This window comes from Sediminicola arcticus (genome assembly GCF_040566695.1).
GTDB lineage: Bacteria > Bacteroidota > Bacteroidia > Flavobacteriales > Flavobacteriaceae > Sediminicola > Sediminicola arcticus.
Window position 1 is genome coordinate 576,714 of sequence record NZ_JBEXAE010000002.1, and the last position, 47,143, is coordinate 623,856.

Consider the following 47,143-nt stretch of genomic DNA (forward strand, 5'->3'; position numbering starts at 1 on the left):
AAGAAGGTTAAAAAAATAGAAAAGCGATGAAACTGAAATGGACAGTCTACTTAATTTCGTAAATTGCATATAAGCTATTCACAAAAAAACAATGATATACAAACTATATCCTTTACTACTACAATTGCCTATAGGCACACGAAACCCAGATGACAATAGTCCTATCGATCTTACAAACGCATTTGATGTCATTGTATATATTATTCTGCCTGTACTAATGATTATCTTTTATATCCTTTGGAGGAAGAAGAAAAAGAAGGACAAGAATTAAAATGTCCTGTAGATAACTTATTTATATGTTTCTTATATAAAATTAAAGTTCATCGCATAAAGCGCCCTGATTCGATTTTAATGAACGCTTATCTACCTGAACACTATAAAATCGAAACAGGATCCGGCGCAAGGTTAGTTATGGTAAGATTTGGGGTTTTACTTTTTTTAACCAAGAGCATTTTCCTTTTTTTAAAGCTCCATTAAACCACGATAAAAGATCAAATGAAATAGGATTTGTGCTGTATTTTATTTACTTCTTTCAGAGCCAATCGCATTCCCTTTTTGATATGATTTTCTTTCAGGATTTGAAATTGGGAAAGGGCTATAAATAGGAGGGGAGCACCCTCCGTTTTATGCGCCCGCTAATTTCAAATGCTGTTCTTTTACTATCAAAAAGGTAATCAGGCTAAAGAAGCTCTTCAAACAAAGTATTGAAATGTAGATGGATAAGGTTCACTAAAAAGTTGACCAAGCGAACGTAAGTCAAAAAGGAATTTTTCCAAAAAAACACCATCAAATCAAATTACTTTTTGGCTTGTGTTCAAGATATGGGGACCAATCTTTTTTCCTGAAAAGCAGTGCAAGGAAATAGGGTGGGGATAGAATGAACAACTCTATTTCAAAAGGCGAATCAATTTTATAATTCTCACTAAATTGGGTTTAGTGAGAATGAATTTGTCGCAAAAAAGTATCATTTTACTGGGGCTCCGAGAGCATTTGTCGCAAATTTATAAAAACCACATATATTAAAAATACGTAACATACTGATTGTAAGGTAATTGTGATTATGTAACATCGCGTAGCGTGTTACCCTCTTGCTATTCCCCTCAGTTTACGAAAACACTTTATTTAGAAATTTTTATATGTTAGTGAGTTTCTATATTTGGTAATTTCAATCGGGAATACTCTTCTTTTTTTCTAACTATTATTAAAAGGATAACAATTACATTTATTACGTTTATCCGGAGTAATAAACCGATAAATAGTATATTTAGTTCTGATATAACAAGTTAGCCTTCATTAAAAAAACAGAATATGAAACAAATAATTTTATTGATTTTGACATTAGCTCTAGTAGCAACAGGTTGTCATAATGAGAAGCAAGATTCTAATGTAACATCTTTAGAAGTCTATGCCGATTCACTATTTCAAGCAAGCATCGATAGTTCACAGATTGCTGGTGCAGCAATTTTAGTGTTTCAAAAAGATACGATGCTGTTAAACAAATCTTATGGCTATGCCAGTTTGGAACTATCAACGCCAATGCCAAGCGATGGAATTTTTGATATTGGCTCTGTAACCAAACAATTTACAGCAGCCGCCATCTTAAAATTAGTAGAAGCCAACAAGCTTTCATTGGATGATGATTTTACAGAGTATCTTCCCTTTGATACTAAAGGAAGAAAAGTTACAATTGCCCAATTACTTGACCATACCTCTGGGATGGAAGCTGATATGGGCGAAGAGGTAGAATTCTTCGATATGTTAACTAACCAAGGCCTTCCCCACAATGCAATTGTAAAAATGTTTAAACCAAAAGACTTTATGTTTGAACCTGGCGAAGCTTTAATTTATAACAATAATGCTTATTCTTATCTTGGATTAATAATTGAAAAAGTAACTGGACAATCCTACGAAGACTATTTAAAAGAGATATTTTTTAAGCCTTTGGGTATGAACAGCACCTCTTTTGGTTCTAATATCGAAGTGACTAAAAATAAAGTAAATGGGTATCGCTATGATTCACTTGGCATTCAGCAAAAACCTTATTTAAATTATAATTTGCCTTATTCAGCGGGTTCACTATCAAGTAATACACAAGATTTACTTATCTGGATGAAGGCTTTGCACCAAGGGAAAATACTATCAGCAGCCTCTTACCAATCGATGATTACACCAAGGCAATTAAATGATGGTTCTAAACTTCAATACGCTAAAGCGTTGGTTAATTATTCAGATTTTGGAAACGATAAAATTGGACATACAGGAGGATTCAGTGGTTTTATGACAGACACCAGATATTATCCAGAAGAAGATTTATATATTATTTGCCTAGTAAATACATCAGGTGGCCCTAAAAATGCAACCTTTTTCGCAGACCCAATTACCTGGCAGCTGCTCGATAAAAAAATGCCGGAAAACGTGGATTTAGATATTGAAACTGCACTTTTAGAAGGTCTTTACACAGGTCCAACAAGAGGTAATTATACAGATTCCATACAAGTTAAATCTATTGTGGGCGGTATGATTGTTCAAAAATTAAAAAGCGATAAAATAGATACGTTAAAAACATACATTGGCAACAATACATGGGCTGATAGTAATAATAGAATAGTGATTAAAAATAATGAGTATCGCGACATACAACCTTATGCTTATTACATCCTTAAAAAGGAAAAATAAATAACGAAAGGCTAACAAGACCTATAGCAAATAGGGCATAAAGAGTTTAATTTAAAGGCTTGGGCTTATTAACTAAGTTCGCCAAATCTTTTGGATTTGGCTTTTAAAATGAAAAAGATAAAAACAAAACAAAAGCTTTGGCTACCAGCGCAGACGGAAACGAAAGGTTTCCTTGCCTACCATACTTGCCATAGCTGAAACGTTATACTCAATTAAAAAATATGAAAATGAAAATATTCTTCTCTACCGTAATTGGGTTAATTCTATTCTCCAATTCATTCGCCCAACAAATACAATTAGATTCACTTGATTCACAAGTTCACCAACTTATAAAGGATTTTGACATACCAGGTCTTTCTATCGCTGTTGTTCGGAATGATTCTGTAATATTTTCCAAAGGTTATGGAAACTTGGAAATTCATAAAGAAAGAAAAGTTGATGAAAATACAATTTTTGGAATAGGTTCAATCTCTAAATCATTTACAGCTTTAACATTGGGAATATTAGTTGATGAAGGGAAAATTAATTGGGATGATAAAGTTAAATCATATCTACCTTATTTTGAATTGTACGCTCCTTATGTAACCAATAATTTTACAATTAGAGATTTACTAACCCATAGAAGTGGTCTTAAAGATGTTAGCGGAGGAACGCTTTGGTACCATTCCGACTATTCAAGAGAAGACATAATAAAGCGTCTAAAATATTTGGAACCAGTATCCAGCTTTCGAGAAAAGCCAGCATATCAGAATGTGATGTATGTAGTTGCTTCGGAAATCGTGAAAACAGTTGCTGGAATATCGTGGGATGATTTCCTTAAAACCAGAGTGTTTGATAAACTGAAAATGAATAACACCACATCACTATCAACTAAAAGAGAATCTAGCAATAATCTAGCTCAACCACATATTTGGAATGAGGATTTTGAAAAAGTCGCCATAAAACAAGAAAAAGGAGATAATCTTGCTCCTGGTGGCTTTATATATTCATCTTCAAGAGAAATGTCAAATTACATGAGGCTCTTACTAAATAATGGAGTTATTGAAAATGATACCATTGTGAGTCCAAAAATAATTAATGAAATCTTCAAACCACAAATTATATATCCTATTGGTGGTGCTCCGTTTTACAATGAATTCACATCTTATGGATTTGGTTGGTTTCTAACCCCAAAAAAAGGACATAAGATAATTGAACATAGTGGAGGAATTGATGGCATGTCTGCTAATCTAGTTATGATAAAAGATATGAATATTGGGTTTGTAATACTAACCAATGAAGCTGAAGAACCTGCAACTTTTTTATTGACAGCTAAAATATTAGAGAATCTTTTAGAAGACAATTCATATGATATATACTCTGAAGTAAAAGAATCGAGGGACAAGAATCTTAAACAATTGAAGACAGAAAAGAAAGAGATAGAAAAATTAAAAATTAAGGACGCAAAACCTTCATTGGAAATTAAAAAATACGCTGGAAAATACACAGACAAAATGTATGGAGACATTTTAATAAATTATACTACGAGCGGAGAGTTAGAAATTTCATTTTCCCATTCTACAGTATTCAAAGGAAAATTAGAACATTGGCATTTTGATACGTTTAAAATAAACTGGAATGACATTCGAGTTCCTGATGGATTTTTAACTTTCAACTTTAATTCAAAAAGAGAAATATTAGGATTCTCCATTGACCAAGCAAATTTACTTGACGTTGATTTCGGAGAACTGAATATTCTAAAAAATAAAAACTGAGTATAACAACGTATATAAAACATTGCTATTACATGGTTTCCGAGAGGTTTGTTTGTATTTGCGAAGACCACCAAATTTTTAAATTTGGCTTTTTGAGACAATGAGATAAAAAGAAAATTTAAAAATTCGGCTCGTGTATAATCCGAAAAACCAGTGTCTTTTTACACGCTACGTTTCATATACAAACCGTTGGCACCAATTATGAAAAAACTACCTTTAATTATCTTATCTCTATTTTGCTCAAGTGCTTTTGCTTGTGAGTGCGCACGAGTAGGACTTATCGACAGATTTGAAAGAGCAGATTTCGTAGCCACTGCTGAAATTCAAAAAATCACTCCTGCTGGTAGTGATTATCACAATATCGAAATAAAAGTTGGTGAGGTTTTCAAAGGTTCGAGCGTTAATAAATTAAAAATTGAGAGTATCTTGAATTCTTCTTGCTCCTTTTATACTCCAGAAAAATCAAATTGGTTGATTTTCGCATACAAGGATAGCAAACTCGGGCTTGTGTTTGGTTCTTGTTCTGGGTCAATTCAACTAGACAGAAAAGTGAATGAAGAAAAGTACCCTGAATTCAACAAAAAAACTGAACAGAGCAATCAAAAAAAACTTAGTGTACTTCGATTCATTAAAGAAACGGAAATAGACATTAAAAATGACTTTCGATTGAATTATACCTTTTTGAACAATTGTTTGGATAAGGGAAAAGGCTTTGCTCTTGAAGAAGGAACTTTTGGGCTTTTTAAAATTTGGGTTAGTAAAGAACTCAAAGTCAAAGCGGTTACCACTATCAAAGGATTAGGAAACGAATCTCTCAATAGCATTATAAATCAATGTTTTAAAGATAATTTTGAGCTTTATTATAAAGACAAATCGAAAATCTCAAAGGCCACTGAAATTACAGTTGGAATTTACTTTTACGGAGTTGAAGGTGAACACCAAAGTTTTGTGACAATATTTGACTTGTAAATAACTGTTGCCAACATTGGCTATAATTCATTGTGGCACTATGCAAAAAACAATAATAGAAACAATTAACCGGCCTGATTTCAAAAGTGGAAAAGTCTACGATGCCAGCGCGCCAACCCGCCCACTGCTCTCGCAGATGTCGTCACAACGAAATCATAGCCTAGGCGTTAGGCACAATCTTATGCTCCGAAAAACCATTCTGTTCATTTATCTAATTTCTTGCCTGTCAATATTCGGACAGGGTGAACGAACGGACTTAAGTAGCTTCTTCTCAAAATCAGAAATTACGGATTTGAATCTGATTGCGGACTTTTTGCAGGCGGAACTATGCGGAAAATCGGATAGGACAGAATTCGCTAGTTGTATAAAAAATTCCTTGCCTGATCTCGCAGATTGGAAACAATATTATTTGCAAGAAAAATTAAGTTGGAGTAAGCAGAAAAAATTATACTCTAAAATTACCGATTCCACTTTTAGCAAGATTTGGTCGTTATGCGACACTTGGAGGGTGAAAGAACCGAAATATGAGTATAAAAGTATATGTTTCAGTCAAAACGAAAAGTTTATCCAATTTTTAAAAGCACTAGGAAAATCAAATCCCTATTTAGAATATTATGGAAAAAGACTGGAAAACGTCGGGGCATTCGATTCTGGAAATTTTCTAGTCTGGGACATTATAAAAAATCCTCAAAATTGGAATTTGGAAGACCGGAATGTTCAAATAGTTTTAGCAATACATTTTCTGACCCAAAACGACTGGCAAAAAAGAGATAAAAAATCGATTCGACTCGAAAATAGGGACTTGAAGAAATTGAATAGGGCTACAAGACGGAAAAATAAATAAAAGACTATGCCTAACAATGCCTATAATCCATTGTTTAGCTTATTTACTGCAATTCAAAAGTTTTCGTACTTTAGACCGGCATGATCCCAAGCTCGATTTGATTAACATCAAATCTCAACAACGGAATCATAGCCTAACCGTTGTGTGTAATTTAAAAAAGCTAAAAAAAAATGAACGAAATTAAAAGAAATAAGAATAATACTAATTTTGCTGGATTCGATTTAGCTAGCACGGAACAGAGATTAATTAATCATGTTATAGATAGTATTCTTTATTTTGGCTTTATCATTTTTTACATGGTTTCGATAAGGCAAATTTCTAAAATAGAAGATTTATCCTTTCTATCCGGATTACTTATTTATGATGATCCAAACTACTTACGAAGAATCTTTTTTGGGTTAATTACAACAACTATTTTTTATTCTTTCCTAGAATATCTTTTAAAAGGAAAAACCATTGGAAAACTTGTGACCAATACAAGAGCTGTTACTATTGAAAATGAAATCATGGATTTCAAAACAGTTCTATTAAGAAGTATGTGTAGAAGAATACCTTTTGATTCTTTTTCTTTTCTTGGTGAAATACCAAGAGGATGGCATGACAAAATATCTAAAACTAAAGTTATTTTCGAAAAGAAATAAAAACTACACACAACAATATCTATAAATAATGCGGAGTTTGATGTTTAATTTAAAGTAAGCGTATATTTACTATGTCCGCAAAATCTTTTCGATTTTGCTCTGGCGAAAAAATATAAATCAAAACAAAAAGCCTTTGCTACGTGCGAAGACAGAAACAAAAGGTTTCCTTGCCTCCGCACTACTCATAGCCTAGACGTTGGCACCAATTAAAAAAACAACAAATCTAACAGATTGACAAGAGTGCCGTAAAAATGTCGCAAACAAACCGCTATCAAAACCATTGATTCATATGCAGTTTTGTAAAAACAAAAAACAGAATTAATTATGAACGAAATCGGAAATAAAATTCGAGAAATAAGAAAGAAAAAAGGACTTTCTCAAGAGGAATTAGCAGAATCCGCAAAAATCAATTTAAGAACAATACAGCGAATCGAAAACAACGAAAGTGAGCCTCGAGGAAAAACACTTAATTTAATATGTGAAGTACTCGATATAAATGCCGAAGATATTTTAGATTACGGAAAACAAACTGACAAAAGTTATTTGATCATTTTTCATCTTTCTGTTATATCTTTTTTAGCGATTCCTGTCGGAAATATAATTCTTCCTTTGATTTTGTGGATGAATAAAAAAGATCGAGTAATTGGACTTAAAAAAGTAGGAGCTAACCTATTGAATTTTCAAATCATTTGGTCAATTATAGCGTTTCTATCTATTACCGGATTTGCTTTATTAAAAATATTGCACTTTAAATATTATCCAATTCTATTTTACCTATTCATTGGACTTTACGCTATGAATGTAATATTACCGATAATTTTTGCTATTAAAACTAATAAAGGAAAAACAGAAAATTTATATCCTAACATAATAAAACTGATAAAATAACTGGTGCCAACAATACCTATAAGTAATGCGGGGTTTGGTGTTTAATCTAAAGTAAGCGTATATTTACTATGTCCGCAAAATCTTATGTCCCGAAGCATCGGGATAGCTTTAAACAAGAAAAAGAAAACAAAAATATTTGCTATGTGCATGGCGGAAAGTACACGCTAGCTTGCTCCCGTACTGTTCATAGCTCAACCGTTGGCAACAATTCAATAAACGCCATCCTTAAGAAACAAAATAATAAAAATGACAAAACTATTTAAATTTCAGCGCGTTTGTCTGTTATCAACAATGTGCATTTTATTTTCTTGTAATCACAAGGATTACACCTATCAAAAACACAGTTCAGCAAATAAAGATTTGGACTATTATCTTGTAGAAGACGAGGAAAAAAACATAGAATATAAAGTGTATTTTGATGAAAAAAATGAAAATGCCGCTATTGAAGCCATTAATCATTTGAATACAATTTATAGAGAAGTTCTCAAATTTCACATTTCGAATGGAGAAAAAACAAATTGGGCAGATGTTGCTTTTGTCAAAGACAACAATTACTTGGCACCAGCTTTTGGTACAACGAGATGGATTATACAAAATCAAACTGATAATCTATCTCAAAAAGCTGAAAAACAACTTTACGACCTTATTGGGCATGAACAGGTTCACGCCTGGTAGAAACAATTTGCAACTTGTAATGATTTGCCAAGGTGGTTTGAGGAAGGACAGGCAGTATGGTCAGAATCTAAGGTTACGTATAATTTACAGCCTAAAGTGTTCGAAGAAATGTTAAATAGTCGTAAAGAACAATACGATAAAGTCATAAAAGAAGATGGAAAACTAAATCTAGCATCCTGGGGCGGAATAACTGTAAAACCAGGATCTATAAGAAAGCAATTAACCCCTGAGGGACAAAAATATTTTGATGAAAATGGCAGAACACCGCCTAGCGCTACTTTTAGTATTTCACCTGAAGATATGATTGAGGATAATGTAAACCAATCTGCAAGATATTATGGTTCTTATCTTTTGTTCAAAAAATTGGAAGAAAAAATGGGTATGGAGAAACTCAAAGAATGGGTTTATGATACATTACAAAACACACCTTGCGAAAGTGAAGTTTTAGTGGAAAAGTTGAAAAAGCAATATAATTTAGATATATCTAAGGATTTGATTTGATTCTGTAAACCGGAACTAAAACTGTTGCCAACACGGTGTATAAAACATAGCTAATAAGTTCTAAACCCAAAGGCTGGCTATTATCTGCGAAGACCGCCAAATTTTTAAATTTGGCTTTAAAAATAGAAAAGATAAAAACAAAAGATAAAAATTCGGCTCTGTGTTTAACCGAAAAATAAGCGTCATTTTACACGCTACGTTTCATACACAAACCGTTGGCAGTAATTTGAACAACGAACTAATTTTAAGCTGATTAACAAAAACGGAAAAGCCGAAATCCGATTATAGTAGGCAATAGAAAACGGAATTTAATGAAATTATCTAAATTGATTTTGACAATTGCAATTGGACTATTTTTATTAGTCACACTTGAAAGTTGCAACGAAAAAAATACTGAATCAAAACAGACTGAAACAGTTTTACCAAAAATTAGCAAGGAAAAATTCGAAAACGAAGCTTGGGAAATGGAGAAGAAATATTGGGCTTATGCCCAAAAAGATGATACTGTTGCTTATAAAAAACTTTGGCACAATGATTTTATTGGTCGACCAGGTAATGGAGACGAATTTGTTAATAAAAGTATGGTTTCAAATTGGATACCTGAATTACATAGCGACCCAAATATAAAATTTAGTTACAAACTTTATAGAAAAGTCACTAATGCAATTGATGATGTGGTTATTGTGTATTATGATGTGGATACTATTTTGACTGACAAAGAAAATAATATCGTTGAAAAGTATTCTTCTGCGATGCTTCATACTTGGAGAAAATATGATGATGGTTGGGTAATTTTAGGTGGAACGTCGGCTGATAAGAATCAAAATATACCGAAAGAATAAAAATTAAAATAATAAAAACTACTGCCAACAACGTGTATAAAACATAGCTGGCATAGGATTTTCGAGAGGATTTTGCTTATTTATTAAGAACGCCAAATTTTTAAATTTGGCGTTTAAAAATGATAAGTTAAAAACAAAACATAAAAATTCGGGTCTGTGCTAATCCGAAAATTTAGCGTGTTTTTACACGCTACGTTTCATACACAAACCGTTAGGCAACATATGAAAAATACATTAATTATTTTTGCGATTTGTTTCTTTATGTTCTCACCAAAGACAACTAGCCAAGTGACAACAAATAAATATGAACTGGAATTTGATAAACTACTTGCCAAAAAAAGTCCTGAATATTATGATGTATTAATAAATATTCTTTTACAATTTCAAGAAAATCTTATTTCAAATAATATTATTGAAAATAACAATTACCAAAGCTATATTCGATTACTTAATCGAATAAGTGAGGACGATAAGTTAGAGTTTGACATTACCTACGACCTAAAGGGTTCACTTGAAGGACATGTAGATGGCCTAAGTAAAGCCTTCTCAACTGAAAGCTCTCTGATTGCCCAGAGCTATCTAAATATTCATAATTCAAAAAATTTTCTTTTTAGTCAAAAGGTTTCTGAAATGGCAAAAAATGGACAGGAATTAAACCGCTCAACGCTTGCCAATTTGATATTAGAAGTATATAACGAAAAGGACTTTGAACTACCTTTGGTTAAACTGAAAATATTTAAGTTTCTCGACGCAAGTTCGGACTTCATTGTTTACACTAATTACGGAAAACCAGATCCTAACTAAATACGTTGCCTAACAAGGGCTATAATTCATTGTTTAGCTTATTTACTACAATTCAAAACTTTTCGTACATTAGACCGGCATGATTCTCAGCTCAATTTGATTAACATCAAATCTCAACAACGGAATCATAGCCAAACCGTTGTGCTTCATTAACAGAAACCGTTAACAAATGATAAAATTCTTTAGAAAAATTAGACAGGATTTGCTTTCAAAAGGCAAAACTGGAAAGTATTTTAAGTATGCTATCGGAGAAATTATTCTTGTTGTTATCGGAATTTTACTTGCATTAAGCATCAACACGTGGAACGAGGAACGAAAGGAAAAATTGGTTATTAGAAATTTATTGCATAACATCCGTTTGGATATGCAGACAGATACGTTACAGTTTTCTAAAAACATCCAAGACATTCCGGAAGTCATAGCAAATGCGACATTATTACTTAATAGCACCGAATTAGATACATTATCTGCGAATGACTTATTTAATAACCTTCCCTATTATTCATTCTATTATGTTATAAACAATAAAAGCTACGAGAAAGTCATAAATGCAGGAATAACGGATTTTTTTGAATTCAACGAACTATATAATGACATCAATAACTATTACACTCTGGATGCAAATAAATACCAAAAAATTATAAAATGGGATGATGAAGATACCACAGCAGATGGTTCCCTTTGGTTAGCAATGGGTTTTGAAATTGATATTTATGCAAATTTTACTTACACGGAGAATAATGTGAGATTTGCGCAGACCGAAGAAAATAGAAAAAGTGTTTTTATAGAACAATTAAATAAACCTCAAATGAGAAATTCTATAAAAATGAGTTTATATAGAAAAAGATATTTGGACAATATACTAACTAAAACAAAGCAAAGTGCGAAAGATATTATACTTAAAATTGACGAACAATTACGAGAATAACGAAAGCACAACAACGTATATAAAAAATAGCGCGAGTCTTTGCTAACACGAAGGTTCGGGCATTTTTAGGAAGTCGCCAAATTTTTAAATTTGACAAATTTCCAAAAATAAAATAATTAGTAAAATTTAAAAATTCGGCTTGTGTTTCATCCGAAAATTATCGCTTATTTTCAGCGCTACTTTTCATATACAAAACAGTTGGCAACAATAAAAACAAAACCTAGAATTAATGAATTTTAAAACAATATTTCATTACATAAGTTACCTGCAATACCCATTAATGTTGATTGGACTATACTTTGCGTTTAGCCCTTATTTGTTAGGAATGGAAATATTAAAAGAAAACCCCAAATTAATATTCGAGAATTTCAACTCGGTCTTAATTTTTATGGGACTCGGAACAAGCTTTTCTTCATTACAAGATACTAGTAAAACACAGAATACATTTTCAAGAAAAATATGGGAGAACCCAATAAAAGGTAAAATTACCATCATAGTAATGTGTTTGACAATTCTGTTTTCACTAATCTTCGGATTGACTGGATATTTTAATGCGCAAGATGGAATTTTAAAAGATTTATCTGTTGGGATTATCGTGTTAAGTTTGGGGTTGTTTGGATTTTTGAAAGCTGCAATCGAAATGTTTGAAAATCACAGAAAAGACAAGAATACTGTTGCCAACAATGTATAACCGCAATTACGAAGGATTCGACTACGTCCAAATAAACTCGGAATTGATAAAGTCTGTGCCAAATCGAAATTAACGTATATTAACCCGTAACTGTCAGTTATACGAGACCGTTGTGCTTCATTATGACCAACCAATAACCAATGATAAAATTCTTTAGAAAAATCCGCTACGACCTTATGGAGAAAAACAAAACTGGAAAGTATTTTAAGTATGCAATCGGCGAAATTGTGCTTGTGGTTATTGGTATTTTAATTGCATTGCAAATCAACAACTGGAATGAATCACAAAAGAAACATCATCTCAAAAATGAATATAAGATATCATTAAAAAATGATTTTATAAAAGATAGCATACAACTAAGCGAAAGAATTAATGAAAACAAACAAATACTCGAAACCATATCTGAAACTTACGAAGAATTAAAAACTACAACTTTTAACACGTCCGATGAAGTCCTTTCAAAGTTGAGTGAAGCTTATAAAGGTAACTTACGGACACTTAATACATACAACACCAATAGCTTTAACCTATTAATCTCTGGTGGGAATATAGATTTACTAGATAAAGAGCTTCGAGAAGCTATAATGGAACTTAATAGACTTCAGCTTCACGAAATAGAAGTTTCATCAGTGAATCGTGAGAGTTATGTTATTATTTCGACAAATTTCAGAATTAAATATCCACCGTTAGAATTTCCAAATGAGTCACTTCTAAAAATTTTATGGAAAGATATAGAAACTGATGAGCTGCCTAAAGATTTATATACTCTTATTATTAGAAAAGCATATACGATAAGTAGATATTTAGAACTTTCCGAAGAAGTTTCACAACAAACTAACGTAGTTTTAAAACTTTTGGAAGAGCAAAAAAAGAAATAACCTTTTTGAATAGGGCCTATAAAAGAACCTTCAAAAATAAAATAACGAAAGCACAACAATAGTAATCGTTGCACAAGCCCTTAATTTCGGAAAAATAGGACCCAATCAAGCCCTTCTGCCTGGCCCTTTCTTTTTAAACCGGTCATTGGAACACCGTTTTTTGGTGCCTTGTACAGCTCCAGAACAGACTTTGAAGGACGATTTTCACGGCCTGTTCCAAAACGAGCCTTCCCGCCCTGCTTTTTGAGCGTTTTTGCTCGAACTTCAGATATTTCTTTAGGTTGTAGGCTATCGCAGAGAGGTGCATCACCTTGTTCGCCTGTTTTAACCCTATCGTGTTTATCTTCCTCAGGCCCATGAACTGGGTCAATGTGCCAAAAACAGGCTCTACCGTACTTTGCCGTTTGCCCTTCATGTATCGCCCTTGCGGACTTTCCACTCGTGCTATATTGCGAAAGTACTCCGAGCGGTAATAGGTGACACTGAACTTCTTCTCCTGTGCGCTCTCGCCAAGACATTGTTGGCGTATCGGGCAACCAATGCAGACATGCTTTCTGGCCCGATACTCCTTCTTCCTTGTCCTTGTCCGGCTGTCCAAGAACTCCTTGGTAAACGGGATGACTTTTCCCTGCGGGCATACATAATGGTCTTGGCCTTCAACATAACCAAAGCCATCGGGACCGCCCTTGAAAGTACCGTGCGGTGGGATGAAACTTTTTAGGCCCCTTTCCTCTAGCATGGCATAGTTCTCACCGCTGCTATAGCCCGTATCGGCCACGCAGTTCTCGAACACCAGGCCCTGTTGCCATAAGCGTCTTTGTAATCTTTGAACTATGTCCCGTAGTTGCTGGTTGTCCTTCCCATCGGCGTGATAGGCCCTGATGTCGGTGATCACATGATTGGCCGTGTCAACGCTCAACTGGCTCAGGTAGTTCAGCTTTCGCGCCTTGCCCGGCTTGACACTTATCCACGCATCCGGATCGGTCGGGCTGTAGTGCGTTTTGTTGCTCGTATATTTTGAACCCTGGTTCCCCGCTCCCGGGCGTTGGTCCTGGTCCTTTGCCCATTTTTTGTTGCGCCCCTTTATCGCGTCCAGTTCCTTTTTGTTGGCCGTAACACTGCGCTGGCCCTTGTCCGACCTGTCCCCCTTGCTCTTGCGGTGCGGTGTTTCTTTATCCATAGCGTACCCTGAGCAAATGTTCCTCCAATTCTTCTTCGGGAACCTTTAGTTCCAAGGTGTCCATACTTGCATTGGATTTTACCGGCGCAGAATCGATGGCCTGGGTATGGACGCTCACCATCCCATTGTCCACGCACATACCAAGTACTTTAGTGAACACCTCCTCGAATACTTCCTCCGGGAAAAGTTGGCGCGTACGGCTTATCGTGCTGTGCCAGGGCAGTTCCTCGTCGATATCGTAACCGATAAAGTAAAGGATGTCCAAACGCATAGAACAATGGTCGATGAGCTTGCGGTCGCTGATAAGGTTCTCCAAGTAACCCACCAGGCACAGTTTGAAGAACACCACGGGATCGATGCTCTTTTGGCCGCTGTCGCCATAATAGTCCTTGGTCAAGGGATAGAGGAACTCCAAATCCAATTCCCCTTTTAACCGCCTATAAAAATTGTGCTTCGGTATACGTTCGCTCAACTGAAAATGGGCGAACAGTTTTTCTTGGTAGTCTTTCTTTCCCTGCATACCTAAAGTTACGATCTACCACAAAGAACTACAATAATCTTAGCAGATTTTATTCTAACTTGTGCAACAGGCACAATAGCTATAAGTAATGCGGAGTTTGGTGTTTAATTTAAAGTAAGCGTATATTTACTATGTCCGCAAAATCTTTTCTCCTGAAGCGTCGGGATTGCTCTGGCGAAATAATATAAATCAAAACAAAAAGCTTTTGCTGCGTGCGTAGACGGAAACAACAAGGTTTCCTTGCCTCCGCACTACTCATAGCTGAAACGTTGTAAGCAATTTGCAGTATCAATAAAATTTATGATAAAAATTCTAAAATTCGTCTTGTTCCTTTTCGTAATTAATTCTTACGGACAGGAATTGAATACTGAATATTGGGAATTGAAAAAAAACCTATTGGAATCTAAAACGGACTTAATAATTGAATTTAAAACCGATTGCATAGGTGAAGAATTTATTAATATCGAAGAGACAGATGACTGTGTGTATGAAAGATCATTCTATATTTTCTGGTTGAAAGATGGAAAATATTATAAGCGTAAATTTTCTGATTGTGATGTTTTCAAAACTGTACAAATGGATAGGTCAGAATTGCTGAAAACATCTGTTTCAAAAATAGATGAAATTAAAAAAGCTGAAATTCTACCTGTAATCCATACTTCTGAAACAAATGAAAATGGAGAAATATAAACCGTAGAAATGGAAATAGATCACTTTTGTGAATCAAAATTTACTTTTCATTCGCAAAACGAAAAAATAGTTAAAACTATAAATCATTACTATTTGGATACGGAAATGCTTGACGAGAAAATGTCAAATGACAACTACGAAAAGAATCAAAAATCAGTTTTGAATACTTTATATAAGTTAATTGAAAAAGAAACGGAATAAAAACTGCTTACAACACGGTGTATAAAACATAGCTAGTAAGTGCTAAATCAAAAGATAAGTGTTTATTTACGTAGACCGCCAAATTTTTAAATTTGGCTTTTAAACAGAAAAACTAAAAACAAAACATAAAAATTCGGCTCTGTGTTTATCCGAAAAATGAGCGTCTTTTTGTGCGCTACGTTTCATACACAAACCGTTGTGCTTCATTATAACCAACCATTAACCAATGATAAAATTCTTTAGAAAAATTAGACAAAATTTACTCTCTGAAAATAAGTTCAGTAAATATCTGATTTATGCAATCGGAGAAATTATTCTTGTTGTGATTGGTATTTTAATTGCATTACAGATTAATAATTGGAATGAGCAACGTAAAGAAATAGCACAGGAGCAAAAAATATTGTTCCAACTAAAATTAGATTTTAATAAGAATCTTGAACAATTAGATGAGAAAATTTCAATGCGGTCAGATATTACTGAAGCTTCAATAAAATTATTAGGATTTATTGATAATCCAGAATTTGTTGAGCTTGATAGTATTTTTTTCCAACTTTCATTTCTTTTAACAGACCCTACTTTTGACCCAGTAGAAAATAATTTAATTGAATCTGGAAATTTACATTTAATTAGAAATGATAGCTTAAAACTAAAATTGACTAATTGGACTACTGACGTGTATCAATTACAGGAAATAGAGCTTGAATATCAAAAAATTAGAACGGAAATAATAATCCCATTCAACGAAAAAACAGGTTTGCACAGGAATATTATCAATGCATTATGGAAAGATGGTTATATTCCAAAATTCGCTTTAAACAAAACAGCTAGTGTAAAACACAAAATAGGAAATACTAAAAAACAACTAAATATTAGCGAAATTTTGAATAATATAGAATTTGAGGGTATTGTGGCAGATTCATTCAATTGGAGTCATGTAGGGAATATTCAGTCTTTAGCCTTGAGGAATCAAATTATTGAAATATTAAACCTAATAGACAGTGAAATTAAAGAGAATCAAACTTAAGATGTGTATAATTTATTACCGCTTGATGGTTAAGAGGAAGAGTTTATTTTCTTTCATATATTCACTAATCGGAAAATCAAAACTGATTTCCCGCAACTAATCATACACGAACACGTTGTGCTTCATTATGACAAATCGCTAACCAATGATAAAATTCTTTAGAACAATTAGGCAAAAAATGCTGACTGAAAATAAAGTAAGCAAGTATTTTCTTTATGCTATTGGGGAAATAGTATTGGTTGTTATCGGAATTTTAATCGCATTGCAAATTAACAATGCCAACGAAGTTTCAAAACAGAACAGGTTAGTTGCAACCTATGAAAAGAACTTGATAACTGAACTTAAAGTCGATTTAAAGAATATACAAAGACTAGATAGTATGGTAACCATTCAACGTAAAATTAGGGTTAATTATATGCTTTATTCTAAAAAAAAGTCTATCAATATCGATACTCTTATTCAAAAAATGGATAGTGCAAAAACTTATGGAGTCTATCAATATAACCGTGTAACTTATACCATTGATGATATTATTAGCACTGGAAAACTTTCATTGTTTAGCAAAGAGAAAAAAGAGGCTATTTTGAAATTAAAAGATGTTCAGGACTATTATGACATTGCAAAAATACAAGAGCAAGAATACTTTACTTCGAGTAATCTTGAGTTTGAACGGACTATAGATTTAGCTTCATTTTTAGGTTCATTTTATATGAGGCAAAGTATTGAAGACAAAGAACGAGAAAATTGGATATACAATATAAAGTCAGAGCAATACAGATTATTTGGAAATAAAACGCTTGCTGCAATTAGAAACTTTAATTTTCAACTTGGTTTAAATATGGGGTTGAGAGAACAGTCAGAAAATCTTTTGAATATTTTAGAGAACGATTGAAAAAATAACGAAAGCACAACAATAGCTATAAGTAATTCGGAGTTTGGTGTTTAATCTAAAGTAAGCGTATATTTACTATGACCGCAAAATCTTTTGGATTTTGCTCTGGGATAAAAATATAAATCAAAACAAAAAGCTTTTGCTACATGCGAAGACGGAAACGAAAATGTTTCCTTGCCTCCGCACTACTCATAGCTGAAACGTTATACTTAATTTTGAAGACAGAATTTATTACAACATACAAGCCTAGAGAAGGATATGGATTTGGATGGATATTCAACACAGATGAGTCAACTACTATTGTTATAAGTAATAAGTTTCAATCTCCCACATTTATTGACAAATATGTAAATGGAAAAATCACAGACTCGATTTGTTTAGATGTATTCAGCGATTTTAAAAATGCTTCTAGTTTTAATGGTTATGGAGTAATTAATTCAGCAGATTTTTTTGGTATAGTATTTAAAACTGATAAAATTATATTATGGAGAAACCACGACTTTCAGAAATATTCCATAATAAAAGTTAAAAATTCGCTCACATTAGATATTAATAATTATCATAAAATAAGTTTATCATGTTACAATGAATATAGTAATAACTTTATTGTTGCTTTAGAAGATTTATACAAAAAAAATTATCCTCCAAGATATGTGAGTAATTTAAAAATTGGCCCAAAAAGTTTTTTAAGAAAACCATCAGCTAATTTTGAAACACCTTTATTTGAGCTACCAAAGGACAAATACCCTAAAGTTAGGATTAATGATGACTGGCCAAATCATGATTGGTTAAACATTAGAGATATTTTTACAAATAAACATTTCTTATACATCTACTCAACTGGTGGTTCAAATACAAGAGTTAAAAGTGGTAGTGCTTGGGATTATAGTATAATATCAAAATTCGATTTAAAAAAAAACTGGATTTGTAATTATGAAATTGCAAAAGGTCAAGGAAACCATAGTTCAGATAACAAGTATTTTATATTACGACCTCAAGAAAAAAAGAATAGATTATATTTTTATAATACAATAGATTTTAAAAAAGAATTTGAATTAGCTCTGACCTCCAAACAAAATTTAGGAATCCAAAAAAATTCAGGTATTTTAAAATTTGATTTAGTTGATGGAAATTTTATCATTTACAGTTATGATTACTTAAATTTTTGCAAACTAAAAAACTAAGTATAACACCGTATATAATTTATTGCTAGTTCAAGCCTACTTACGAAAATCCTCGCGGATTATCTATTCGGTTTGTATGTGCAAATTAGGTACTTAAAACACGCAACAAACCATATACAAACACGTTATACTTAATTAAAAAAAAACAAAATGAAAAACAAAATCTTATTGTTGCTAATCATTTGGTTAATTTCTTTAAATATTTCAAATGCTCAAAAAATACCACTGGATTCGCTCGATATATACCTTGAACAAGTTATTAAGGATTTTGAGGTAGTTGGTCTTTCAGTAGGCATAGTGAAAAATGATACAGTTATCTATTCAAAAGGTTTTGGATCAAGGGAAATCGGAAAAGATCCAAAGGTCAATGATCAAACTACTTTTGGAATTGGGTCAATTTCCAAATCATTTACAGCATTGACACTCGGATTGCTCGTGGATGAAGGAAAAATAAGTTGGGACGACCGAGTGAAGGACTACCTAAGCTACTTCGAATTGTACGACCCATATGTATCAGAAAACTTTACGATTAGAGACCTGCTCACACACAGAAGTGGACTGAAAGAAGTTAGTGCCGGAACTCTTTGGTATCACTCAGACTATTCCAGAGTTGAAATCATTAAGCGACTTAAATACCTTGAGCCCGTTGCTGGCTTCCGAGAGAAACCTGCTTATCAAAATATAATGTTCGTTGTAGCTTCCGAAATAGTAAAAGAGGTTTCGGGAATGACTTGGGATGAGTTTCTAAAATCAAGAGTGTTTGACAAACTAGAAATGAACAACAGTACTTCGTTGTCCAAGGATAGAGAAGCCAATATCAATTTGGCCCAGCCTCATATTTGGAATGCAGAATTTAAGAAGGTTGCCATAGAACAGGAAAATGGAGATAACCTGGGGCCTGGAGGTTTCATTTATTCATCAACCAAGGATATGAACAGCTATATGAGACTGTTGCTGAATGATGGGGTATTTAAGAATGATACTATTGTAAGCAAGGACGTGGTCGATGAAATCTTTAAACCTCAGACATTATTCCAAATTAGTGGCCCTCCATTTGGCAACGAGTTTTCCTCCTATGGTTTCGGATGGTGGCTCACTCCCTGGAATGGCCATAAGATCATAGAACACAGTGGCGGGATCGATGGAATGTCTGCACAGCTTTTTATGATAAAGGACATGAACATTGGTGTGGTTATTCTATGTAATGATTCGAAAGAACCTGCATCTTTTTTGATAAAAACAAAAATCTTCGACCTTATTTTCCATGATAAGACTTTTGATATATATGAACGAGGAAAGGATTATCGTAAACGTTTAATAAAGAAATTAGAAGAAGCCGATAGCAACGAAATTAGACCAAAAGAATCTAATCCATCTTTATCTCTTAGTAAGTATACAGGTGATTATAATGATGAGATGTATGGGGATATCAATTTATCGTTTACCAATAATGATGAACTAGAACTTTCGTTCTCTCATACACCATTGTTCACGGGGCGATTGATTCATTGGCAATTCGACACCTTTAAAATTGATTGGTATGATATAAGAGTTCCAGATGGTTTTATAACTTTCAATTTTAATTCGAAAAGAGAGATATTGGGCTTTTCGATAGATCAGGAAAATCTACTTGACGTTGATTTTGGAGAAATTGAAATAAAGAAAAAGAAAAACTAAGTATAACAACGTATATAAGCCATTAAAACGGCTCATATACAAAACAGTTGTACAACATAAAAAGTAATAATTTAATTAACTAAAATTCATAATATGACCAACTTACCTCTACTCATTGGACCTTACCAAATAATAGCTATTGTAAGTGTAATATTACTTTTATTTTTCACCGCACTCTTTTTGATCGGAAAACATGAAAAGGGTTTGATTTATTTTATCTGGTTAATAGTTTTAATTTTTCTTCCCGTTATTGGACCGATAGCATATTTACTTAAATATTTTGCTGGATCTAATAGGATGTCTAGTCAAACAATGGATACCACTGAGTAAACCAATTATTTTAAAATTCTAATATAATAAACGTTGTACAACAAGGGCTATAATCCATTGTTTAGCGTATTTACTACAATTCAAAAGTTTTCGTACATTAGACCGGCATGATCCCAAGCTCGATTTGATTTAAATCAATAATCAAACATACGAGCCTAACCGTTATGCGCAATAAAATAATGACTATAGTAAAAAATTTGAAACTGATTTTTTTAATGATGCTTTTTGTGGTAGCATTTGCATCATGTAAACAAAATAAAACTAAAAATGATACTTCAAAAGCAGAAGGTGACTACGTACGTTTATTCGCTCAGGATAGACCTAGCGGGCAGCCTTTCGTTTTTAATATGCCAATTGACGAAGGACTAGATAATTTAGAGTTAACGGATTCTGGGAATGAAGAATTAGACAGTAATGAATTAGTTCTTGGTATATCATTAGCAAATTCTCACATTGCTGTTCCAATTAAGTATTTATCAGGTTTTGAAGTGGCTAATCTTGTTATAGGTGATGATAACTTTCTATTAACTTACTGTCCTCTTGTAGGTTCTGCACGAGTTTTCAAAGGTAAAATTAATGGAACTAAATCAGGTTTTGATTTTGGCAGAGGACTTAAAGACAATAATTTGTTGATAATCGACAGGGAAACAAAGTCAGTATGGAATCAACTATCAGGTAAAGCTATTGAAGGGAAGTTAAAGGGTAAGCATTTATCCCCACTCGCATCAATCCAGAGCACATGGGGCTTTTGGAAGGCAAAGTATCCTACTACTAAAGTAGCTATTAATAAAGATACCTCTAATGCGGCTTTTCCGGAAGAGGTACTTCAAAAACGATATTACAATACTTGGATGCCAGGGAAGAAACGTCCAAATAACTCCGAACACCAAATTCAAAACTTGGGATTAGGGATAGACCTAGGTAGTTTAGATATATTCTTTCCACTAGAAACGCTATTTGAAGGGAATTCACCTTTAATTTACAAGCAAAAGAATGAAGAAGTTTATATACATTTTGATTCTTCAGGATTAACTGCTTGGGCAGAGGACAAAAAAGGAGGTATGATTCCTAGTACAATTGTTTATGATTGGGCTTGGAATAATTTTTATCCGAATACCATCGTATTTAAAAAATAAAGCGCATAACAATGTATATAAAAAATAGGCGAAACAGTAATAAATTCAATAGTTTTAGCTCGAATCAAACTTTGTTTTTAACTGAAAGTTTGGTGCTTCCAAATCGCCTACTTTTCATATACTAAACGTTAGCCTTCATTATGACCAACCAACGAACCAATGATAAAATTCTTTAGAAAAATTAGAAAAAATTTACTTTTAGAAGAAAAAACTGGAAAGTATTTGAAATATGCATTCGGAGAAATAGTCCTTGTAGTGATTGGAATTTTAATAGCACTAGCTATTAATAATTGGAATCAAAGAAGAATTAATAATGAAAAGCAACAAGACTATTTAATTGGAATTAAAAACGATTTAGAAAAACAAATTGCGTCTTTTAATAATTCAAATCAAAATTATGACTTTATAATTGGTAAAGGAGAATCTATTTTGGTAGATTTTAGTTCAACAGGTAAAGTATCAGAAATTGACAGTATAAATAGAAAGTTGTCATATTTGATGTTTACTGTAAAGTACCCAGAAATCTCAACGACTTTTAATGAACTAAATAGTACTGGACAACTCAACTTAATAAAGGAAAAATCATTACGTTCTCAAATAATAAAGTATTATCAAGACTCTGAAAATTATCAAAAATCGGTTGATGGAAACACAGAACGTGTTGTTTATAATCAAATATTCCCGATAATAAAATCTACCGTTATTATAAGTCTAGAAAATTTTGGATTTGAAAACAAAAAGATAGATTTAGAAGACAAATTGAAAACAACATTCGAGAATAATTTAAATAATTCAAACAAGGAATTTGATTTGATAAATGCAGTTAGTCTACGAATTATTGTAGCTAAAACCAACAAAGGCAGTGTGGGTAAAGCAAAAAAAGAAGCTGAACTATTGTTAGGTGTAATAAATAGTGAATTGAATCTTAATTAATATTTAGAATTAAAAAATAAAAAAAGCTCAAAGAATCAGATTTTAGCATCTATGAACCTAGAATAGTATTGTCTCAGATTAAGGAAGAATTTACTTGTTTTTTACCTCAGTTCTTCTTAAGATTGATTCTCATTAAATTGATTTATGAAAGAACTAGCTACTGGTATCACAACAACTTGAAAACGAGATCTACAGTCTCACAGAACTGAACGTGATTATAGTAGTAAAAAAGAGAGGGTTATCAATGTTGTCGAAGTCTAAAGCTTCACCGTATATAGTAACCTTAATTCTCTCTTTTGTTCTTTCTTATTATACTATCAATTTAATGAGAATCAAACTTAAGCCGTGTATAATTAATTGCTTGATCACTGCCGACTTACGAACATTCCTGCGGAATATTCTATCTGTGATTTATTTACTAAATGAGTTACTCAACCACGCAACTAACCATACACGAACACGTTGGAAACTATATTAAATGAACCTTGAGTAGATGAATAAACAGTTATGGCAAAGTATTCTTATATCATATCTGATTGGAGCACCTATGGGAATTTTGACAATTATTGCAACTATTATAATACCTGTTCTCTATTCGCGGGAAGGAATATCTTCAATGTCAATAATCATGGGGTATGGATTTCCAACTTTAGGACTTATTGCGGCCTTTATAATAGCACTTTGGTTTGGAGGAAAACTAGCCTATAAAAATGTAAACAAAGGAAAATCATTGATTTTAACTTCATTTAAATATTCAACATTTGTGAATTTGATAATTTGGACTACATATTGCTTAATTGTCTATCAGACAATAGAGGATGATAGTTTTAAATATATGCTTCCAGCTATTATTGTTTTTTTAATAAGCACTATACTTTCAACATTTACAATCGGACTTCTTATTTCCTATATAATTAAATTAATAAACCGATCTAACTAAAAATACAGTTGCCAACAAGGGCTATGATTCATTGTTTAGCTTATTTACTACAATTCAAAACTTTTCGTACATTAGACCGGCACGATTCTTAGCTCGACTTGATTAACATCAAATCTCAACAACGAATCATACACCAACCGTTGGCAGTAATTTTGACCCGTCCTGAAATATGTATACAAAATATCAATTGTATATATATAAAAATGATGGATATGTGAGACGTTTCAGCGAAAGCTTTAAACTCAAAGTATTGGCTGAACTTGCCAAGGGCAACTATTCAAAAGACAAATTGTACTGACTCATGGGGTACAATCCAATGTCACCAGCGAATGGATCAGAAAAATGCCAGTATAGATTGAATGAACACCAGTATTATAGGTTCCCTATGATTAGAACTTGTTGTTTTTTAATCTTGATCTAAAAAACATTAATATAAATTATATTATTTTAAGTTAAATTGTATATTTGCACCCTCAAAAGACAAACAAAATTTGTTTTTAAATAGTTCTTTTTAACTTTAGTGTACAATTAGGTGAACATACAAAGTTAATATTGTTTTAAAACGTTGAATTATAGGGTGTTATGCGATTTTATTAAATCCTGCCACCCCGACTAAAAAAAGCCAGACATTGCTGTCTGGCTTTTTTGTTTTTAATACATTCATTTGATGTCATCTAATACTTTATAAAAGGCAGTAATTTTCAGTGGAGAATTCAGTAACAATAAGTTACAGAAATAGTTGTGGCAGTTTTATAAAAATGAGGTTTGAAATACTTACGTTAATAAAAAATCATTAAACCTATCAAGAGTACATAGTTTTTATAATTTATTCACGAACTTGGTTTTTATTTTTTTAGCAGTTACATAAATTAGTATTTTTCAGAAAAGTAAATGAATATAACGCTGAAATGATTGCTGAAGAGCAGTTCGAATCCGAAATAGTAATGCAGGCCTTTATGCCACTTTCCATCGACAAGATAGGCAGTCAATATGTATCTGATTCAAAATACCCAATGGCCATGGCAGAACGACTAATATTAATCATGGATTTCTTTCCTATTTAAAAATACCCCTTGAAAACAATATTCCAAACAACACATCTTGAGAGTTTAAAGCAAAAGATTTTATCTTATACTCAGGTAAACGATAAAGTGTTACAGGATCAGATGCAATTCTACCAACGAATGGATTTAAAAAAGGGCGATACGTTGGTAATCCCAGGGCAATTGGTTCATTACTTTTTTTATGTAGCTACAGGGTGTATTTATTATTATAAGTTGGACGAAGGTGAGCAAAAAGTATTGGAATTTTATACCGATGATATTTTTTTTACTGACTTACCGGCCTATGTAAAGGGCACTCCTTCCAATTATTATCTAAAGGCTTCCGAGGCCACAATAGTTTACGCCATAAAAAAATCCGATGCGGAGAACTCTTTTGAAAAGTCGCACCAGTTGGAGCGTTTTGGTCGATTGTCCATGCAGGAGGCGTTTATGAAAATTTTCACCAGAGTAGAGCGTCTAAATAGTCGTAGCAACGAGGAACGTTATTTACGATTATTGGAAAAACGTCCAGACCTTTTTCAGCGGGTGCCTCAATACTTGATTGCTTCCTATTTGGGACTAACTCCAGTAGGTCTTTCAAAACTTCGGAAACGTTTGGGAAAGGGGTAGGTTTTTACGTTTGGTCTAATAAACATAGGGCTAGCAAACATGTAAATACCTTTCTCTGTGAAATACAATATTCTTATCAGGTATTATCTTTCAATTTTTATTAAACTAGTTTAATGAGATTCCTAGGAATTAATCCTAACTTGAATCTTATTAATCTTTAAAAGAAATTGTTATGGCCAATACCTATATAGAAATGGACACCCTTAAATTTTTATTGTTTAACGTTCATGATCTCAAAGAGGTACTGCAACAAGAACGCTTTGCCGAATACGATGAGGAGTCTATTGCCATGATGCTCGACTCTGTAAAGGATTTTTCAGATAAGGAACTCTACCCTTATTTTAAGGAGATGGACGAAAACCCTGCTCACTTTAAGGATGGGGAAATTATTGTTCATCCACAGGTAAACAAGTATATGAAAGAAGGGGGTGAAATGGGGTTTTTATCAGGTCCGTTCTCCTATGAGGCTGGTGGCATGCAAATGCCCTCAATGGCAGTAAATGCTTCTGCCTTTATTCAGGAGGCGGCCAATAATCACTTACCCGGTTACATAGGCCTTACGATCGGAGCAGCAGAATTGATCGTGCATTTTGGGAATCAATTCCTTAAGGATACCTATGTGCCCAAAATGATAGCTGGGCAATGGGGTGGTACCATGTGCCTCACCGAGCCACAGGCCGGAAGCTCACTTTCAGATATTGTCACAACCGCTGTTCCTGTTGGTGACTCCTACAAAATAAACGGACAAAAAATATTCATCTCTGGAGGAGATTATAAAGGAGCCGAAAATATTATACACCTGGTTTTGGCCCGCATCAAAGGAGCGCCTGCAGGAACCAAGGGTATTTCACTTTTTGTTGTGCCAAAAAACCGACTAGATGAAGGCGGTAACTTGGAAGATAATGATGTCACCACGGTTGGTGATTTTCAAAAAATGGGTCAAAAAGGGTATTGTACCACACACTTGTTCTTTGGGGATAAAGAAGACTGTACCGGTTGGCTGGTAGGAGAGCCCAATCAAGGTCTAAAATATATGTTCCTCATGATGAATGGCGCAAGGATTGCCGTTGGACGTGGAGCTGCTGCAATTGCTACAGGAGCATATCATGCATCAGTTAGCTACGCTAAAGAAAGACCTCAGGGTAGGGAGCTGCAACGCACAGGTAAAAAAGATGCCTCCCAAGAACAAACCCTTATCATTAATCACCCCGATGTACGCAGAATGCTGCTTTTGCAAAAAGTGATTACTGAAGGATCTTTAAGTCTGGTGTTTTTGACCTCTCGTTATCAAGACCTTTCGCAATCGCTTCCAGACGCAGAAAGTAGGGCAAAATACAAATTGTTGTTGGAAATCTTAACCCCGGTAGTTAAGACCTACCCTTCTGAAATGGGCATTACTTCTGTTAATAATGGAGTTCAAGTACTTGGGGGTTATGGTTTCTGTTCTGATTATATTTTACAGCAGTATTTACGAGACATCCGAATTTCCGCCATTTATGAAGGTACTACGGGTATACAGTCCCAAGATCTTTTGGGAAGAAAAATCACTATGGAAAACGGGAAAGCACTACAGTTACTTTCTGAGGAAATTAGAAACTCTATTAATGAAAGTATGGTGCACGAATCGTTGAGACCGTTGGCAGAAAAATTAGGCAGTAAACTAGAATTAACCCAAAAAGTGCTTCAATCCCTAATGGGTTATGCAATGAAGGGTGATTATCAGCGGTTCCTGGCAGATGCTACACCCTTCATGGAATTTTTCAGTACTATCATCATTGCATGGCAATGGTTAGATATTGGTCGTGAAGCACAAAAAGCATTGATCTCCGGAAATACTAATTTTAGCGCTGAATTCTACGAAAACAAAATCCACGCCATGCAGTTTTATTTTAAATACGAACTCCCCAAAACAACAGGGCTTTCTGAGATATTGATGGATAAACAAGCATTGACACTGAACACAGAGAAGCAGGTGTTTGCATAAATTAGAGCCAATAACCAAAAGCCAAAGACCAATAACAAACAACTAAAATGACTATAAAATCAAAATTTAACCTTACGGGAAAAGTGGCCATCGTCACAGGTTCAAGCAAGGGGATAGGACTTTCCATAGCCAAGGGTCTTGCCGAAAACGGGGCCAAAGTGGTAATTAGTAGCAGAAAACAAGAGGCTGTTGATGCCGTGGCGAAGGAGTTTAATGAAGCTGGATTAGAAGCAATAGGAATTGAATGTCATATTGGTGACGCCACCCAAAGGGAGCAACTGATAGCCAAAACGATGGAGGCCTATGGAAGAATAGACATCCTGGTCAACAACGCTGCCATAAATCCGTTTTACGGACCATTGGAATCGGCAGGGGAAGATGTGTTCGATAAAATCATGAACGTAAACGTTAAGGCGCCTTGGATACTTTCCAATTTGGCGCTGCCGCATATGAAAGCCAATGGTGGTGGTAGCATTATCAATATTGCATCGGTTGAAGGTATACATCCCGGATTTCGATTGGGGCTTTACAGTATGACGAAATCTGCGGTGATTATGCTAACGAAGAACCAGGCAAAGGAGTGGGGCCGATACGGCATCCGTTCCAATGTGGTTTGTCCTGGGTTGATTAAAACAAAATTCAGTGAAAGTCTGTGGTCTGATGAAAAACTGGCAGCACAATATACCAGTATCATTCCTTTGAAAAGGGTTGCAGAACCTGATGAAATGGCTGGAATAGTCATGTTGTTGGCGTCCGATGCAGGCTCCTACATGACGGGCGGAGTGTATGCTGCGGATGGAGGTTATTTAATTTCGGGTTAATAAAAATGAACTATGAATTTTGACTACAGCGATAAATCAATAGCACTTCAAGAAAAATTGAAGGGTTTTATGGAAACCCATGTTCACCCTATTGAAAAGGAGGTGGAGTTGTTCCATCAAAATCCAGAAAATAGTTGGAAACGTTGGCCTGGAATGGAAGCCTTAAAACAAAAGGCCAGAGATGCTGGACTTTGGAATGTTTTTCTTCCTGCTTCGTATGGGGAACTTAGTCCAGGGCTTTCGAATTTGGAATATGCCCCCTTGGCAGAAATCATGGGGCGCATCATCTGGTCGTCTGAAATCTTTAATTGTAGCGCTCCCGATACAGGAAACATGGAGGTACTCGCCAAATATGGTACTCCAGAACAACAAGAAAAATGGTTGAGGCCTTTATTGAACGGAGAAATTCGTTCGGCTTTTTTAATGACGGAGCCTGAGGTTGCCTCATCCGATGCCACCAACATTGAAACCGCCATTATTTCGGACGGGAATGACTACATTATTAATGGTAGAAAATGGTGGTCTTCCGGTGCGATGGACCCCAATTGCAAAATAGCCATCGTGATGGGGAAGACTGATTTTGATGCACCGCGGCATGTACAACAGAGTATGATTTTGGTACCTATGGATACCCTAGGTTTAACGATTGAAAGAGCACTGAGTGTTTTTGGGTATACCGATTCGCCTGAAGGTCACGCTGAAATCATTTTGGACAATGTTCGTGTACCCAAATCCAATTTACTATTAGGTGAGGGTAGAGGTTTTGAAATAGCACAGGGTCGTTTAGGTCCTGGCCGTATTCATCACTGTATGCGGTTGATTGGTATGGCGCAACGTTCTTTGGAAATTATGTCGGAACGCACAGTGCAAAGAAAACCTTTTGGTAGAACCTTGGATACTTTTAGTAGTGTAAGACAAGATATAGCCCTTTCTGCCTGTGAGATTGAACAGACCCGTTTGTTGGTGTTGTCCGCAGCTGATAAAATGGATAAAGTAGGAAATAAAGAGGCTAAGGATTTAATTGCCATGATAAAAATAGTAACGCCCCAAATGGCTTTGAGGGTTATAGACAGAGCTATTCAGATTTTAGGCGGAAAGGGAGTTGGGAGTGATACCCCCTTGGCACATTTCTTTGCCGCGGCACGGACGCTACGTTTGGCCGATGGTCCGGATGAAGTTCATATGAGTCAACTAGGGAAAAGTACGATATACAAGTATGTAAAAGATTCGAATGTCTAGCGAAAAAAACTTAAAACCAGTACGGGAAGGGGAGGAAATCAATGAGGTTAAGCTTAAGGATTTTTTGCTAAAACAAGCGTTAATAACCAATGTGAATACCGAATTGAAAGTGAAACAATTCACCAATGGTTATTCCAACCTAACCTACCTAATTCAAATTGAGGACAAGGAATACGTCCTGCGAAGACCGCCCTTTGCAGCGCCCAAACGCGGGCATGACATGGGACGTGAATTTAGGGTACTACAGCAGTTAAATCCTGTTTATGACAAGAGTCCTAAAGTATATGTCTTTAATGAGGATCCCAAAATTATGGGAGCTCCATTTTATATTATGGAGAAGGTCAATGGAGAGATTCTAACGGCTTCATCTGCCCTTAGTAAACAAGTTTCCCCCGAGGAATTTAAAGTCATTTCGGATACTTGGGTCGATGCCTTTGCAGAATTTCACGATATCGATTATAAAGCTGCAGGACTTTCAGAACTGGGAAGACCAGAAGGGTACGTAGAACGTCAGGTACATAATTGGGGCAAGCAGTATCTGGCCGCGGCAACCGATGAAGTGCCGGCAGCACAAAAGGTAATGAAGTGGATGAGTGAAAATCAACCTAAAAAGTATGATCATACCCTTATTCACAACGATTTCAAATATGACAATGTGGTTTTTGAAGATGATAGTTGGAAGAAGATTTCAGCCATTTTAGATTGGGAAATGTGTACACTTGGTGACCCGATGATGGATTTGGGAACGTCACTTGGGTATTGGACAACAGCTAATGATCCAGAGTTTATGAAACAAGGGCTACGCTCCCCAACAGTTATGGAGGGCAATCCCTCACGAATGGAAATCGTGCAGCAATATGCTTTAAAAAGTGGTAGAAATATAGATAACCTAACCTTCTATTTTGCTTACGGACTTTTTAAGATTGCAGTTATCGCCCAACAGATTTATTATCGATATAAACATGGCCATACCAGTGATCCCAAGTTTGCGAATTTAAATAAGGCTTCTGCTCTATGTTGTAATACCGCATGGCAGGCTATTCAGAAAAATCAAATAGATAATTTGTACTAACTATGGACGAGCAATACTATTTGAAAATGAATCCTGGGCAAGTATCAGACTTTGCAAATAACCAATCCAAGGATTCTGTGGTCATGCTAAATATGCTAAAATATAAAGTTCTGGTGCCTGAAAGGGGAATGACGGGAAAGGAATCTTACACCGAATATATGCGACAAGCGACTCCCTTTTTTGTTAAAGCGAATGCGGAAATAGTGTTTTACGGATCGCCAAAGCATATGTTGATAGGTCCTGAAGAAGATACCTTATGGGATGATGTACTTATCATAAAATACAATTCCGTTACCGATTTCATGAACATGATAATGGCCGATGGATATCCTTCAGAATTAAGGGAGCAAGCATTGGAAGATTCACGATTAATTCATTGCACACCTAATCAAAAATAGTAGAACAAGCAAAAACGAAAAAATGAATTTGAAAGACAAAGTAGTGGTGATTACAGGAGCTGGTAGTGGGATAGGGGCAGCCACGGCAAAACTTTTTGGTGCACATAAGGCCATAGTCGTTGTCTCTGATATCAATTTGGAAAGTGCGGAAAAGGTAGCAAGTGAAATTCGAGATGATGGGGGTAAGGCATTGGCCTTGGCAACGGATGTCACCCAGTTTGAGCAGGTGAATGAATTATTGCAGAAAGTAATAGCAAAATATGATAGTCTGGACGTCATGGTGAACAATGCCGGAATAGGAGGCAAACAACAGGCAAAGACTGCAGATCATACCCTTGAAGATTGGCATAATGTAATAGCGGTGAACCAAACCGGCGTATTCTATTGTATGAAACTTGCAATACAACAGATGCTAAAACAGGGATATGGTAACATTGTGAATGTTGCTTCTTTGGCGGGATTAAAGGCTTCGGGAAATAACCTTTCTTATTCCGCTAGTAAATTTGCAGTAGTGGGAATGACAAAATCGGCTGCCTTGGAGTATGGAAGAAAGAAAATCAGAATCAATGCAGTGTGCCCTGGGTTTACCCATTCGGCATTGTTGGAACAATTACTCGCCGCAAGTCCAGATATGGGCGATAAGTTAAAACGAATGATACCTATGGGCAGGTTTGGAGAAGCCGAGGAAATTGCAGAAGCTGTTTGCTGGCTGGCCTCTGAAAATTCCAAATTCATTACTGGGCAAACAATAACCTTGGACGGAGGAACCTCCTTATAAAACTAAATTATGAATACATTAGAACTTACGGAAAAGGAAAACTATGTTATAGTTCAAATGAACCGGGGAAAGGTAAATGCCATAAACCTGGAGATGGTGAACGAGTTAACCGAGGTTTTCAAGAAGTTGGAAGAAGACCCTGCGGTGATGGGCGTAATTTTAACGGGACGACCCCACTATTTTTCTGCAGGATTGGATTTGATTGAATTGTATCAATACGACGAAAAGCAAATACAGGAATTTTTTACTGCTTTTGGAGGGCTGTATCTGCAATTGGTACAGTTTAAAAAACCTTTTATCTCAGCCATAACGGGGCATTCTCCAGCTGGGGGATGTGTTTTGGCCGTTACTAGCGATAATCGTTATATGGCGGAAGGTGACACCTATGTCATTGGCCTGAACGAGGTGGCCGTTAATATTCAAATCAGTCAAAACCTCACAGAAATTTATGCCTTCTGGATGGGTGAGGGTTTAGCACATCGCTATATTTTGGAAGGGAAATTATTGAACGGAAAGGAAGCATTGGCTGCTGGTCTGATAGATGAATTGGTTCCCTTGGATGCTGTTTTGGAACGTTCCGAAAAACAGATGAAGCACTATTTGAAAGCAAATCAGGAAATCTTGATAAATACCAAGAAAAAATTACGGAAGCACCTATGGGATAAACTCGATTTAAATGCGGAGAACGCATTAAAAGAAGCGTCCATATTGTGGTGGAAACCCGAAATTAGAGCCAAGATGAAGGCTTATGTAGAAAGTTTTACCAATAAAAACAAAAAATAGATAAATCAAACAAGATGAATAAACAACAGATATTTGTAAAGAGACCGTTAGGAGCGGCAGATGCTTCCACTTGGTCCTTAGAAACAAACCCTATTCCGGAACTGGAGGAAGGGCAGGTCTTAGTAAAAAATCATTATATCTCTCTTGACCCCGCCATGCGTGGTTGGATGAATGAGGGAAAATCTTATATAGCGCCGGTAGAAATTGGGGCTGTTATGCGCGCAGGTTCGGTAGGCGAGGTCATAAAAGCCAAAAATAACCCAACATTCAAGGTAGGGGATTTTATTTCAGGCCATGGTGGTGTACAACAATATGTTGCAACGGATGGAAAAGGATATTATAAAGTTGATCCAAAGTTAGCACCACTGCCCACGTATATTGGCACCTTGGGAATGCCTGGAATGACCGCTTATTTTGGTATTTTGGAAGTGGGCAAAATTAAGGAAGGAGATGTTGTCGTAGTTTCTGGCGCAGCTGGCGCCGTGGGAAGTATTGTAGGACAAATAGCAAAGATAAAGGGGTGTACTGTAATTGGCATTGCTGGTGGCGCGGATAAGTGTAAATATGTGATTGAGGATTTAGGTTTTGATGCTTGCATCGACTATAAAAATGAAGATGTATCGGCGCGGTTGAAGCAAGAATGTCCAAAAGGGTTGGATGTTTATTTTGATAATGTTGGAGGAGAGATTTTGGATGCTGCTTTGGGAAGATTACGAATGCATGCAAGGGTGGTTATTTGTGGGGCAATTTCCCAGTATAATAACAAGCAAAATATGAGAGGACCAGCCAATTACCTTTCTTTATTGGTGAATAGGGCTACTATGCAAGGGATGGTAGTTTTTGATTGGGCTGAAAGATATGGGGAAGCCGGTCAACAAATGGGTAAATGGATGGCGGAAGGTGCGTTGAAAACCCGTGAGGATGTCTATGAAGGAATAGAGAACTTCCCAGAGACTTATAATCGACTTTTCTCTGGCGATAAATTGGGTAAATTGGTGTTGAAGGTTATTGAGGATTGAGACTATTCTGGATCCATCTAATATAAAAGAGGAAAATATAGAAAATGAGAGCAATACGATGTAAAACATACGGCCCACCCTCTAATTTGAAATTGGAGGAAATAGATTCCCTGCATGCAGGCCCAAAGGAAGTAGTAGTACAGGTGAAGGCCTGTGGGTTAAATTTCCCTGATACGCTAATCATTCAAGGCTTGTATCAATTTAAACCAGAACTACCATTTACTCCAGGAAGCGATATAGCCGGTGTAGTAAAGGAAGTTGGCGATGGCGTGACCCATTTAAAGGTGGGCGATGCCGTTTTTGGCTTTGTGGCACATGGAGGCTTGGCGGAAGAAGTTATCGTGCCAAGAAACGCTTGTTTTCTTAAACCTCCCCAAATGGACTACCCGGTAGCGGCATCCTTTATGATGGCCTATGGCACCTCCTATCATGCATTAAAAGATAGGGCAAAGTTAATGGAAGGGGAGACCCTTTTGGTCATGGGTGCCTCTGGAGGGGTTGGCCTGGCTGCTATTGAACTGGGGAAATTAATGGGAGCCAAGGTAATCGCAGCAGCGTCCACCCAAGAAAAGCTAGAGCTATGTAAGGAGTATGGCGCCGATGAAGGAATTAATTATACCACCCAAGATTTGAAATCCACCCTTAAGGAACTAACGGATGGAAAAGGTGTTGATGTGATATACGATCCTGTGGGCGGCGACTTTTCCGAACAAGCACTTAGAGGCATCGCATGGAACGGTCGATTTTTAGTTGTAGGTTTTGCGACGGGCGATATACCTAAGATACCATTAAATCTTCCCTTGCTAAAAGGAGCATCCATTGTTGGTGTTTTTTGGGGCGGGTTCGCAATGAAATATCCCAAGGAAAATATGGCCAATACCATGACCCTAATGCAATGGCATGCAGAAGGGAAGTTAAAACCACATATTCATAAAATAGTCCCCTTAGAAGACGCTAAAGAGGGATTGGAGGAAATGATGAACCGAAAGGTGAAAGGGAAAATGGTTGTGCAAATCTTATAAAATAATAATAACAAGTAGTGAAACTAAACGATATGAGATTAAAGGATAAAATAGCGATTGTAACAGGAGGTTCACAGGGAATTGGAAAGGCCATTTCCGAACTGTTCGCAAAGGAGGGTGCTACGGTGATTATCATGGATTTGCTTCCCAAAGGCCAAGAAGTAGCCAACAGTATAAGTGCATCCGGTGGTAAGTCAGAATTCCATACCGTTTCGGTAACCGATAAATCGGCTGTAGAAGCACTCTTTGAACAGGTGAATTCCAAATACGGTAAAATTGATATCTTAATTAATAATGCTGGAATAACACGGGACCGCACCTTGGAAAAAATGAGTGAGGATGAATTTGACGCTGTTATCGCGGTGAACCTGAAAGGGGTGTTCATTTGTACGCAGGCAGTTGCACCGTACATGAAGGCAAATACATATGGAAGAATTGTAAGTGCGGCATCCAATGTGGGATTGAGAGGTAATTTTGGTCAAACGAATTATGCAGCAACCAAAGCAGGTGTCATTGCCATGTCCAAGACTTGGACCATGGAACTAGGTAAATATGGAATAACCTCAAATGCCATAGCTCCCGGTTTTACCATGACCGATATGGTCGACAACATTCCGGAGGAACACCTTGAGGCTATCAAGGCAAGCATTCCTTTAAAAACGGTTGCACAACCTATTGATATAGCCTATGGTTATTTATACCTAGCATCTGAAGAGGCACGTTTTGTTTCAGGAATTTGCTTGACCATTGACGGAGGAACTTCACGATAAACAATAGAAAAAATGGCTAAACTGGTTTTAAATGATTTAAAGGAATTTAGTGCCTACGAAGGAAAAGCACTGCCGATGGGGGAGTGGATTACCATCACACAGGAAATGATAAATGATTTTGCCAAAGCCACCTTAGATTTTCAGTGGATACATGTGGATGTGGAAAAGGCAACCCAATATTCCCCTTTTAAAAAGCCAGTTGCACATGGTTTTATGTCGGTATCCCTATTGTCCAAAATGCTAGGAGACCTTCTGCAGGTTAAATCTGTAAAAATGGGAGTGAATTATGGCTTGAATAAGGTTCGTTTTCCAAATGCCGTCATGGTGGATAGCAAGTTGCGATTGCATGGGAAAGTTGCTACTATTGAGGAATATCCCGGAAATGGTGTCAAAGTCACATGGCACTGCTCAGTGGAAATTGAGGAGGCTGACAAACCAGCCTGTGTGGCCGAATTTATTAGTATTATGTTTGAATAATACCTAACCAATACCTTAACTACCCCTTATGAATTAGTACGCTTTATTTTGTATATTCAGGGTTGTTAAAAAAAACCAAACAATGACCAGACTCTTCGATTTACTCGATTATCAATTAAAAAATAATCCGTTAGAAGCTTCCATTAGCGGAAGGAATAAAGATGGAAATTGGGAATCCTACAGCACCCAAAAATTAAAAGACACTGCGGAACAGGCGGCAGCGGGATTACTTAAATTAGGACTTGTGCCAGGAGATAAGGTCGCCATTGTATCCTATGAAAATAGGCCAGAATGGATTATCATGGACTATGCTGTGCAAATGGCAGGAATGATTAGTATTCCCTTATATCCTACTATCAGCGTCTCTGAATATGAATATATTTTAAATGAAGCTGAGGTAAAAGCAGCCTTCTGTGGGGGATTGGATTTGTTTGATAAACTATCGAAAACTCAAAAAGAAGTAGCTACCCTAAAACACATTTACACCTTTGATGGGTTGAACGGTACCCCTTTTTGGGAAACTATTTTTGACACCAAAGGTATTTCTAGCTTAGAAAGTATCCAATCCAAAATCAACGGAGAAGATATGGTTACGATAATCTATACCTCGGGAACAACGGGAAAACCGAAAGGAGTTATGCTGAGTCATGCCAATATTATGCATGTTGTTACAGCCACCTCAGAATTACTAGTTGCTAAACCCCAAGAAAACGTATTAAGTTTTCTTCCACTATGCCATATCTATGAAAGAGCCGTTTCTTTTTGTTATTGCTTTAAGGGAGTTTCGGTATTTTTCTGTGGGACAAACAATTTAAGTGGACCGGATGGGGATTTGGTAGCGGTTCGTCCAGTCGCCTTTACAACAGTTCCTAGGTTATTGGAAAAGATTTATGAGGCTATTTATAATAAAGGATTGGCATTGGAAGGTGTTAAAAGAAATTTATTTTTTTGGGCTTTGGACCTAACCGATGATTACGAGATAGACCAGCAGTTATCTATTATGGCAAGTTTGAAATGGAAGGTGGCAGATACATTGATTTTTAGTAAATGGAGGGCAGCTTTAGGCGGTAATGTAAAGCAGGTCATTACTGGTGCCGCCCCTTGCCCCGTTAAAATATTACGTGTTTTTTGTGCAGCAGGTATCCCTATTAGAGAAGCATACGGGTTAACGGAGACCTCGCCGACCTTAACTGGTAATAGCTTGGAGCCAAATGGCGCAATGATTGGAACGGTTGGGTATGCCATTGATGGCGTGGAGTTGTTAATCGATACAAATTCTGGAGAGTATAAGGAAGATGAAGGAGAAATTTTGGCCCACGGCCCAAATGTGATGCTAGGGTACTATCAAAAACCTGAAATAAATGCCGAGGTATTCCAGACAATTAATGGTAAAAAATGGTTTTGTACAGGTGATATCGGAAAACTTATTAAAGGACCTGATGGAAGAGAATTTCTTAAGATTACGGATAGGAAGAAAGAATTATTGAAAACTTCAGGGGGCAAGTACGTAGCTCCTGCACCTATTGAAAATCGGATCAAGGAAGATTTTTTGGTTGAACAGATGATGGTGATAGGGGATAAGCAAAAGTTTGTTTCCGCTTTGATACTACCTTCAGAAGAAGCACTAAAAAATTGGTGCCTCCATAAAAAAATGGAGTGGACCACCTTAGAGGAAATGATACGGAATGAAAAGGTAATCCGGAAATATCAGAAAGTAATTGATAGTTACAATCCAGAATTTGGTCATATAGAACAGATAAAGAAATTTAAACTTATAGCCACTCCTTGGTTGCCCATTCATGAAGATGGGTCTTTGGCAGAACTTACACCTACCTTAAAACTTAAAAGAAGGGTAATAAGAGAAAAATATAGTGAGGAAATTGCTGCTATTTATGGGGAAGCGTAAAAACTATACTTGATGTGCCGATGAATTTTTAATTATGCCCGTCATAAGCTTCATATTATTTGGTGTTAGATTCTTTTCTCTCTGCACGAATATAGGTCATTGACCCAAGCGGTAGCATGAAAGGTTCTGCATATAATGTATAGATTACTTGTAGTATTTGGCTTATAGAACATTGCATGTTCTTGGTTCCATGCCGTAAATGCATGTGATACTACCAATTTCTGTACGGTGATTATGAGTTACTAGGTAGGAGTGATCAAAAATAAGGCAATCTACAATGCAAGAGCGCTTACTAATACTAGAAAGACAAAGGACAATCCGAACAATTTTAGAATAAAGCAGACTATCAACTAAGATTAAATCGCAACATTGTTGGAGAATATAATTAAGGAAGGAAAGTAACCGAAAGAGAATCTTTTTTATTTTTACAAAAAGAGCATTGTAAATAGTCTGTATCTTATTATTTTTGCAAATCGGATTCGGGATGTAGCGCAGCCCGGTAGCGTACACGCCTGGGGGGCGTGGGGTCGCAGGTTCAAATCCTGTCATCCCGACTTTTTAACATACCAGAATATGTTATATAAAAGGTAATTATATGAAAACCATATAGTTACCTTTTTTTGTGCTCTGATTTAACACAATTAGCTTCATTATAATCGTGAGTTAATCGTGAGTTAATCGTGAGCTTTTTTTTTGTATTTTAGGGACAGGATTTGCCATTGGCAGATGGGTAGTTTGACTTTCGTATAAAATCATTGTTTCATTTAAAAAGCATATACGATGCGAACGAACCTAACATTCTCCATTTCTTTTTTTGTCCGTAAAAAGAAAAACAGTGCCGAACTAGCCTTGTTGTATTCCCGTATCACCGTGAACGGCTGGTCAAAAGAGATCAGCTTGAAACACGACCTTCCGTTGAACAAGTGGAACCAACCCGCCGGAAAGATGCTGGGCAACGGTGCCAAAAGCCAACTGGTCAACAGGAAAATAGAAACCACAAGGACGGGACTTTACAAGGCCTACGAGGACCTTTTTAAGGAACAACGAATCATCACTGCGGATACAGTGAAGGACAGGTACCTTGGTAACGATGTAACCAATCACACTTTGGTTTACCTGCTGGATTACCATAACGGTAAAATGAAAAACGTACTGAAATACGGGACTTTGAAAAACTATACCACCACATCCAAATACCTAAAGGATTATCTTAAGATCAAACATAAAAGTCTGGATATATATCTCAAGCAGATCGATTATGGGTTTACCTTGGGTTTCGAGGGATTTTTACGGGAAAAGCCCTCCTTGCACAACAATGGCGTTATGAAGCATATGGAACGTTTCAAAAAGTTGATGCGCCTAGCCCTTCATCTGGAATGGATCGAAAAGAATCCGACCCTGCGTTTCAAGCTGCGTTTCGACAAGGTAGACATGGTCTACCTGGACCGGCAGGAATTGGAAAGGATCTTGGACAAGGAATTCGAACAGGGTACCTTAAAGGTTACACGGGATATATTTGTATTTGCCTGTTACACCGGACTGGCCTATGCAGATGTTAAGGCTTTGAAACAGGATCACTTACGGACTGGTATCGATGGAGGTAAATGGATATACATGCGAAGGAGGAAGACCGATACCCAGGTCAGGATACCCCTTTTGGAAGAGGCGCAGATTATTTTGGAGCGTTACCGGACACATCCCAAGGTGGACAACCAAGAGATCCTATTGCCCGTTTACTCCAATCAAAAGACCAATCAATATTTAAGGGAGATTGCCGAGGCCGTAAACCTTGGGAAAAGGTTGAGTTTCCATGCGGCACGGCATACTTTTGCGACTACGGTTACCTTGGCGAACGGTGTACCTATAGAAACGGTATCCAAGCTCTTGGGGCACCATAAGATCTCGACCACACAGATCTATGCACGTGTGGTCGATACGAAGATATCGAACGACATCAACGCCCTGCGAATTAAGTTGAAGACATAATGGAAGAGTCAATTATATCTATAGTTTTTGCATGGAGGATTAGCTCGCTGACGGAGCGTGCCATTCACCACGTTTCCCTACATTACGCGAAAAACTCCATTCCGTGAAAAGAGGTTCACTACATAGTCTTTGACATCATCCCGAAAAGAGGATCAAGTCCACTCGCCCACATCAGGTTGAAGCATACGTTATTGATTCTTCCATGGATAAAAACAGGCTAGGTTCCATAGGCCCCTTACCAAGGAACCGTTTCCCATTGTCCAAAGGATCAAGATCCGCTTGGGGACGCTTTGCATAACCTGGCTCGCACACTCGCTCTTTTTATAAAAGCTTTGCCCAAATCGGTTCTTGGAAGGGGAAGGACCATAGAGAAACGCATACGGCACTATGGGAAGTAAAGGGAACAAAAAATGAAGACTTAACCGTTTTTCGGTTCTTGAAAGTCCAAATAAAAAAAAGGAAGCTGAGTTACGCGAATCATAAAAAAGATGAAAGCGCACCGGATATAATAAGTAATGGGTGTTTTTGTCTCCATTTATTTTAATACCGTTTGCCACCAAAAATAATGGTAAGAATTTGGATTGAATTGGAAGTTGAGGGCTACCGTTTTTGGGAGCGAAGCAAATAAAAAGGAGTAGCAAGAGGATAACACGCTGCGCGATGTTAGTGGCTCCTTTTTATTTATAAATAACTGTATTACAGGTGTTTATAATTATTCGAAATTCCAAACCTTCTATGATTTGCGTCAAATGACCTGTGAAAGCCCATTTTTAGTGAAGTATTTGCGTCAAATGTTTTAAATGAAACGAAAAACCGGACCGTCAGTTCCGGGACTGGTGCACGGAAGCCCTGGTTATTGGAGAAGGAACAAAACAGCCAAAATTTTGACCTTTTGACCTTTTTTATTTTTCACTAGCCTTTTATTTTCTTATTCAGGATGGTGCTAAAAACGCTGATTGAAAAGGCCGGAATAGGACCGCCATACCCTAGGACAATGCTTAATATCTATTCGCCTGAAAATGGCCAAAGTATAATGGCAGTTCAGGAAGTACTTGGACACAATAGTCCCAATACAACCATGATTTAAACCCCTGTTAGTAAGACCAGTCTGGACAAGATAAAGAACCCTTTAGATGATTTTGATGTGTAAAATAAAGAACGACACTATTCATCGGTTTTATTCTTATATTGGTGGTATATAGATGTATTTTACATCTATATAAACAAGTTAGCCTTTATTGTGACCAACCAATAACCAATGATAAAATTCTTTAGAAAAATTAGACATAATTTACTCTCAGAAGGTAAAACTGGAAAATATCTGAAATATTCTGTCGGAGAAATTATTCTTGTAGTTATTGGAATTTTGATTGCACTTTCAATTAATAATTGGAATGAGAATCGAAAAGAAAAACTAGTGGAAATCGAAATTTTAGAAGGTGTCAGGGCTGATATATTAAAAGACACAATTGACATAAACTTTAATATTCGTAGCTATGAAAAAGCAATTGAACAAAATAAGAACCTTGTTGATTACTTAATAAAAAAGAGGGAGTTAGATAGTACGTTTATTGATCTTTTGTGGCAAAATTCGAATAGTGACTTAATTTTAACTCTTCATAATTCATATTTTAGTGAAGCAAAGCAAAAAGGACTTTCAATTATTTCAAACAAGCTTTTAAGAGAGAAAATTAATCGTCTTTATGAGTTTGATTACATCAATCTGTTATCCATTGAAAATGAGCTTAAACGATTTAAAAAATACGACGAATTAGTCACTAACCGGACAGACCGCATTTTTATATTTGATGATTTTGGAAAATTAAATATCCAAAAAGAATCATATGAAGAATTATTATCAGACCATAATTTTAAATATTTAATAATTCTGCTTAGAGTTAATAATAAACAAATGCTGGATGAATTCTATTTACCAACAAAAGGAAGTGCATTAAAAGTTGTTGAAGCGATAGAGAAAGAATTAATTGAATTAAAAAAATAACGAAAGGCTAACAACGTATATAATTTATGGCTCAGTTGGTTAAATGAATTTCAATTCCTACATTTAAAAACCTCCCCCATTAAAAAACAATAATATGATTTGTCGCTTCGCCACAAATCATATACAAGACCGTTGTGCTTCATTATGACCAACCAATAACCAATGATAAAATTCTTTAGAAAAATTAGACAAAAAACTCTGACTGAAAACAAATTCGGTAAATATTTACTTTACGCAATAGGCGAAATCATACTTGTAGTTATTGGAATTTTGATTGCTTTACAGGTTAATGAATGGAATAATGACCGAAATAAAAAGAAAGCAGAAGAAATAGTTTTAATACAGATTAAGAGCGATTTAGAAAAATCGACAATAGAACTACAGGAAATGAAAGCGTATCATTTAGGTAGAGCAACAACATGCGCCAAGATACTTCGTGCTTTTTGGAAAACAGAACCAACATACGATTCTATAGCATATGATTTACGAGGAAGCCGAAGTACTATAAAATATAGCCCAATATTAGGTAATTTAAAATCACTAATAAATTCAGGGAATATAGATTTAGTAAGCGCCACAGCACTTAGAAATGACATAGTATCCTATGTTGAAAAAGTAGAAAGTCAACTTGTAGATCTTACAAGAATTGAAGAAAGTTATTTTAGAAATGGAGTCGAGATGGTTGATGAAATTATGCCTAATGGTGTTTTGGACAAGGACTATTATATTAAAGAGCTTGAAAAAGTAGATGACATAAAAAATAGACCTCGTTGGTATAATCCTGATATTGAACCTTCGCCAAACAAATCCCAGAATATAGATAGAGTGCCTTTTAAATCAGATTTGAATGAATTATTTCAAAACAAACAATTTTATAATGGCTACAAAAAATTGTGGACACATCAATTTAATAGTTATAGGATATATGATGAAATACTTGTGATTACTAATGACCTCTTGGATAAACTGAACAATGCCAAACAAGTACAAAATTCAGAAAAAAAATAACGAAAGCACAACAATGGTTGTGCTTCATTATGACTAACCGCTAACCAATGATAAAATTCTTTAGAAAAATTAGACAAAACTTGCTAATAAAAAACAAAACTGGAAAGTACTTTAAATATGCTATCGGAGAAATTGTGCTGGTTGTTATTGGAATTTTGATTGCCCTCTCTATTAACAATTGGAATGAGGGTAGAAAATTAGAAAACGATAAGAAAAAACTTATGCACGCCCTGAAACAAGAATTTTCGACTAATAAAGTAGCTTTAGAGAATCACTTGTCAGGATTGAATAAACATAATTCTCGGCTAAATAAAGTTATTAATTTTTCTGCAAGTGCAATAGAATTGCCAATAGATAGTCTAAGACTCTATTCTTCTAACTTGGATTTCCCATTAACCTTATCATTATTAAACTCTGTTCAAGAGGGAACTATATCATCAGGTAAATTTGAAATGCTAAGTGACAGCTTAAAGCACACGATAAATTTGTTAAGGGATTTCACAATATCTAGAAAGGAGATAAGTGATAAATTGCGCGATTTGACAACTATTAGTAATAGTATCGATACTGATTTAGTCTTAAGTCTTTCAGCTTATCCAGATATCCCCGAAGTGTATTATGTGCAAAAACCAACATCAATGCACCCAGATTTTATAAAAAATGATGACGAGTTGGTTAATCTAATAAAGTCGTCTAAAACATATTCGAAATTATATCAAATTTATTATTTCAACACTTTGGACGAATTATGGATTAAATATGGCTTACTAAGATTAACCAATGAAACAATCATACTCATTGAAAAAGAATTAAAAAAATAACGCAAGCACAACACCGTGTATAAAAAATAGCTAATAATTACTTTCAGAGAGGTTCATGCTTATTTACAAAGACCGCCAAATTTTTAAATTTGGCTTTTAGAATAGAAAAGATAAAAACAAAAGATAAAAATTCGGCTCTGTGTTAATCCGAAAAGTTAGCGTCTTTTTACACGCTACGTTTCATACACAAACCGTTAGCAAAAATTTGAATCAACCTGTGAAATATATTTTATTAATCTGTCTTTTCTTCCTTTTAAAAACACATTTAGTTAAATAAATGAAAAGGGGAAAAATGAGAGTTTCATTAAAATTTGGGGCTTATTAAAATATTATAAACCCGAAATAAGTGACGGAAAATTTAATTTCAATAAAGAATATCAAAAGTTGGAATTAATTGAGACAAAGGAAGCTTTTGATAAAAAAAATTATGGCCGGTGAGAGAGTATTACCGTGGCATTAACAATTTTAAATGATGATTTTATTCAAATACAAAATCGTTTATCGTTAATTTTAAAAAGATCAATTCAATTAACTCAGATTATGTAACTATCGGTGATACTCAAATTCCTATAGGTTTACAGTTTAAAAAAGTGCTACTAGATAAAATGAAAACTAGTTTAATACCTCAAAAAGTATAGGCAATACTTCAACTTCTCTTTTAGTTTTAGAGCTACTCCGAATCTAAATTTTTAATTGCTTTGTTCACTTCTTTTAATGCGCGATAATACACTTTATGTAAAACGAATAATGACATAAAAACGTATAACAATATCCCAGTACCAAAACCAACAAATAATCCCGAGTGTTCTTTAAAAAGAGATAGGGATAATAAATTTATTGAGTTAAAATATGAATTTATTCCTATAATATATAAAGTAGGCACTAATACAAGTGCTGTAAATAGAATCCCGTAAAGATTAAATCGAATATAATTAGTTAGAATATTGGAAGTCTCTTTAAGGTAGTTTTTTAGATTAAGTACAAATCTATTTTTTTTAATTCTCTTAAGAAATTTAAAACTCATATACGCAGAGAATAATACGATTAGGATAAGAATAATTGCTAATTCATAAAACCCTATATATAGATAAATACACAATATAAGCACGCTCAAGGGAATACTAATTCGAGATATTGTATTTATCCTCTTTTCGAAGGCAATAAATATATCAATGCTTTTATGATCTTCAACCTTAAAAGAAGGTTCTTTCTTTATAAATGAAGATGAAATAGCACCTTCATTCCATAGTTCTTTTATATCCATAATTAATCAGCTTTTAAAGCTATTATTTTTTTTAGTTTATTCTTTGTTCGATTTATTCGAGCTCCAATATTTGTAACCGTGATTCCTAAAATTTCAGCCATTTCTTTATAGCTTTTATCTTCTAAAAATAATATGATTAGAGCTCGTTCTGCAGGTAAAAGTTCTCGTATAGATGCATAAAGTAGTTGAATACTTTCTTCTTTATCATTAGAATTATTATCGACAATATCAATGTATTCAAAATTTGAAGTTTTAATATTTCGCTTTTTTCTTTTAAGTTGAAGAAAGCATACGTTTAATGCGACTCGATATACCCAACTAGAAAGTTTTGAGTCCCCTTTAAAAGAATCAATCGATCTCCATAACTGGTAGCATACTTCTTGATAATAATCTTCAAAATCTTCTCTATTATCCGTATAACTATAACACACTTTAAAAATCACGTTGTTGTATTCTTTTATAAAAGCATCGAAGTTCTGACTCTTTTTTTTATTCACATTATATAGTTTGTTCAATATATAAGTTTATCATTTCATCAATTTATTACACTTTTAAAAATTTATATTTTTAGTGTAATAAATGCTGAAAACAAATAACCTATGAGGTAAATATAAAACCTTTTAATTATGAATAATTATTTGAATACCTTAAAAAGAATTGCTTTCATCTTATTCCTTACAATTACTTTTTTAATTCCTAAAAATGGATACTCCCAAGAGGTTTCTCAAAAGCCATATTTGTTATGGAAAGTAAGTGGAAATGATTTAGCAAAGCCTTCCTACATTTTTGGGGTAAATGGTGCTTATAAAAATTCAGAAATGATTAGTGAAATAAATGAAGTGTTGAGAACTACCGAACAATTGGTATTAGACTTGAAGAAGGAGAATACTCCTGAAGAGGCTTCAAAAATTAAACAATTAATTGTAAATGAGGCAGGAGCAAAATATTTTTATAATCAATTTGATAAAGCTACTCAAAAAAAGTTAGATGACTTCTTCGTTACACATTATGGAGCTGATTTTAAGAGACTAAGCGCATACAAGCCTTTTATGATAAGTAATTTAATTGAATCTAAAATCATTCCTCCTTATGATATTACTGCAGAATTGGCTGATTTTTCAAAAACGCATCATCAAACTATTATTGGTTTAGAAACTATTGAGGAACAAATAGAAGAATTTGAAAAAGTACCACTTTCAGAACAGGTAAAAACAATTACAGAGTTTATAACAAATCCAGAAATAGCGAAAGAAAGATCTGATAAGATTATAACATATTATAAAAATCAGGATATTAAAGGCATTTATGGAGAATTGGAAGAATTTGAAGATACAGAAATGGAAAAAATTATGCTAGAGGCACGTAATATTAAATGGCTGCCACAATTAACAAGTTTAATGAAAGATAAATCTTCTTTTATAGCCATAGGAGTTACCCATATGCTACCATTTAAGAATAATTTAAAAGACTTATTGGAGACAGAAGGCTATACAATAACCTTAGTTAAGTAATAATGTTCAATACGATGAAAAACGAGCTGTAATCATTTTTACAGCTCGTTTTTTAGTTTTTAAGAAATTATTCTATGCCCTTTTTATTCTGCTTACTTTTCATAACAAACCCTGTAATGACCGTAATTATAGATTTGAGAAACTATCCAAAAAATATTGGCGCATCAGAGATAGTTAAGCGCCTTTATCCAGAAAAAACCACATTTCTAAAAGCACTTAAATCAATAGAACCGACTTATGGCGATTTTGTTTCAAATACAGCTTTGAGTATCATAAACAATCCTTTTGAAGCTGGGAAGAGTCATAAAGCATATTTTAAGGGAAAAGTAGTCCTGTTAGTCGATCAAACAACGGTAAGTAAAGCAGAGTGGATGGGAATGAATATTCAAGCATCACCAAACTGTATAACTATTAGAGAACAAACTTTTGGCGCGGTGATGAATAGAAATCAAATACTTCTCATCGATGGTACCACAATCGACTTTACAGGAGCAGGAGCATTTTATCTAAATGATCAAAGCGTACAACGAAAAGATTTAAAATTAGATTATGAAATAAAAGAGAGTGCATTACAGGATGACAATAATTTATATATTGAAAAAGCGACAAAATTGATTGATCAATAATAAAAAACTTTTGCTAACAAGGCCTATAATCCATTGTTTAGCATATTTACTACAGTTCAAAAGTTTTCGTACATTTAATCCGGAACGATTCCCAGCTCGATTTGATTAACATCAAATCTCAACAACGGAATCATAGGTACTGTGTTAAAAAACAAGTTTTTTCTTTAAAATATTAGGAAACAAAT

44 protein-coding genes, 1 tRNA gene and 1 pseudogene are annotated in these 47,143 nt (G+C 35.1%); 43 read left to right on the forward strand and 3 right to left on the reverse strand.

Annotation, left to right across the window (positions count from 1 at the left end):
* Positions 1-91 precede the first annotated feature (91 nt).
* The 14 genes from ABXZ36_RS06390 to ABXZ36_RS06455 all read left to right on the forward strand — a co-directional run bounded on the left by ABXZ36_RS06390 (position 92) and on the right by ABXZ36_RS06455 (position 13,091).
* Entirely contained in the window at positions 92-271 is a 180-nt protein-coding gene (locus tag ABXZ36_RS06390) for an adenylosuccinate synthetase (protein WP_354614662.1), read from the forward strand.
* 1,037 nt (positions 272-1,308) lie between these two features.
* Positions 1,309-2,676 (forward strand): serine hydrolase domain-containing protein, encoded by a 1,368-nt coding sequence (locus ABXZ36_RS06395; protein ID WP_354614663.1) that lies wholly within the window; start codon positions 1,309-1,311, stop codon positions 2,674-2,676.
* A gap of 227 nt (positions 2,677-2,903) precedes the next feature.
* Positions 2,904-4,430 carry a serine hydrolase gene (locus ABXZ36_RS06400; RefSeq protein WP_354614664.1) on the forward strand — a complete coding sequence of 509 codons (1,527 nt, stop codon included), beginning with the start codon at positions 2,904-2,906 and terminating at the stop codon, positions 4,428-4,430.
* A gap of 201 nt (positions 4,431-4,631) precedes the next feature.
* Entirely contained in the window at positions 4,632-5,399 is a 768-nt protein-coding gene (locus tag ABXZ36_RS06405) for a hypothetical protein (protein WP_354614665.1), read from the forward strand.
* Positions 5,400-5,439: 40 nt separating this feature from the next.
* Complete coding sequence (locus ABXZ36_RS06410; RefSeq protein ID WP_354614666.1) at positions 5,440-6,243, forward strand: hypothetical protein; 804 nt, start codon at positions 5,440-5,442, stop codon at positions 6,241-6,243.
* A 170-nt stretch (positions 6,244-6,413) separates the two neighbouring features.
* Positions 6,414-6,884: an RDD family protein gene (locus tag ABXZ36_RS06415; protein WP_354614667.1), complete on the forward strand. Its 471-nt coding sequence runs from the start codon at positions 6,414-6,416 to the stop codon at positions 6,882-6,884.
* A gap of 324 nt (positions 6,885-7,208) precedes the next feature.
* Positions 7,209-7,772: a magnetosome magnetite crystal formation protein family gene (locus ABXZ36_RS06420; RefSeq protein WP_354614668.1), complete on the forward strand. Its 564-nt coding sequence runs from the start codon at positions 7,209-7,211 to the stop codon at positions 7,770-7,772.
* Between the two features lie 246 nt (positions 7,773-8,018).
* Positions 8,019-8,447 (forward strand): hypothetical protein, encoded by a 429-nt coding sequence (locus tag ABXZ36_RS06425; protein ID WP_354614669.1) that lies wholly within the window; start codon positions 8,019-8,021, stop codon positions 8,445-8,447.
* A 24-nt stretch (positions 8,448-8,471) separates the two neighbouring features.
* Positions 8,472-8,948: a hypothetical protein gene (locus ABXZ36_RS06430; protein WP_354614670.1), complete on the forward strand. Its 477-nt coding sequence runs from the start codon at positions 8,472-8,474 to the stop codon at positions 8,946-8,948.
* A 311-nt stretch (positions 8,949-9,259) separates the two neighbouring features.
* Complete coding sequence (locus ABXZ36_RS06435) at positions 9,260-9,790, forward strand: nuclear transport factor 2 family protein (RefSeq protein ID WP_354614671.1); 531 nt, start codon at positions 9,260-9,262, stop codon at positions 9,788-9,790.
* Positions 9,791-10,012: 222 nt separating this feature from the next.
* Complete coding sequence (locus ABXZ36_RS06440; protein ID WP_354614672.1) at positions 10,013-10,594, forward strand: hypothetical protein; 582 nt, start codon at positions 10,013-10,015, stop codon at positions 10,592-10,594.
* Positions 10,595-10,763: 169 nt separating this feature from the next.
* Positions 10,764-11,522, forward strand: coding sequence for a DUF6090 family protein (locus ABXZ36_RS06445; RefSeq protein ID WP_354614673.1), 759 nt, complete (start codon positions 10,764-10,766; stop codon positions 11,520-11,522).
* A 229-nt stretch (positions 11,523-11,751) separates the two neighbouring features.
* Positions 11,752-12,213 carry a hypothetical protein gene (locus tag ABXZ36_RS06450; protein WP_354614674.1) on the forward strand — a complete coding sequence of 154 codons (462 nt, stop codon included), beginning with the start codon at positions 11,752-11,754 and terminating at the stop codon, positions 12,211-12,213.
* A gap of 140 nt (positions 12,214-12,353) precedes the next feature.
* Positions 12,354-13,091: a DUF6090 family protein gene (locus tag ABXZ36_RS06455; protein ID WP_354614675.1), complete on the forward strand. Its 738-nt coding sequence runs from the start codon at positions 12,354-12,356 to the stop codon at positions 13,089-13,091.
* A 142-nt stretch (positions 13,092-13,233) separates the two neighbouring features.
* Here the strand turns inward: ABXZ36_RS06455 and ABXZ36_RS06460 are convergent.
* Positions 13,234-14,791, reverse strand: a pseudogene (locus ABXZ36_RS06460) (IS1182 family transposase).
* A gap of 324 nt (positions 14,792-15,115) precedes the next feature.
* Here ABXZ36_RS06460 and ABXZ36_RS06470 point away from each other — a divergent pair.
* The 27 genes from ABXZ36_RS06470 (at position 15,116) to ABXZ36_RS06600 (ending at position 43,557) form a co-directional block, all read left to right on the forward strand.
* Entirely contained in the window at positions 15,116-15,481 is a 366-nt protein-coding gene (locus tag ABXZ36_RS06470) for a hypothetical protein (protein ID WP_354614678.1), read from the forward strand.
* 427 nt (positions 15,482-15,908) lie between these two features.
* Entirely contained in the window at positions 15,909-16,706 is a 798-nt protein-coding gene (locus ABXZ36_RS06475) for a DUF6090 family protein (protein WP_354614679.1), read from the forward strand.
* Positions 16,707-16,851: 145 nt separating this feature from the next.
* Positions 16,852-17,598, forward strand: a complete 747-nt coding sequence (locus tag ABXZ36_RS06480; RefSeq protein ID WP_354614680.1) for a DUF6090 family protein — start codon at positions 16,852-16,854, stop codon at positions 17,596-17,598.
* 215 nt (positions 17,599-17,813) lie between these two features.
* A complete protein-coding gene (locus ABXZ36_RS06485; RefSeq protein ID WP_354614681.1) occupies positions 17,814-18,782 on the forward strand; it encodes a hypothetical protein in 969 nt (322 codons plus the stop codon).
* 150 nt (positions 18,783-18,932) lie between these two features.
* Positions 18,933-20,459 (forward strand): serine hydrolase, encoded by a 1,527-nt coding sequence (locus ABXZ36_RS06490; protein WP_354614682.1) that lies wholly within the window; start codon positions 18,933-18,935, stop codon positions 20,457-20,459.
* 509 nt (positions 20,460-20,968) lie between these two features.
* Complete coding sequence (locus tag ABXZ36_RS06495; protein WP_354614683.1) at positions 20,969-21,925, forward strand: DUF3179 domain-containing (seleno)protein; 957 nt, start codon at positions 20,969-20,971, stop codon at positions 21,923-21,925.
* Between the two features lie 159 nt (positions 21,926-22,084).
* Positions 22,085-22,858 carry a DUF6090 family protein gene (locus ABXZ36_RS06500; protein WP_354614684.1) on the forward strand — a complete coding sequence of 258 codons (774 nt, stop codon included), beginning with the start codon at positions 22,085-22,087 and terminating at the stop codon, positions 22,856-22,858.
* Between the two features lie 493 nt (positions 22,859-23,351).
* Positions 23,352-23,798: a hypothetical protein gene (locus tag ABXZ36_RS06505; RefSeq protein ID WP_354614685.1), complete on the forward strand. Its 447-nt coding sequence runs from the start codon at positions 23,352-23,354 to the stop codon at positions 23,796-23,798.
* A gap of 908 nt (positions 23,799-24,706) precedes the next feature.
* Positions 24,707-24,862 (forward strand): hypothetical protein, encoded by a 156-nt coding sequence (locus tag ABXZ36_RS06510; protein WP_354614686.1) that lies wholly within the window; start codon positions 24,707-24,709, stop codon positions 24,860-24,862.
* Between the two features lie 9 nt (positions 24,863-24,871).
* Positions 24,872-25,471 carry a Crp/Fnr family transcriptional regulator gene (locus tag ABXZ36_RS06515; protein WP_354614687.1) on the forward strand — a complete coding sequence of 200 codons (600 nt, stop codon included), beginning with the start codon at positions 24,872-24,874 and terminating at the stop codon, positions 25,469-25,471.
* Positions 25,472-25,643: 172 nt separating this feature from the next.
* The gene (locus tag ABXZ36_RS06520) at positions 25,644-27,455 is read left to right on the forward strand and encodes an acyl-CoA dehydrogenase family protein (RefSeq protein ID WP_354614688.1); all 1,812 of its coding nucleotides are present in this window, start codon (positions 25,644-25,646) and stop codon (positions 27,453-27,455) included.
* A gap of 47 nt (positions 27,456-27,502) precedes the next feature.
* Entirely contained in the window at positions 27,503-28,276 is a 774-nt protein-coding gene (locus ABXZ36_RS06525; protein WP_354614689.1) for a glucose 1-dehydrogenase, read from the forward strand.
* A 12-nt stretch (positions 28,277-28,288) separates the two neighbouring features.
* Positions 28,289-29,515: an acyl-CoA dehydrogenase family protein gene (locus tag ABXZ36_RS06530; RefSeq protein WP_354614690.1), complete on the forward strand. Its 1,227-nt coding sequence runs from the start codon at positions 28,289-28,291 to the stop codon at positions 29,513-29,515.
* Complete coding sequence (locus ABXZ36_RS06535) at positions 29,508-30,587, forward strand: phosphotransferase family protein (protein WP_354614691.1); 1,080 nt, start codon at positions 29,508-29,510, stop codon at positions 30,585-30,587. Before ABXZ36_RS06530 ends, ABXZ36_RS06535 begins: the two co-directional genes overlap by 8 nt.
* A gap of 2 nt (positions 30,588-30,589) precedes the next feature.
* A complete protein-coding gene (locus ABXZ36_RS06540; protein ID WP_354614692.1) occupies positions 30,590-30,985 on the forward strand; it encodes a hypothetical protein in 396 nt (131 codons plus the stop codon).
* A 22-nt stretch (positions 30,986-31,007) separates the two neighbouring features.
* A complete protein-coding gene (locus tag ABXZ36_RS06545) occupies positions 31,008-31,763 on the forward strand; it encodes an SDR family NAD(P)-dependent oxidoreductase (protein WP_354614693.1) in 756 nt (251 codons plus the stop codon).
* Between the two features lie 9 nt (positions 31,764-31,772).
* Positions 31,773-32,546 (forward strand): enoyl-CoA hydratase/isomerase family protein, encoded by a 774-nt coding sequence (locus tag ABXZ36_RS06550; RefSeq protein WP_354614694.1) that lies wholly within the window; start codon positions 31,773-31,775, stop codon positions 32,544-32,546.
* 14 nt (positions 32,547-32,560) lie between these two features.
* Entirely contained in the window at positions 32,561-33,565 is a 1,005-nt protein-coding gene (locus ABXZ36_RS06555; protein WP_354614695.1) for an NADP-dependent oxidoreductase, read from the forward strand.
* Between the two features lie 44 nt (positions 33,566-33,609).
* Entirely contained in the window at positions 33,610-34,587 is a 978-nt protein-coding gene (locus tag ABXZ36_RS06560; protein ID WP_354614696.1) for an NADPH:quinone oxidoreductase family protein, read from the forward strand.
* A gap of 32 nt (positions 34,588-34,619) precedes the next feature.
* On the forward strand, positions 34,620-35,357 hold the full coding sequence (locus tag ABXZ36_RS06565) for an SDR family NAD(P)-dependent oxidoreductase (RefSeq protein ID WP_354614697.1): 738 nt from the start codon (positions 34,620-34,622) through the stop codon (positions 35,355-35,357).
* A 12-nt stretch (positions 35,358-35,369) separates the two neighbouring features.
* Positions 35,370-35,834, forward strand: coding sequence for a MaoC family dehydratase (locus ABXZ36_RS06570; protein ID WP_354614698.1), 465 nt, complete (start codon positions 35,370-35,372; stop codon positions 35,832-35,834).
* A gap of 82 nt (positions 35,835-35,916) precedes the next feature.
* Positions 35,917-37,740: an AMP-dependent synthetase/ligase gene (locus tag ABXZ36_RS06575; protein ID WP_354614699.1), complete on the forward strand. Its 1,824-nt coding sequence runs from the start codon at positions 35,917-35,919 to the stop codon at positions 37,738-37,740.
* Positions 37,741-38,220: 480 nt separating this feature from the next.
* Positions 38,221-38,294, forward strand: a tRNA-Pro gene (locus ABXZ36_RS06580).
* Between the two features lie 226 nt (positions 38,295-38,520).
* Positions 38,521-39,726, forward strand: coding sequence for a site-specific integrase (locus ABXZ36_RS06585; RefSeq protein ID WP_354614700.1), 1,206 nt, complete (start codon positions 38,521-38,523; stop codon positions 39,724-39,726).
* Between the two features lie 1,258 nt (positions 39,727-40,984).
* A complete protein-coding gene (locus ABXZ36_RS06590) occupies positions 40,985-41,728 on the forward strand; it encodes a DUF6090 family protein (protein ID WP_354614701.1) in 744 nt (247 codons plus the stop codon).
* 162 nt (positions 41,729-41,890) lie between these two features.
* Complete coding sequence (locus ABXZ36_RS06595) at positions 41,891-42,736, forward strand: DUF6090 family protein (RefSeq protein ID WP_354614702.1); 846 nt, start codon at positions 41,891-41,893, stop codon at positions 42,734-42,736.
* A gap of 47 nt (positions 42,737-42,783) precedes the next feature.
* On the forward strand, positions 42,784-43,557 hold the full coding sequence (locus ABXZ36_RS06600) for a DUF6090 family protein (protein ID WP_354614703.1): 774 nt from the start codon (positions 42,784-42,786) through the stop codon (positions 43,555-43,557).
* 670 nt (positions 43,558-44,227) lie between these two features.
* Here the strand turns inward: ABXZ36_RS06600 and ABXZ36_RS06605 are convergent.
* Positions 44,228-44,821: a hypothetical protein gene (locus ABXZ36_RS06605; RefSeq protein ID WP_354614704.1), complete on the reverse strand. Its 594-nt coding sequence runs from the start codon at positions 44,819-44,821 to the stop codon at positions 44,228-44,230.
* Between the two features lie 2 nt (positions 44,822-44,823).
* Positions 44,824-45,318, reverse strand: a complete 495-nt coding sequence (locus tag ABXZ36_RS06610) for an RNA polymerase sigma factor (protein ID WP_354614705.1) — start codon at positions 45,316-45,318, stop codon at positions 44,824-44,826.
* 129 nt (positions 45,319-45,447) lie between these two features.
* Between ABXZ36_RS06610 and ABXZ36_RS06615 the strand changes: the two genes are divergently transcribed.
* Positions 45,448-46,332 carry a TraB/GumN family protein gene (locus tag ABXZ36_RS06615; protein ID WP_354614706.1) on the forward strand — a complete coding sequence of 295 codons (885 nt, stop codon included), beginning with the start codon at positions 45,448-45,450 and terminating at the stop codon, positions 46,330-46,332.
* A gap of 116 nt (positions 46,333-46,448) precedes the next feature.
* Positions 46,449-46,958, forward strand: a complete 510-nt coding sequence (locus tag ABXZ36_RS06620) for a S41 family peptidase (protein WP_354614707.1) — start codon at positions 46,449-46,451, stop codon at positions 46,956-46,958.
* Positions 46,959-47,143 lie beyond the last annotated feature (185 nt).

What these genes read in the sequence shown, in the direction of transcription:
- ABXZ36_RS06390 (WP_354614662.1), top strand. Translation starts at nt 92, where the DNA reads ATGATATACAAACTATATCCTTTACTACTACAATTGCCTATAGGCACA.
- ABXZ36_RS06395 (WP_354614663.1), top strand. Translation starts at nt 1,309, where the DNA reads ATGAAACAAATAATTTTATTGATTTTGACATTAGCTCTAGTAGCAACA.
- ABXZ36_RS06400 (WP_354614664.1), top strand. Translation starts at nt 2,904, where the DNA reads ATGAAAATATTCTTCTCTACCGTAATTGGGTTAATTCTATTCTCCAAT.
- ABXZ36_RS06405 (WP_354614665.1), top strand. Translation starts at nt 4,632, where the DNA reads ATGAAAAAACTACCTTTAATTATCTTATCTCTATTTTGCTCAAGTGCT.
- ABXZ36_RS06410 (WP_354614666.1), top strand. Translation starts at nt 5,440, where the DNA reads ATGCAAAAAACAATAATAGAAACAATTAACCGGCCTGATTTCAAAAGT.
- ABXZ36_RS06415 (WP_354614667.1), top strand. Translation starts at nt 6,414, where the DNA reads ATGAACGAAATTAAAAGAAATAAGAATAATACTAATTTTGCTGGATTC.
- ABXZ36_RS06420 (WP_354614668.1), top strand. Translation starts at nt 7,209, where the DNA reads ATGAACGAAATCGGAAATAAAATTCGAGAAATAAGAAAGAAAAAAGGA.
- ABXZ36_RS06425 (WP_354614669.1), top strand. Translation starts at nt 8,019, where the DNA reads ATGACAAAACTATTTAAATTTCAGCGCGTTTGTCTGTTATCAACAATG.
- ABXZ36_RS06435 (WP_354614671.1), top strand. Translation starts at nt 9,260, where the DNA reads ATGAAATTATCTAAATTGATTTTGACAATTGCAATTGGACTATTTTTA.
- ABXZ36_RS06440 (WP_354614672.1), top strand. Translation starts at nt 10,013, where the DNA reads ATGAAAAATACATTAATTATTTTTGCGATTTGTTTCTTTATGTTCTCA.
- ABXZ36_RS06445 (WP_354614673.1), top strand. Translation starts at nt 10,764, where the DNA reads ATGATAAAATTCTTTAGAAAAATTAGACAGGATTTGCTTTCAAAAGGC.
- ABXZ36_RS06450 (WP_354614674.1), top strand. Translation starts at nt 11,752, where the DNA reads ATGAATTTTAAAACAATATTTCATTACATAAGTTACCTGCAATACCCA.
- ABXZ36_RS06455 (WP_354614675.1), top strand. Translation starts at nt 12,354, where the DNA reads ATGATAAAATTCTTTAGAAAAATCCGCTACGACCTTATGGAGAAAAAC.
- ABXZ36_RS06475 (WP_354614679.1), top strand. Translation starts at nt 15,909, where the DNA reads ATGATAAAATTCTTTAGAAAAATTAGACAAAATTTACTCTCTGAAAAT.
- ABXZ36_RS06480 (WP_354614680.1), top strand. Translation starts at nt 16,852, where the DNA reads ATGATAAAATTCTTTAGAACAATTAGGCAAAAAATGCTGACTGAAAAT.
- ABXZ36_RS06490 (WP_354614682.1), top strand. Translation starts at nt 18,933, where the DNA reads ATGAAAAACAAAATCTTATTGTTGCTAATCATTTGGTTAATTTCTTTA.
- ABXZ36_RS06495 (WP_354614683.1), top strand. Translation starts at nt 20,969, where the DNA reads ATGACTATAGTAAAAAATTTGAAACTGATTTTTTTAATGATGCTTTTT.
- ABXZ36_RS06500 (WP_354614684.1), top strand. Translation starts at nt 22,085, where the DNA reads ATGATAAAATTCTTTAGAAAAATTAGAAAAAATTTACTTTTAGAAGAA.
- ABXZ36_RS06505 (WP_354614685.1), top strand. Translation starts at nt 23,352, where the DNA reads ATGAATAAACAGTTATGGCAAAGTATTCTTATATCATATCTGATTGGA.
- ABXZ36_RS06510 (WP_354614686.1), top strand. Translation starts at nt 24,707, where the DNA reads ATGATTGCTGAAGAGCAGTTCGAATCCGAAATAGTAATGCAGGCCTTT.
- ABXZ36_RS06520 (WP_354614688.1), top strand. Translation starts at nt 25,644, where the DNA reads ATGGCCAATACCTATATAGAAATGGACACCCTTAAATTTTTATTGTTT.
- ABXZ36_RS06525 (WP_354614689.1), top strand. Translation starts at nt 27,503, where the DNA reads ATGACTATAAAATCAAAATTTAACCTTACGGGAAAAGTGGCCATCGTC.
- ABXZ36_RS06530 (WP_354614690.1), top strand. Translation starts at nt 28,289, where the DNA reads ATGAATTTTGACTACAGCGATAAATCAATAGCACTTCAAGAAAAATTG.
- ABXZ36_RS06535 (WP_354614691.1), top strand. Translation starts at nt 29,508, where the DNA reads ATGTCTAGCGAAAAAAACTTAAAACCAGTACGGGAAGGGGAGGAAATC.
- ABXZ36_RS06540 (WP_354614692.1), top strand. Translation starts at nt 30,590, where the DNA reads ATGGACGAGCAATACTATTTGAAAATGAATCCTGGGCAAGTATCAGAC.
- ABXZ36_RS06545 (WP_354614693.1), top strand. Translation starts at nt 31,008, where the DNA reads ATGAATTTGAAAGACAAAGTAGTGGTGATTACAGGAGCTGGTAGTGGG.
- ABXZ36_RS06550 (WP_354614694.1), top strand. Translation starts at nt 31,773, where the DNA reads ATGAATACATTAGAACTTACGGAAAAGGAAAACTATGTTATAGTTCAA.
- ABXZ36_RS06555 (WP_354614695.1), top strand. Translation starts at nt 32,561, where the DNA reads ATGAATAAACAACAGATATTTGTAAAGAGACCGTTAGGAGCGGCAGAT.
- ABXZ36_RS06560 (WP_354614696.1), top strand. Translation starts at nt 33,610, where the DNA reads ATGAGAGCAATACGATGTAAAACATACGGCCCACCCTCTAATTTGAAA.
- ABXZ36_RS06565 (WP_354614697.1), top strand. Translation starts at nt 34,620, where the DNA reads ATGAGATTAAAGGATAAAATAGCGATTGTAACAGGAGGTTCACAGGGA.
- ABXZ36_RS06570 (WP_354614698.1), top strand. Translation starts at nt 35,370, where the DNA reads ATGGCTAAACTGGTTTTAAATGATTTAAAGGAATTTAGTGCCTACGAA.
- ABXZ36_RS06575 (WP_354614699.1), top strand. Translation starts at nt 35,917, where the DNA reads ATGACCAGACTCTTCGATTTACTCGATTATCAATTAAAAAATAATCCG.
- ABXZ36_RS06585 (WP_354614700.1), top strand. Translation starts at nt 38,521, where the DNA reads ATGCGAACGAACCTAACATTCTCCATTTCTTTTTTTGTCCGTAAAAAG.
- ABXZ36_RS06590 (WP_354614701.1), top strand. Translation starts at nt 40,985, where the DNA reads ATGATAAAATTCTTTAGAAAAATTAGACATAATTTACTCTCAGAAGGT.
- ABXZ36_RS06595 (WP_354614702.1), top strand. Translation starts at nt 41,891, where the DNA reads ATGATAAAATTCTTTAGAAAAATTAGACAAAAAACTCTGACTGAAAAC.
- ABXZ36_RS06600 (WP_354614703.1), top strand. Translation starts at nt 42,784, where the DNA reads ATGATAAAATTCTTTAGAAAAATTAGACAAAACTTGCTAATAAAAAAC.
- ABXZ36_RS06605 (WP_354614704.1), bottom strand. Translation starts at nt 44,821, where the DNA reads ATGGATATAAAAGAACTATGGAATGAAGGTGCTATTTCATCTTCATTT.
- ABXZ36_RS06615 (WP_354614706.1), top strand. Translation starts at nt 45,448, where the DNA reads ATGAATAATTATTTGAATACCTTAAAAAGAATTGCTTTCATCTTATTC.
- ABXZ36_RS06620 (WP_354614707.1), top strand. Translation starts at nt 46,449, where the DNA reads ATGACCGTAATTATAGATTTGAGAAACTATCCAAAAAATATTGGCGCA.